This window comes from Mucilaginibacter sediminis (assembly GCF_051903035.1).
Lineage (GTDB): Bacteria > Bacteroidota > Bacteroidia > Sphingobacteriales > Sphingobacteriaceae > Mucilaginibacter.
Genome location: NZ_CP170602.1, coordinates 6,859,388 through 6,917,058 on the forward strand (window position 1 = coordinate 6,859,388; position 57,671 = coordinate 6,917,058).

The window sequence follows — 57,671 nt, forward strand, 5'->3', positions numbered from 1 at the left end:
ATTATCGAAGAAACGATAACTGTCGTCGCCCCAGTATATGTTGCCAAATAGGGTATGATGTTGTTTGTCAAACAAACTATCCAGCTTAACCGGCAAGCCTGCTTCCTGCTTCACCAGCATCAGCCTGAATTTATCATAACCAGATAAGGGGAATCCGGTTTTCTGTTTTAAGACGTTGTTTTCTCGTTCGATGATATCGATGTATTTTTGATAGTCAATTTTAGCTTCCAGCTTGTGTAACAGTTCCAGGCAGGTAAGTTTATCGGCCCCGTGGTAGCTTTCCAATTGATAAACCAGGTAGTCTGTAAGCTTTTGTTTATCCAGTTGAACCGTATAGCCTTCTTTTTGCGCACCCAACAAAGCCTCTACCGCGTGCAGGCTAATCCAAAGCTCTTCGTCGGTATCTTTCCACCAGCCCCAGGTGCCGTTGGTTTTACGGTTTTCCTGTAGCTTTTTAATGGCCTCCTGTATGTTTTTACCGTATTTAAATTCTTCGCCCAGGAATTTTTTGATCCGGCGTTCGGCCAACAGGCCTTTTAATTTTGAGGCCAATTGTTCGTTACATAAATATTTGTATTCCCTTAATTTACGCGATTCCTCTGCCAGTGTTGGTAGCACGGAAGCTTCGGCCCGGAAAGTAACCGGCCCCATTGCCGGATTGAATTCCAGGTTTACGGTAGTATCGCTGTTCAGTGCTTCAAATATGCCTTTGGTTTCTTCAACGCCTTGTTTTATAACAGGCACTTTGCGGCGTTCCCCGTCAAAATAACCGTTATCGCGTTTTATGGTGTATTCAAAACTGAGGCTGTCGGTAGGCGAAGCAATAATACCAAGGGTGTCTATTTTTGAGTTTTTAACTTCAAGCCCATCCTGTTTAAGCTGTTTGCCATTGTATGTGAATGTACGGGTAAGCTTAACATTGGTAGAATTATAGTTCATTACTTTGCCAATCAGGCTCACCTCATCTCCTGCAACCGCAAACTGCGGGGCAATGAAATTGGCGCTTAGCGGCTTGAATGCCTTGATGCTGTTTTCGGCAAAACCGGTTTGCTGCTTATCAGAAATACCAATAATAAATGTACGCCAGTTGGTAATATCATCCGGGAATGTTGCTGTAAAACTGGCTTTGCCCAATTCATTAGTGGTAAGTTTTGGTTGCCAGTACGCATAATCAGAAAAGTTATTGCGCAGCGAAAGTTCGCTGCCGGGCTGGCTGGCGTCATTTGCTTTATTTACAGGCGCACCTGGCTTTGGTTTAGTCCTGATTACAATTACACCGTTGGCGGCTCGGGCGCCGTAAATGCCGGTAGCTGCAGCATCTTTCAATACGCTTATCTCTCCAATACTTTCTTTGTCTATACCATCCATACTCTCTACAATTTCGCCATCTACTACAATTAATGGCTTGGCTGATGAGTTGGTCGACATTCCCCGAATCCGAATAGAAACCCCACCACCGGGTGCGCCGTCTGTTACCACCAGCCCGGCAACCTGGCCTTGCAGGTCAGATATCGTAGTTACTGATCCGGTTAGGTTTTTTCTTAATGCGATGCCATAACCAATAACCACTACTTCGTTAAGCGCATTACTTGAAGCTTTCAGGTTAATCCTTACCGTAGTTCCCGGCTGAATGCCAACCTCTTTTTGCTCGTAGCCAATAAAGCTGATCAATAATTTACCGCTGGCCGGTACCCTGATCTTAAAGCGGCCGTTCACATCGGTTACAGCACCTGTTGAAGTTCCCTTTACTCTTACGCTAACACCAGGTATCGGCAATTTATCATCAACGCTGGTAATAATACCGGTCATCATGTTACTGAAATTATCGGTGTTTAAATACTTATCGTTAAAAGCCTCTTTTATTTTTAAGGCATCATTTTCAATGGCATAATCTTTATAGTTGTACCCTGCGGTCCTGTTATTGATGATATTGCCAATTTTGATGCTTACCGAATCTTTAGGATGAGTGGGCAAAATATCAAACTTATAATAGTTGGTGCCATAAGGCCTGATATTTACTTTTTCTATCAGGTCATATACATCACCTTTTAACAGAAACATAATGCGGTACTCGCCGGCTGCCAGGCGGTAGATATTGGTGGTACTACCCGGGTAAATTTGTATAAAATCCGGATCGTTATACTTGTACACAATTACGTTTTTTACCAGCAGGCTATGGTTTTTAGGCTGATTAACTTCGAAGCTCAGATTGCCCCCTACGCCGTTTGAAAAATCGTTGCTGAACAGTTGCTGCGTGCTGCTGCGCAGATCGAGGTATTGTTGCCAGATGTCCGTCGCCTCATTTTTGCTGAGCACATGCTGGGTGTAATCCGGTTCGCCTGAATAAGATGATAACACCGGGTTAAACGGATAGGTTGTCGGGATGCTTTTTTGCTTGAGCAGGCCCGGCTCAAATAAATAGTTATAGTTAGGTTCAGTTTCAAACAGACGGTCTTTTTCCCCGGTTACATTAAGGACGGCAAAGTTATTGGCTAATGGCCCGGTAAGGATGCTGTTCCTGTAATCGGTTAACGGGTTCAGCATAAACAGGCGGTCGTTTTGTTGCAGGAGCGCCATTTTAACGCCAAAGTTGTTGGTAACCGTAATCAGGTATTTATTGATCAGGTCCGATTCATAACTGCTCAGCGTATCAGATACCGGGGTCGAATTTGCCTTGGCTGCATTTACGCTGATAATGAGTTTTTTTGATCGTTCCACCATTACACTATCAACCCAAATGTTTTGATGGCTGGTCCTGAAACGCAGCATGTGCCTGCCCGGCGTTACCGCAAAGCTATAACGTTTCAGTTGCTGGGTTTGATCAAAGTAAACCGGCCTGCCATCGATATAAAGGATATGTACCGGCAAAATATCGCCATCTTTAACCACAAAGGGGGCCACCTGTGTAACTGTATCTGCAATGTTTTCTTCTACCCGGTAAATTTTACCCGGGTGAGTAAACTGGAAGTAGGTAATGCTGTCCAACCCAATTTCACGGCCCCAGCGGTCCCAGTTCAGCTTCAATGCGCCTTCGCTATCTGTTTTCAGGATATTGAACGGCTTTTTAGGTTTCCGGTAGGCGTATGTTTTGCCCATGTAAGGTACAAAGGGTATTTTATAATCGGTAAATTTGCTGGTCATCGACCATGCCGTCAAATCGGCATTGGCAACGGCTTTGCCCTCGTTATCGGTAATCACAATATCTGTTTTAACCCGCTGGCCCGGATATACCGATACCGGCTGCTTAACGTTGATAGTAAGCAGTTTATCCCGGTAAATGATGTCGGTAGCTTCGGTTTTACTTTCGCCGGCCCAAACATAATGAACCAGGAAATTTACATTGTTTTTATCGCTGTAAGCCTTTGCGTAGGTAAGCTTATCGGCCTGTCCGCCGTCTATAAGTTTTTGCCCCGCGAAAACGGAATACCAGAAATGCAGGTGGCGCTCATTTTCAACTTTAACAAACAGCGAATCGGCGGTGCGGTAGCCCGATACGGAAATTCCGCTTTCGCTATCCTTCAAATCAAGATCGCTGTATGCGCTATCTGTCTCAATATTATAACTGTAGGCATTGGGGTTGATGATGGTTTTAGATGGCAGCATTACCTTTACTTTAGATATAGTATCGTTTTGGGCATCCAGGGCGCTGATGATGGCGGTAGCTTGCGTTTCCTTACCGTTATCAAAGTAGGTAGCAATTAAAGTATCGCCGTTTAATTTCGATTCTATGTGGTACCTGCTATCGGTATAGGTCATCTGTTGTGCATCAGACTGGCTTTCATTGTTGCTGTTTAAAAATTCGGAACTGATCTCGTAGCTGATATCAGCTTTAGGGAAAATGGAATCCGGGATCATTAATTTGGTTTCGCCGATGGGATCAAGCGGCATTTTATGCGTCCATAAGGTATCGGGTACAAAAAGTTGCTCCGGTTGAAACCGGTTGGTGCCCCGCGAAAGCAATGTTATGGTAACCCGCCCATCGGCAACAGGTAAATTATTTTCGTCAACGGCCTTTAGGTAAAGTGCCGGCGGGTTGCCTGGCGAATGCGCTGTTTTATCAACCCTGGTACTGAATTTAATTGATTTTAATTCGTATTCCTCGTATTTAAAATCGCCCGTTAAATAAACTTTTCTTTTCGATAGAAAGGCCCTTTCGTCATCGCCGTCGTATTTGTCCAGATCATATTTAAGGCTCGATGGATCTTCCAGCGAAATGGTATAATCCTCATCAAGTGAAAGTTTCAGGCTATCATTTAAAACAAAGCTGTATTCATAGGCTCCATTACGGTAGCCGTTAACCTTGCCAATAACTTTACCGTCGTTGTCATTTCGTTCCTTTAACCGCACCAGTAATTGGGGGACATTTATCGCTTGTTTTGATTTTCGCCCTAATATATAGGCCTTGAATTTTACGGTATCGTTTGGCTTATATATGGCTTTGTTGAATACTATGAAGCCCATGTGGCTATAGGCCGACGATTGCGGATAATTGTAATGCTTTTTGAATAACCTTTTCACTGCGTACCAGTTTCGCTTAAGCCAGTTGTTTTGCCTGCCGTAGCGACGATATTGGTAAGGTTTCTCCTGCTTAACAGAAAAATAGTTGCTAACCCCGGCATAATCAACCTTTAATACGGTGTCTTTTTTTGATTGATTGGCTACATATAAGCCGTTTTTGGCATCATAGGCTACCATTTTATTATTAAACGTTACAACGGCGTTATTAATAGGGCTGCCTTGTTTATCGGTTAATATAAAGCGCAGGTCATAATTATTACGCATCACCTTTAAATAAGCCGAGCGGTTTTCAATAAGTTTATACCACAATTTGTTTTTTTGTACATACACCTTTAAATAATTACCTGCCGGGAGATTGTTTTTCCAGCTATCGTCGGTTTTGAAGGAGTCAACCGGATTATGCAGTATGTTTTCGTCGGGCTGCCGGCTGGGGTACTTGTAAAACCGGAGTACATCGTCAGGCCCAATTTTATAGATATAGGTGTAAAAACTGCTTTGCCTGCTTGGGGTAAGCAGTTTTTGCCCTAATACATGTCCCACAATAAAGCACGGAACAATGGTTAGCAATAAAATCTTTTTATAAAGTGATAACATAATGGGTTAAGTTAATTGTTTAATGACGGTCTTAAGCTCAAAGTTGGATGTGTCGGGTCATGAATTTTAGGTATGAAGCGCGTAACGGACTTTTTAAAACTCAAAACTCAGAACTCACCACTCATTACTCCCACATGATGCACATCTATTTACTTTTCCATAAAGAAAGTTCAGTTTATAAAAACTATTTTTGAGCCGTAATCCCGCTTAGTACACCGGATTAGTAGATTTTTAATTTTATGTGGTATAACAATATATTAGAAACCATTGGCCACACGCCGCTGGTTAAGTTAAATAAGGTAACCAAAGACATCCCGGCAACGGTTTTGGCCAAAATAGAAACAACCAACCCCGGCAACTCCATTAAGGACCGTATGGCCCTTAAAATGATTGAGGATGCCGAAAAAAGCGGTAAACTAAAGCCCGGCGGTACCATTATTGAAGGTACATCGGGCAATACCGGCATGGGCCTGGCTATTGCGGCGGTGATAAAAGGCTACAAGTGCATTTTTACCAGCACCGATAAACAATCAAAAGAAAAATTTGATGCCCTGCGCGCCTTTGGCGCCGAGGTAATTGTTTGCCCAACCAATGTTGAGCCGGAAGATCCGCGGTCGTATTACTCGGTATCATCCCGCTTAGAGCGCGAGGTGCCCAATTCCTGGAAACCCAACCAGTACGATAACCTGAGCAACTCGCAGGCGCACTATGAGCAAACCGGCCCCGAAATTTGGGAGCAAACCGAAGGTAAAATTACACACCTTGTAGTAGGGGTGGGCACCGGCGGCACCATTTCGGGTACAGCCCGCTATTTGAAAGAGAAGAACCCAAACATCCAGGTTTTAGGCATTGATACCTACGGCTCGGTATTTAAAAAATACAAGGAGACCGGTATTATGGATAAAAACGAGATTTACCCATACATCACCGAGGGTATAGGTGAAGACTTTTTACCGCAAAACGTTGATTTTGGCCTGATAGACCACTTTGAAAAAGTAACCGATAAAGATGCAGCCCTCATGACCCGCGAAATTGCCCGCAAGGAAGGCATCTTCGCCGGCAATTCAACAGGATCGGCAGTGGCCGGTACACTGCAAATGAAAGACAGGTTTAAAGAGGGTGATGTAGTAGTAATCATCTTCCCCGACCACGGTACCCGCTACCTGGGTAAAATGTATAACGACGACTGGCTGCGCGACCGCGGTTTCCTGAAAGATGGTAAACTTACTGCCCGCGACATCATCGGCAAAAAAGATGTACAGGAAATTATCACCATCGACTGTGAAAAATCGGTGCTGGAAGCAATCAACACTATCAAATCGCTCAATATCTCGCAAATCCCTGTCACCCAAAAAGGCATGGTAATAGGTAAGATAACCGAAAGTGATATCCTGAATTCGCTGTTAGAGAACCCGTCTATCAAATCGCAGCCGGTTAAAAATATTACCACCGCACCGTTCCCGTTTGTTGATCTGAATACCTCTATCGACCGCATCTCGGGCATGATCAATAAGGAAAACATTGCCGTACTGGTTGAAAGCGAAGACGGCAAAATTGAGATTATTACGCAGTATGATATTATTAATGCAATATCGGCCTAACCTCCTGAGGTAAAAGGCGAAAGGTAAAAAGATAAAGGTGTTGTGCTGGGGCATGGCACCTTTTTTAGTTTATATTTGGGTATGAAATGTCTGCTTATATGCCTTCTATTCGTTCCCATATTTTCTTTTGCTCAACAAAAGGATAAAGAAGTGACTGAGTTTTGGAGAACAGAAATAAAAAAAGCAGTTACCAATAAAAAAAATCAGCGGGTAGTTGATATGATTATCCCGGATTCTGCCACGGCTGTTGCTGTTGCAGAGCCTATTTTATTTAAAGTTTATGGCAAGGATGAGATATTGGGCGAAAAGCCCTACAAAGTTGATGCTGTTGATGGCTACTGGGTGTTGACAGGAACCTTGCCCAAGGGATATTTCGGCGGCACATTTGTTATAATTATGGCTGCTAAAGATGGTAGGGTTATAAAATTGACGCATTATAAGTAAAATCACGAGAGAACGTTTTGAGTTTTTCGTTTACGTCGATGGAAATCAGCCATATGCACGATATTGTTCCGTTGTTAAGCCTGATAAAAGAAAACCTTGCGCATCTAAAACCTGATATGTTTTGTAAGCTTTAATTGAAGAGTAACTAGCTTTTTATCGTGTTAAATACCGGTTTAATTTAGCGATGGTACTGCTAACGGCAGGCTAAAGTAAAAAGTAGATCCTTTGCCTAATACACTCTCTGACCATACTTTGCCTTTATGTCGGTGGATAATTTCGGCCGATAGGTAGAGGCCAAGCCCAAAGCCCGAGATACTGGTAGTATGTGCACTTTCGATACGGTAATAACGGTCAAAAAGCTTTTCCTGTTCCTCGGGGTTAATACCTATCCCTTCATCTTCAACGCTAACCTGTAACATATTATCGGCTTGCATGCATTGCAGCTTAATATTGCCGCCCTTGGGCGAATATTTTATCGCATTGCTCAAAAAATTACTGATCACCTGGCCTATTTTATCTCTATCTGCTTTAATTGACATAACAGGGCCGGGCAGCACGCTAACCTGGTGGCTATTGGTTGTTAAAAGCAGCTCTTCAACAACCTCGTCCAATAAGGTATTCATTTCGAAGGTTTCCTCGTTCAAATAAATTTTGCCGGCTTCAAAACTCGATGCATTTAAAAAACCATTAATCAGGGTGGTCATCTTTTTTACCTGGTTATTGGCTTTAACAAGGTAGGTAACTGCAAAATCATCACTGGCTTTTTTTGCCTTTAAATTTAATAATTGCACATATCCCTGTATTGCGGTAAGCGGCGTTTTCAATTCGTGGCTTGCCATGGCAATAAAATCGTTTTTCCTGAGTTCGTCCAGCTTAAATAAGGTTATATCAAGCAAAAGGCCTGTAAAATAGGTTGGTTTGCCATCTTTATCCAGTGCAAGATTACCAATGCCCCGTACCCATCGCAGCTTTTTGTCACGAAATCCATGCAGCGGATATTCTACATCACATTTGGCGCCGGTGCTAATGGCGGTTTCCACCGCTTCGGTTACTACGTGCCGGTATTTTTCAACAACCTGCGCTATGGCATCTTCATAGGTCATATCCTCGGTTGGATAAAAACCAAACATGGTTTTAAGGCGGGCAGATGGGGTAAACTTACGGGTTTTAATATCTATGGTCCAGGTACCCATCTCGGTAGAGTCTATGGCCATTCCCAGCATGTTGTTGCTGATATTTAATTCCTGCTGAATGTCTTTTAATTCGGTAATATCATTAAAGGTAATGATAGCGCCATTGCGCTTATTGTCAGATTGCTGTACGTAGGGCATGGTCATAATCTGGTACCATTTGCCATTATTGGTTTCAATTTCTTTGGTGATTACGCTGCCATCGTGAAGTACTTTTTTAATATCGTCAATAATGGTTTCAAATTTAATATTGGTTGATATATTGCTCAACGGCCGCCCTATGTCGGTTTCTAACAAATTAATCTGCTTTACCGTACCCGGCGAAAATTTCATCAGCTGCAAATCGTTATTAATAAACAGCTGGCCGTTAATATTGCTCCTGAAATAATTGTTCAGGTCATCGTTGGTTTCCAGCAGTTCTTTGTTTTTTAACTGGTAGTCCGAATTAATGGTATGCAACTCTTCGTTCACTGATTCCATTTCTTCGTTAGTACTCTGCATTTCTTCATTGGCCGATATCAGCTCCTCATTAAACGATTGCATGTTTTCGTTTGATGCATCCAGCCTTTCGTAAGCAGAGTTAAGCTTAAACTTCAGTTCCTTTAATTCTTCTTCCAGGTTGGTGGTGTATTTGTCGTGATAAATTTTTTCGTCAAATATTTTTTCGTCTGTTGTGGCAGCGGTTACCTTGGCCTCCTGCATAAACGTTACCAGCAACAGGGTTTGATCTCCTTTTTTGGGTATCAGCGGAATAACTGACAGGTTTACTTTAATTATTTTTTTGCCGTATTTAATTTTTACACCGCTAACACTCACCTTTTCTTTTGTTTTTAAGGCATCAATTTTTAAAGCGTTAAATGCTATAGCAAGTGGTTTTGGTAATAGTTCGGCAAGGTTTAAATTAAAGTTTTGCTGTAACAAAAACCTGGAGGTATCGCCGTATGATTTTATCACACTATTAGCTTCATTAATGCAAACGGCCAGGTAGCCTATATTTTGGGCCAGCAAGGTGTGCATGTGATCTGATAGCACGTTGTTGGCATTACCGGTATCTTCGGGCAAAAACTTTGCGGGTGTGCGTTTAATATCTAATAATTCGGGCAGCGAAAACGCATCGAAACTAACCCCCCGTTTGGCTTTAAGGTTTTTATATATTTTCCATTTTTTATTTACCACTTCCAGGTCTTTAATAATGGGCATCGGGCTTTCGCTCGATCCTAAAAACAGGTAGCCATTAATTTTTAACCCGAACAACAACATGGTGTAAATTTTCTTTTGCAATACCGGGGTCATGTAAATGAGCAGGTTGCGGCAGGTAATCAGGTGCATATTGCAATACGGTGGGTTTTTTACCAGGTCGTGCTGGGCAAAAATTACCATTTTGCGAATAGAGGGGATAATGCGGTAACCTGCTTTCTCTCTTATAAAATATTTCTGTAGCCGTTCTGCCGATACATCTTTTTTTATCGCATGGTTATAAATGCCTTTAGCGGCGTGGGCCAGGGCAAGGCTGTCAATGTCGGTTGCAAATAGCTTTACTGCTACGTTTGCAAAATTGCCGTGCAGGTGTTCGGCAATTAATATGGCCATCGAGTAAACCTCTTCGCCTGTAGCGCAGCCGGCTATCCACATTTTCAGTTCTTCGCCTACGGCAAGCTTTCCCAATAAATCAGGCAGTATATCATTGGTTATAAACTCGAATGCCTCGTTATCCCTGAAAAAAGAAGTTACGCTGATCAGGAAATCCTTACCCAATGCTTCTACCTCGTCGGGCGAGGTTTTTAAAAAATCAAGGTAGCTGGCAAGTGATGTATAATTATTGTTTGATGCGCGCCTTTTGGTGCGCCTCAGGATGGTGCTTAGTTTATAATCCGAAAAATCAAGCGGCGATTTTTCCTTAATCAAGGCTATAATTTCGGTGAGGGTTTTTTCGTCCTCCTGCTCATCGGCCAATAATTCCTGTTCATGTTTCACGTATTCTTCAATGGCAGCCGGCATTAGCTCGGGTTCTAAAATAAAATCGACTATGCCGGTAGCAATGGCATGCGATGGCATGCTGCCAAAAAGCGATGTTTCGGGGTTGCGGGCCATCACCATTCCGCCGGCTTTTTTAATGGCTTTAACGCCTTCGGTACCATCGCGCCCTAAGCCCGATAGTATTACCCCTATGGCTTTACTGCCGCTGTTTTCGGCCAGCGAATTAAAAAAAACATCAATGGTAAGGTGCAGGCCCGGGTGCTGGCCTTTATTGGTTAAAGCCAGCGTACCGCCTGTTATGGTCATAAACTGGTCATGGGGGATAAGGTATACCTCGTTGCTTTTTACAGTAGCGCCATCCTGGGCTTCTTTTACAACAAGCTTGCTATGCCTGGCCAATAACTCAACCATCCGGCTTTTAAAATCGGGCGATAGGTGTTGGATAATTACATACGAAACCCCATCTAAAGGGGTATGATCAAAAAAGGAATTAATTTCATCCATACCGCCGGCAGATGCGCCAATGGCAATGATATGATGGGGATCAGCTGCGAGCATAAAAGGAAATTAAAACGCTTTAGGATTTTCAAAAAATCTGATGAAGGGAAAGTAAAAGTATCATTAAAGTTACGATTAAATTTAACATTAACAAGATTGTGGGCCATAAACATGAAAATGCTTTTTCCTAATAAGAAATACGGCCGGCTTTTTAGTGTCAGTCGGCAAGATGCTTGAGAAAAGTATCAGGTAAATGTAAATTGCATTTGGTTATCATTGTTTTATATTTACGCATCGGGCAACAGGAGCCGTTAATTCAATATAACCGGGAACAGGTGGGAGAGGGCTTGTTCTAAATTATCAAAAAATCAGCCTTTAACAGGTTCAGCTATGAAAAAATATGTGTTGTTTTCTATTATGATTGTCTGCGTAATGTTTGGCTGTTTTAACAGTTTTGCTGCCGGCGTAGATACGCTGGATATACAAAGCCAGGTTATGCAAAAAAACATTAAAGCTGCTGTGGTGCTGCCCCAGTCATACAAAACCACGCAACAAAACTACCCGGTGATTTACCTGCTGCACGGCGGCCAGGGCAATTACCGCGACTGGCTATCAAAAACCGACGATAAGCTGCTGCTGCACAAACTTGCCGACCAGTATAATTTTATCATAGTTACCCCCGATGCCGGGCTAATGAGCTATTATTTTGATAGTCCCCTGGATAAAAGCAGCCAGTACGAAACCTTTATAACCAAAGAACTGGTAGAAAAAATAGACGGCACCTACCGCACTATAAAAGATAGGAAGGGGAGGGTCATCGCCGGCCTGTCTATGGGGGGGCACGGCGCCATGTACCTGTCGGCACGCCACCCCGAATTATACTGCGCCGCCGGCAGCATGAGCGGCGTAATGAACATTAATACCGCCACCTGGAACGTTCCGGCAGAATTTGCCCAATTGCGCAATAAAAATTTCGAACATTTGCTTGGCCCGCCAAAAGATACCGCGAATCCATACCGCGAATATTCTGCCGTGGGGCTGGCCGATAAAATGAAAGTCAACGATGTAAAGCTGATTTTTGATTGCGGGTTTGACGACATCATGATTAAACCCAACCGCGAACTGCACCAGCTTTTATTAGCCAACGGAACACCCCACGAATATACCGAACGCCCCGGCAAACACGAATGGCCCTACTGGAGCAACGCCGTATCCTACCAGTTCCTTTTCTTTCAAAAAGTAATGAGTAGTATCAAGTAATAAGATTTTTTGAGCGGAGAGTATCGGTTAGTAGTGTTCTTCGGGGTAAGGGGCATTACTATATGATTTTGGTGACCTAATGACTGGCTTGCACAGTTCCCGATTGCTGCGCTCGTGACATAGGTTTATGGCTGGATGTATTACCGCAGCTGTCTTGATACTTGATACTTGCGACTTGATACTTTTTTATGCAGCTATCTTGATACCTGATACTCGCTACCTGATACTAGATGATGTCCATCAGCTATTCCGGTGACACTGGTCATTTTCTGCAAAGATGGGCTTACCTAAATTGCCGAAATAAAAACCAGGAGAAGCCATGAATGGAATTATTATATATCAGGGTAAATACGGGGCAACAGAGCAGTATGCGCAATGGCTGGCCGGTGCGCTGCACATGCCATTTTTGAAAGCAGACGAGGTTACGCCCACCATACTTGCCGGTTATGACCTGGTGATTTTGGGTAGTTCTGTTTACGTTGGTAAATTAACCATTGGACGATGGCTGAAACGGAACCCTGACTTACTGGCAGGGAAGAAGCTGTTTTTATTTATTGTGTGCGGCACATCGGCCGAAGATAAGGCGGAGCAGCAAAAGTTGCTGCAGACGAACCTGGAACCCGAGGTTATGAAAACGAAGGGGATATTCTTTCTGCCCGGGCGGTGCGCTGTTTCCAGACTGTCGTGGAAAGATCGCTTTGTTTTAAAAATTGGGGCTATGCTGCAAAAAGATCCCCAAAAGAAAGCTGTTATGAACCATGGGTTTGACCATATGGATAAGAAAAATTTGCGGAGCCTGATTTTGGCGGTAGGCCTGGAATGTGAATTGAAAGGGGCGGCGATGCCTAACGCAAACGGGACGCACTGAAATGTTGGGCAAACTGAACGAGACGCAGATTGAAGCACTGCTTAAAAGGCAGGTAACCGGGCGCATAGCGTGTACAGATGCCGGTGTGCCCTACATTGTGCCGGTGAATTATGTTTACGATGGAAAACAGGTCATTGGGCACAGTACAATGGGTAAAAAGATGGAGATAATGCGCAAGAACCCGCGCGTATGTTTCCAGGTCGACGACATAAAAACCATTTTTAACTGGCAAAGCGTGATTGCCTGGGGACGGTTTGAAGAGATTACCGATATTACAGAAAAGGAGCAGGCCATGATGGCTATTACCCACCGCTTGATGCCTTTTGCCGAAAAAGCGGCACATCATCCTTCCCACGGTTTAGCAGAAAAAGAAGAGGATATCGGCACCAAACTCGACCTCATTTTATACAAAATTGTGCTGGTTAATAAAACCGGCCGGTTTGAACGAAGTTGATGCGGCTGCACAGTTTGGTGTCCCAACAGTCGTCTTCAGATATGTCATGAGGTTTCCTCGAAATAATCGCCTGCGAGGACACAAACGGTGGATGTGGAACATAGGTCTTTGTCCTCACAGACCCCGGATATGGTTTTAGCCTATGAACCATCAACCATGATCCATGAACTAAAATCCCTACCAATCACACCTGCTTAATATTTTTTAGCCCCTATTAAACCCCAAAACTTACCTATACTGTATTAACTTTTATATATTTGACCTTACAATCAGCAAATCACAGCTGAATTTATTTTTATGACAGTTCTCGCAAACGGGATAGGTGAAAAGTACGAATTGGTTGTAGGCCTTGAGGTACATGCCCAGCTATCCACTTTAAGTAAGGTTTTCTCGGCCGATTCTGCCGCTTTTGGTGCCGGGCCTAATCAGCACGTCAGTGCCATATCTTTGGGGCACCCCGGTACTTTGCCTTTTTTAAATAAACGCGCGGTGGAGTATGCGGTGAAAATGGGCCTGGCCTGTAACTGCACTATCAACCTGAATAACAGTTTCGCCCGTAAAAATTATTTCTACGCCGATTTGCCCAAAGGTTACCAGATAACGCAGGATCATGCCCCTATATGCCTGGGTGGTTATGTACTTGTAAAACTGGCCGATGGCACCGAGAAAAACTTAGCCATCCACCACATCCACATGGAAGAGGATGCCGGCAAAAGTATGCACGACCAGCACCATGCTGATTCGCTTATCGACCTAAACCGTGCCGGTGTGCCCCTGCTGGAAATTGTTACCCAGCCCGATATGCGCAGCGCCGAAGAGGCCGGCCAGTTTTTGACCGAAACCCGGAAAATACTGCGTTACCTTGATATTTGTGATGGTAACATGGAAGAGGGCAGCATGCGTTGCGATGCCAATATATCCGTTCGCCTGCGTGGCGCTACCGAATATGGTAACCGTTGTGAGGTAAAAAACCTCAACTCTATCCGTAACGTGCAGCGTGCCATTGAGCACGAGTTTGCCCGCCAGGTAGCTGTGATTGAAGCCGGCGGCCATATTGACCAAAACACGCTTAACTTTAATGCCGATACCGGCGAAACATCGGTATTGCGCAGCAAGGAGATGGCTAATGATTACCGCTATTTCCCTGAGCCGGATTTAATGCCGTTGGCGCTTACCGAGCAATACGTTGATAACATCCGCAAAAGTTTGCCGGCACTGCCCAGCCAGCTTTACCATAAATACCTTGAATTGGGCTTGTCGCCTTATGATGCTTCGGTTATTACTGCCGATAAAGATGTGGCCCATTATTTTGAAGAGCTGATAAAAGCTACCGACCATTATAAAGCCGCCGCCAACTGGATTATGGGCGCGGTAAAATCATACCTGAATGATCATGACGTGGCCATTGGTAACTTTGCTGTTACCCCGGCCAACCTTGCCGGCCTCATCAAACTAATTGACGCGGGCGTGATAAATAATTCTGTAGCTTCGCACAAGTTATTCCCCGCCATGATTAAAGAACCGGGCAAAAATGCCGATGAACTGGCTAAGGAGCTTAACCTGTTAATCAGCGCGGATAATGAAGATGTAAACCAGTTTATAAAGGCCGCCATTGCCAAGTTTCCGGATAAGGTAAAAGAGTACCAAAAAGGAAAAAAAGGTGTGTTGGGCTTATTTATGGGCGAGATTATGAAGCTATCGAAAGGTAAAATCGATCCGCAGAAAACAAACCAGTTATTGATCAAGGAATTAGAAGTAAAGTAGTAATGAAATTAAAAAATCTGGCAGTTTACAGTTTGCTGTGTTTAACTGCATTTGTTTATTCATGTAAAGATAATTCGCAGTTTACCATTAACGGTACCATTAAAAACCCCGGCAGTTTAAAGCTGGTTTATTTAATTGAGGCCGATAGCAGCCAGCTTAAAGTGGTAGACTCAACCACGTTGAGCGAAGATGGCAAATTCCAATTCAAACACGTGGCGCCTTATGCCAATTTATATAAGCTGCGGATAGGCGGCGCGGGCGGCGGCGATCAATCGGCGGCAGCAAACAATGTGTACGACCTGATTGCGAAAAACGGCGATGATATTGATTTTGAAACCGACAGTAAAGACGCTTCACATGTCTATACTATCAAAGGCTCTGACGATTCGGACAAGATAAAAGAGTTTAACAAGATCAGTAATTTTTACGGTGAGAAAAATTCAAAGCTTGTGGCCGAGTACCAGGAAAAATCACAGGCCCTGGGCAAACAATCAGATTCATTGCTGAAAGTTTATATGCCTACCTTCCAAAAAAATGTGGCCGATTATGGCGCTGCTGTTTTAAAGTTTGTAAATGATAACAAATCGTCGCTGGCGGCCTTTTATGGCGCAACATCATTAGATGTTTATAAGTTTGAACCGCAACTGGTGGCCTATGCCGATGATATTAAAGATAATTTTAAAGATAACCCGGCGGTGCAGTCGTTCGTCAAACAGATGAATAAAATTAAGCCGGTATCCATTGGTCATAAAGCACCCGATTTTACCACTACCAGTATAGATGGTAAACAGGTTAGCCTGGCCGACTATAAAGGCAAATATGTAATGATTGATTTTTGGGCATCATGGTGCGCGCCTTGCCGCCAGGAAAACCCAAACGTGGTTAAACAATATGCCGCATTCCATTCAAAAGGCTTTAATATTTTAGGCGTATCCTTAGATAATGATAAGGCTGCATGGCAAAAAGCTATTAGTGATGATAAGCTGGAGTGGGCTCACGCATCGGATTTAAACAGCTTTGAAGGGCCCACAGAAAGGTTGTACAATATCGAGGCTATCCCCTCAAATTTCATCATCGACCCGGCCGGAAACATCGTTGCCAAAAATATTACCGGCGCCGATTTGGAAGCTTTTTTAACCAAAACGTTCAAATAGGTTCAATTTATCGTTAAGAAAAGGTAACCATTAACAATTTGTTAATATTTGGGTAACTTTGTGGTGTTGTAAAGTGTATACTTTTATACAAAAAAATTAACGCATCATGAGCAGCTCTCCAAAACAGAAAATTCTTATTGTTGATGATGAACCGGATATTTTAGAGTTGATAGAATACAACCTTAAAAAAGAAGGCTACCAGGTGTTTTTGGCCCGCAATGGCCAGGAAGCCGTAGCCGAGGCCAAGAAATCACTACCTGATCTTATTGTACTTGACATTATGATGCCTAAAATGGATGGCATCGAGGCTTGCCGCATTATGCGTACCATGCCCGAATTTAAAAATACCTTTATGGTGTTTTTAACCGCCCGCAGCGAAGAATACTCAGAAATTGCAGGCTTTAACGTAGGCGCCGATGATTATATAGCTAAACCGATAAAGCCCCGTGCCCTGGTAAGCCGTATAAACGCCATTTTGCGCCGCAACTCGCCAACCGAAGAAACACCTGACAACAAACTTGAAATTGGCGACCTGGTTATCGACCGCGAAGCCTACCTGGTTTACCAAAAAGGTGTAAAAGTGGTTTTGGCCAAAAAAGAGTTTGAACTACTATACCTGCTGGCCTCAAAACCCGGCAAAGTTTACACCCGCGAGGTAATCCTGAAAAACATCTGGGAAGACTCGGTAGTGGTAACCAACCGCACCATCGACGTTCACATTCGCAAACTGCGCGAAAAACTTGGTGATGAGGTAGTTGCAACCGTTAAAGGTGTAGGGTATAAGTTTGAAGCGTAAGCCCCTAACCCTGAAGGGGGAATTTTTGATTAGCATATTTGAAGCTTTGATTTTCTTAAAGAAAATCGAAGCTTTGTTTTTTTGGGCGTTGCCTGCGGCCGGGCCATCCGTTCATACGCGCACAGGGGCATTAGGCGCGGGCCGGTATCCACTTTTGTCCCTAACGCTATTGTCTGAACTCGGATTAAGCAGATTTTTTGGGATTACTTGGATTTGATTTGCATGCGGTCATTTTGGATTAGTAAATGTCTTTATCAATCCATGCAATAAAATCCAAATAATCTGGCTAATCTGCTTAATCCCGTTTCAGAAATATAGCGATGAAAGTCAACGTTCAGCTAAAACGGCGTATGCCGCAAAAATTGCCCGGCAATCAATTCATCGCCCTGCAAATCAAATCCAAAAAATCTGATAAATCCGACGAATCCCGGGTCAGAAAAATAGCGTTACAAGCCAATCGCCAAATCAAATAAAACTAAATCGCCCGAAATTTGTATACCAGTTAACAAAATTTCTCCCGATGAAAAAAATAGCCTGCATAACCATAGCATTTGTGCTGATACTTAGCGTTTGTTTCGCTGCAATAAACAGCCTTACAGGCAAATGGGCAGGGCCGGTTACATTGCCTGGGAACAAGCCCTTTCAGCTCGGGTACAATTTTAAAGTGGATAGCGGCAAACTTACCGGCACCGCACTAACCCCGGCCGGTGAGGTAAATATTACCGATGGCATGATAAACGGCGACGATTTTTCGTTTAACGTGCCTGTGCCTAATGGCAACGCCCCGCATACCGGAAAACTGTATGCCGATAGCATTGCCCTGCATTTTGTGTACGAAGGGCAGCATTTGGCGGCTACTTTAAAAAGGGTTAACTAAAAAGGCCCGCAAGTTACCCCGCGGACCTTCACCCCCCTCTGATCGAAAAAAAACTATTGTTGTACTACCTGTGCTTTTAAGCTCACAATAATTTTGCCCAGTGAGCCTATTAAGTTTGATGGCAGTTTATTTTTATTAGCGCCTTTAACAACATCGTCAACAAAGGCGTCAAAATCAGCAGCAGTGGCTTTGCCGTTCATACGTGGATTTTTTGCCGGGTCGTGGGCATCAACCATATTGTCGCCTGTGTAAGTGAAGTTTTTTGCGCCTGTGGCAACAGCTACAAAAGTAGTCAGGTTGCCGCTCAATTCGGTAAAGCCCGATAGGTTGCCTTTGGTTACTTCGGATAGCAGCACGGTAAAATGGCCGTTTATCCTGCTATCGCCGGCAATAACAAATATGGTGCTATCTATAACCGAGCGGATACCTAAGCGCCCTTTTTCGATGGTGGTACCTGGTTTTGCCGGGTCCGATACCATTACCGATCCGCCTAACGAATCATATAAAGTAGCTTTTACCGGTGTTACCGACGAATTACTGCTGCAAGCCTGCAGAGCGAACATAGCGCTAACGGATAGCGCGATTAACGTTGAAGTGTTTAGTAGTTTTTTCATGTTTTTTAAAGATTAGATTACCTGGGTTATTAGCTTGTAAATTTTATAGGTGTATGATGATTTGGCAACCGGGCAGCCGCTTTTTAAGCTTTGGGCATCGGGCATGTAGCGATCGGCTTTTAGGTCAAGGGCTTTTTTTAGGTTATCAACTACCTGTGTGCCATTGGTTTTAACCGGGAAAAAAGTGAAAATAACGGTGTTCGATTCGGGGTTAACCATTACGTGGTCAATTCCCTTTTGCTTGTACATCCAGGCGGCAATGTTATTGGCATCCCTGGTTGTTATGGGCTGCTTAATATCAATGCGGGCCATTACTTTGGTATAGGCATCGGGTGCCGGCCGATAAACAAAATAAATGTGAATGGCCAATACAAAAAACAAGAACACGAAAGTTGATAAACCGTAAAGCACGATTTTTTTTACTGTATTTTTTTTCATGAGGATAGGCTTTTGATTTTAATATCTTAATTATGTTTGTTGCGAAATTTTACATTTCTATTATGAAATACGGTGCTTTAATTCTCCCGGTTTTTACATGTCGATAAATAACCTACTTTAATTTAGAGTACTCTGAATAGTGGTAAAAAGATGTTTGGGAAAGTGGCTTAAAAAAGGGAGAATGGTAGCTGCGTATTTTTACAGGGGCCAATTAGGTAGCTGTGAAGATTAGTTTTTAGCGATAAATTTATTAATCGCTTCTATAATGAAGGTGAAATAAAGTGCAGAAACGCCTTAATTCCAAGCTGCTGATCTGCCGCTGATAATTGCCTTCGGCCGGGCCATTTGTTCATAGGTGCTTAAGCGCGGCCAATAACCAATTTGTTCTTAATGCGCTTGTTTGAGGTGGTGTTTGTTTTCTTAAGTTAATAACGGACTTAACGGCCCGCTAATACGATCAATGAATTATTTTTCGTAATCTTATTTTTGCATTATCCGTTACCGTCAACATTTTATTAGTGTTGCTCATATCCAGGTTGTTGCAGCCTAAACAAAAGGTTATGAAACCCGTTATTACATGTTTTTCATTAAATATAACTACGCCAAATTCTGATGTAAAGCAATCTTCAAAGCGGGTCTTTTGATAGGAGTGCTTGCTCAGCAAAATTTCCGTCAGCGTATTTATGTCGGCAACGCTTAGTTTTTTGATCTTATGAAAACAGGAATCAACCTTATTGTTGGCAATAATTGGTGGGCTTTTTGAATCGAGGCAATCATGCGTATTGCGCTGCATTTTATATAAATCAATAAATCTGGCTTGTTTTAAGGTGTTTTCGGCCTTTGTACCCAATTGCTGGCCAGCACAAAAGTTGGCAAAAGAGGAGACGAAGAATATCGCTAATAGATATTTCATTAAACTTTAATGGTTAAGATCGTTGGTTCTTATACGTTAAGGTAGTTTATTTCCTTACGGTCAGCGATGTTAAAATCGCCCTCATCTCTACCGAATCGGCGCTACTGCAGGCTACTTTTGACAGGTGTACATTTACAAACAGATCTTTACCTAACATGGCATAGCCATACATATTTTTTTGTGCAAAGTTGGCACCATCCATCACCACATTATTTTGCCGGTACATGAAATCGTCGGTTGGGGCACCCCAGTCCTCATTATTGCGCTCCATGGGTTTTAGTTTGGAGTAGTTTGAAAAATAAGCAAATGGATAGGCCGGGCTGATATCGGGGCCGCCAATGGCCACTTTTAGCGCATCAACCAGTTGCAATTTTTCATCGTCATTAAGTTTGTAATATAAAACAGAACAAATAAAACCGTCCTGTTCTGCGTAATAGTAGTAATCGGTACCGCGCCATTCTTTTTTGAATTTTTTAAACCGGCTGCTTGCCAGTGTAAATGTGGTTCCGTTTCTTTTGGGGTAAGCAAATTCAAACAGGGTACTGTCTGCTATTTTAAAAGCAAGTAACCCGATAACAAGAGCGGTTGCTAAATAAAAAATATTTTTTTGTTTCATGGTGTTAAGGCTATAAGTACAGTGCTGCAGTCAAATATAGGTTTTATGTTGGATTATGAAATACTGTGCGCTTATTAATGGCCAACTGTGTAATGTTGGATAACCGCCTGCGTTGTAGTTTCCCTGTACCCAGGTAATTTACACGGCGAACTTAAGATTATGCTGTTTTTTTTTAACTTTAATCGTCATGGAATTTAATGCCGCACAACTATAACATCACCAGATAATATGAAAGAAGCCAGGATACAAACCTTACACCCCGATAAGGATAAACAAAACAAAATTATCTCGGCCGAAAAGTATGAAGTGATCAAAGCGGCCATCCTGCAAATTTTGCAGGAGCAAAGCCTCACCCATACCCAGCTGATGCAGGCCCTTCATGATAAGGTGCATGTCACATTCGCCGGTAATGCCCACTGGTACGGCGAAACCGTGAAGCTGGACCTTGAAGCGCGTGAAATAATTAAACGGGATACGGCTAAGCCGCCGGTTTACAGCATTCATAAACTCTAAACCCCTCAATAGAAAACAGAAGTGAACATAGCATAATATCAAACACTGAATTTTGAATGTTCAGCACCGAAATGTTTTCCTCATTATTTGATATCTGACAGTCGGGGTTAATATTCACTGTACCCTTGGCATCAACAACAAACCCCTGCTTCCGGAAGAAAGCAGGCATTTGAAAGAGACTTATACTTTTGAAACAATTATTTTTTCGTTGTGGCGAAACCGCCGTCAACTAATAATTCCGTCGCTTTGTCGTTCATTTTTTTGGGGTTATAAAGTTAAAAACCATACATACCACCCGATACGGAAATTTGCTCGCCCGTAATCCACGCTGCATCGTCGGATGCAAGGAAAACGGCAGCTTTCGCAATGTCTTCGGGCTGGCCCCTGCGGCCAAGTGGTGTTTTGTCAACAAACATCTTTTCATACTCACTCCCGGCGGTAACGCCCGCGCTGGCTGCGCCTTCGGTTGCTGTAGCGCCCGGCAAAATAGAATTGATACGAACTTTTTTAATGCCCAACTCCTTAGATAAAGCTATTGTGAAGGCATCCAATGCCGCTTTAGTTGAAGAGTACAATGAGGCATTTTGAAGAGGGTATTTACTTGCACCCGAACTGATATTGATAATGTTACCACCCTTATCGCCGAAAAGTTTCAAAGCTGCCTGGATAGTCAATATTGGCCCTAACACATTCACGTTGAAGCTTTGGTGGAAATCTTCTACCGAAATTTGTTCAATAGGCGCATATCCTTGAGATACCGCATTGTTTACTAAAATGTCCAGCGTACCGAAAGCATTCTCAGTTTCTTTAAACAACCTGGTTACGTCGGCTTGTTTCGATACATCGGCCTGTACTGCAATGGCTAAGCCTCCATTGTCGGTTATCTCCTTAACCACCTTATCTGCGCCTTCTTTACTTGAGGCATAATTTACAACTACTTTTGCGCCTGCTGCTGCGAAGTGTTTTGCAATAGATGCGCCTATTCCTTTTGAAGCACCGGTAACTACCGCTACTTTGTTTTTTAATTTACTCATCATTTTTATATGTTAATATATTCAGATTCTTCCCGATTTTTCCGTTCTGAATCATATCCAAAGATGCTTTATTGTAACGAACCGGGGGTTGACATGAATCATTAAATAGGCTTGATATAGGTCAATTCAAGGTGATGACCTAAATCACATTATCCTGATAAGTAATTGTAAAATAGTGACTTATGATAGAATAGGAAAACAAAGTAGCAGAAAGCCAGGCAGGTTACAACGGCTTATATTCCATTGCCAAGCACTTTTTTTGCATTCAGAGAGATAAATTGACGAGGCTCTATTTAATAGAGTTTTTCTTTAGCCTGCTCAAAGTTTCCGGGGATAAACCCAGGTAAGAAGCGATCATGTTTTGCGGGAACCGCTGTAGAAATTGCGGATAATTACTAATCAAATCCTCGTAACGTTCTTCAGCCGTATAGCTCATTGCGGCCTGCATCCTTTTCTGGCTTGCAATGGTGTTATTTTGACTGATTACGTTCGCCATCGCCGCAAAGGCAGGTATATCCTTCAAAAACTCCTCAATTTGAGCATTGGTTGATTGCAGAACCTCCAGGTTCTCCAGCGCTTCAATATTAAAGCGACTTGGGGTTAGCTTGTAAAAGCTTTCAAAATCGGCCAGCCACCAGTTTTCCAAAGCTAATTTCAGGATATGTTCATGCCCTTTGTCGTCTACCGTAAAGGTCCTGGCAGATCCTTTTACAATAAACCCGATATATTTGCATATATCTCCTTCCTGTAAAAAGTATTGCCGTTTTCGAAGTTTTTTTGGTTTGAAATGGGCCATCAGCAAATGCTTATCATCCTCCGAAAGCAGTTTGCCTGATATTTCCTGAATGTAATCGAAAAACGCTTCAAAATTAGACATCGTTCAAGTATATAATTATGCGCAATTTACTTAAGCCGCCTGATAAAAGATTAAAAAAATAACGAAGTGTGGCATTTGCCACAAGCTCATGCTCACCAAAAAATCCCTGCTTCCTTAGGGAACAGGGATTTAAAAGACAATTTAATCAAACTATGGTTTCCTTGTCGACGAGGCGGTATCGCATCGAAATTTGCGACTACTATTCATCAATTGAACTTGACAAGGTCCTGAAATATGAGTTTACCCCAGGTGTTTCCGTGTGCCTGCACAAGCAGTCCGCCCTCCGAAAGTCCTCCAAGCTTGACCGGCGCGAAACCGAGATTTTCCGCAAGCGCACCAATCTCTGTAGCTGCGCTGTCATCGTCGCTTGCCAGGAACACAACTCTCCGGCCACCATGTACGGCCGGATCCTGGCCAAGAATGGCAGCTCCCAAATGGTTGAAGCCCTTAACCAGTTTTCCGCCGGTGAAGGCCTGGGCCACCAACTTACCGGAAGGCAGTCCTCCCAGCTTCTCGGGGGGCACACCGTAGGCATTGGTCACATCTACGATGGTTTTCCCCTGCCAGTTGGGCAGCGCCTTCGCTACATCCGGGTGCGATTCAAAACGCACGGCCAAAAAGATGACGTCGGCCGTAACGGCTTCTGCCAGTGTTGCGGGAATGATCTCTGATCCGATTGCGGCCGCGTCGGATGCAAAGCTTTCCGGGTCGCGGGTGGTTGCAACGGATACTTTGATGCCCTTGCGTGCAAATGCCTTAGCCAGGGCCTGGCCTATCTTGCCGAAGCCGATAATTGCGTAGCTTGCTGCTTTATTTTCTGATTTACTCATTTTGAAAATTATTATAATTATTTAATGGCACGGGTACATCCCCGTGCCGGTGTGAGGTTAATTACTTAGCCAAATAGGTCATACCGCCATCAACAAGGAGTTCGGCGCCAAGCATGAACGAAGAATCGTCGGAGGCCAGGAAAACCGCTGTTTTACCAATGTCAGCTGGTTGCCCGATCCTGCCTATCGGCATTTGATCTGCAAAGTGTTTTTTTACCGCTTCCATTTGTTCTGCCGGAACAAACTTGTCAAATGCGGGTGTATCTGTTGTGCCTGGTGTGATCACATTTGCCCTGATCTTTCTATCTAAAAGGTCGCTTGAAAATCCTTTTGCTAAGTAGATTACAGCCGCTTTTGCAGCGCCATAAAGCGTAAAATTTGCATACGCCCGATGTGCCGCGTTTGACCCAATCAAAATAATAGAACCTCCATCATTCATATAGGGCAATGCTTTCTGAACAGTGAAGTAAACACTTTTCAGGTTCAGGTCAATTGCCTTATCAAAGTCGGCTTCGCTAAAAGTTTCTACAGTTCCTACAGTTCCGGCACCTGCATTGGCTACAATAACGTCTATTTTACCAAATTTTTCGGCTGTTACTGCAAACACCCTTTCCAGGTCGGCAAGGTTGGTTACATCGGCATTTATGGCTATAAAATCATCTCCAAGCTGGGCCACGGCACTATCTAAAGTTTCCTGGTTTCGGCCTACAATTGCTCCTGCGGCACCTTCATTTTTAAATTCCTGCGCAATGCCAAACCCAATGCCACTATTACCGCCTGTAATAACTGCTACTTTATCTTTTAATCTACTCATTTTTAATTTCTATTTAAATTTGTTTCGCAAAGATACCTCCAATAGTTTATCTTTGTAACTATTGATAGTGTATTCTGGTTACCGTTGGGTAACTACAATTTTAAATGATATGAAGGACGAAAGATTTTGCAACTCGAATTGCCCATTTACCAGAGCCATTGGCACTATTGGTAATAAATGGAAGCCGATAATTATAAATGTAATTGGCACCCGTACCATTCGTTTTGGTCAGCTGGATTCTATAATACCACTCATTTCAAGGAAAGTACTAACCGAACAACTAAAAGAGTTGGAAGAAGACGGACTATTGGAAAGATTGGCCTATAAGGAACTGCCGCCCAGGGTAGAATATAAGCTGTCGGAAAAAGGCTTAGCTTTTTTGCCAATTTTAGAACACATCAAAGAATGGAATTTAAAATATGAAGTAGCTTTAATACCCAAAGAGACTGATAGGGTAACTTATGCCGGATAGTGTAAAATTGAAACCTGGCATTGAATGGAAAATGGAAGATTGCTATTATCTCGTCGATTCGCCGTCCCCTTCGTCCCCTAAGGGTCTCTCGGAGAGGACCCTTAGGGCTCCTAATCACCTTGCATAAACGCGGCTTTGGAAATTACGACTTGCGCTGTGCAGCCGCTGGGTCCTCTCCGAGAGATCCCGCGGGGACGGAACACTTTTTCATAAAGTGAATATATTCGCTTTCAACTCAAATACGGCCATCAGTGTTTCATTGAGATACACCTCGAACCCGCACCGGTCACTTTGTTTATTGGACGATGCGGTATACTTTGATACAATTGTCCTGTGAAACCCTAATGTTGAATTGTTCCATTCTAAATACGCATTGTAGGGTAGTTACAATCGCAGGCATATGCTTTAGTTGCTCCAGCTGTCGGTTCTAAAGGGTATGGCGGGGAGCCCCGCGGAGTTTTGGAGATTGGTTACCGGGGCATTTGTAAAGGCATACCTAACAGCCTGAATTGGCCTTGGCGTAGCTGCAGGTGCGGTTACAATAATGTCGCTGCCCCTAATAACTGCCGTGCCTTGCCTGAAAACACTATCGGTTCCGGCCACAAAAAAGAATTGCTTTAAGGGCTGGCCGCCAGCGGTTGTAAGCCCGTTGGCAGTACCATGTTTAAAATGTATTGTAACCGTGCTGTCGTTGGCCTGCCACGAAGAATAATGGGGGCCATAACATTCAACAAACTTGCCGTAAGTATTATTTAACGCCAGCAGCGCCAGGCGTTCGCCTACGGGCTTTTTATTACGGGGGTGATGGTTGTTCTCTTCGCCAACGTCCATAGTTACGGCCATACCGGTGCCTGCAAGGCTGAGTGTATTTTCCTGCCCCTCCCTGAATTTTGCAAGATAATTTAGTGTTTTGTCGCCCCCCGGCGGTGTGCTGGTATTGTAATCTTCTGCGAAAGGTGTAAGCTGCACCAGGTAAAAAGGTAAAGTATTGTCATTAAACTTGGCGCGCCAGCCTTTAATTAAAGCGATGCTAAGGCGGGTGTAATTTTCGGGGCTGTCGTGTTGGTTATTTTCGCCCTGGTACCAGTTGAAGCCTTTTATGGCCAACCGGGTTAAGGGGTTTATCATGCCATTATAAAGGCCGGAAGAACCTGATCCGTATAGCTTTTGTAATGTCGGGTCGCCGGCTATGGCGCTGGCGTTGGCCCAATCCTGACCGTACGAACCGTTATAGGCAGAAACAATAATGCCTACCGGCACATTTAATGCGGTATGTATTTTGCGACCGAAAAAATAAGCTACGGCGCTTATACTGCCCGCATTTGCGGGCGAACAAACTGCCCAGGCAGCGGGCGCAGTAAAGCTGGTAACGGGCAGGGCTTCGTTATCACTTTGTAGGGTTAAGGTACGGATAAGCGGGTAATTTGCAGCGGCAATTTCGGTTTCATAATCAAGCACCCCGGTAAAGGGCGAAATTGGCGACAGCGGCATCACCATGTTCGACTGGCCCGAACATATCCACACATCCCCAATTAATACGTTGGTTAGCGTTATCGCCTCGCCCCCCGCAGGTTTTGCCAATATACTTTGCGGATTTGAATTGGCCGGGCTTGCCGGAACGGTTACCATCCAACCGCCTGCATCATCGCTAACGGTGTTAAACGTGGAAAGGTTCCAACTAACATTTACCGTTATTTTAACTTTTGGCCCGCCATTGCCCCAAATAACGAAGGGCTTGTCGCGCTGCACTACCATATTGGTTTGCAGGGGCGAACCTAATGAGAATACGCCCGGGGCGACCGGCTCTTGAGGGTCAATAGCCGTTTTTTTACTACAGGCTGCCAGCACGAGCATAAAAAGCCACAAGCAAACCCGGATAAATTTAATATACTTCAGGCCCTTCATTCAAATTTTAATACGGGGTAAAATCAACGTTTTTAGCAGTAGCTAAAATAAAAAATTAGCCGAATATTGGGGTGGTGATTTAGCCTGTGGTCAGTGTTATCACCGCACCACTTCCGGTTGTCCTTACGAAAGCCCGGAATTATGCAGATTTGCAACTAAAGCATATGTAAAATACAAGCTTTGGCTGGTGCGGTGGTGACACAGGCCAGAAGCTAAACCTGATATTCGTCTCGTCAGATTATTACTTCACCATATGAACACGGGTAATATATTTATCGTAAGAACTGGGGCTGGCTACAGGACCTTCTGTCCAATAAAACAATTCATTAGCCTTTGATGTAATAATCGGATATTTAAAATCATTTAATGGATACCATTTGCTGTTGGAAAGTTGAGATGCGTTGGTACCGTTAATTGCGGCGTCTGAGATTGTATAGTTAAATTTAGTATTAACCTCTCCTGATGCTTTAAAACTGCCAGTTCCATCCTCGTTTAAAATTACATATTCCGGGTTAGTCATATCGTATTTTTTAGTGTAGGTATCCATAAGTTTGGCACCTCCGTAAAATTCAAAAACGCGGTAATCAACTCTCCATTCTCCAATAATTTTGTTTGTGTTTTGTTCTGAGGAATCTTTTTTACAGGAGTAAAGGCTTAAACCAAGAAGTGTAATAAATAGTAACGCGTAAATTTTTTTCATGACAAGGTTTTGGTTAAAAATAAGAAATTTAATTTAACTCATGGTAGATGTTATCATCGCACCACTTCCTGTTGGCCTTACGGAAGCCCGTTACTATATAGATTTGCAACTAAAGCATATGTAAAATACAAGCTTAATTTAACGCATGGTAGATATTATCACTGCACTACGTCCGGTTGACCTTCTGTCCCCTCGGGGTCTCTCGAAGAGGACCCTGAGGGCCTATCATCTCCTATAAACGCGGCTTTGGGGTTCACGACGGGCTTGTACAACCGCAGGGTTCTCTTTGAGAGACCCCGCGGGGACGGAATATTTAGCTTGTGGTTCGTGTTTTCATTTTAGCGCAGGTCTTGTGCATGGTGCTTTGAGCGATGGGTGACCTGTGCTTCACGGATACGTGTCGTAAAATAAGTCACAAGTCATCAACCCGCAGGCAGCCTCACAAGACTTGCGCCAAAGGGGTGGGATTGTAACGTTTGCTTTCAATCCTATTTATAGATCAACGGGAACTACTAATTAATTCTTTATATTACATATTTTCCATAAACTTGACTAATATATAAACCTAATCATGAAACTTACTAAATTTTATTCACTAAGAAATGACTTTACCATTATCGGCCTAACCGGAAGGCTCGGTTCAGGCTGTACTCAAATTGCCAAACACCTCTGTAATCCTGATTTTATGGATGATGTTAAAAAAACAACAATTACAAAGGAGAGTTCATTAGAAGATTTAAAGCATAATATATGTTACGATTTTCTCACCTATCCTGGAAATTGGGTAAAGTTCCAAGTAATAAATTACAAGAACATTCTTATACTTCACCTGCTATTTGAAAGTCTGAAAGATGTAACTATTGACCATGGGATAATCAAGATAATCAATTTTTTATGCCAAAATGGAAATAGCATCAACGCAAAACTTACTAATAGGTTCGATAAAGTTGAAGATGAATCCTTTATAGAGGATTTGTTGCCTACTTTTCTAAAAAATGAGGAGGAGTTTCTGCAAGAATTCCAATCAGCTTTTGATTATAGTAAATCAATTAACGAAAACCTTAAGGATAAACCCAAAATATACAAGCTCTATTTCGAAAGTGCATTTTTGTTTTTCTGTGAAAAATTCTACAAAGTTTTAAACGATCAAAGTATGATCAAGAGAACAAGATTCACGCACGATATTGCTCAAAGTCTTAGGGCTAATGGCACAGTTGAAACCAAGGAAATGCCTAATGGCTTGGAATACATCAATACAATTGCCGAAACAATAAATAGAATAATAAAAGCTTGGCGATTAATGAGTGATGAACCAACACGGTTCGTTATTGACTCCTTAAAAAACTCTTTAGAGATTATGTATTTCAAAGAAAAATTTTCTGCATTTTACATGGTTGCCAGTAATAAAAGTGAAAAAGATAGGGTTTTGAGTATTGGCGCAGCGAATGATATGTATGGCTCAAAGACTGAGGATGGGAAGTTGAAACTTATGGCTCTTGATGATGCTGAATTTAAAACAAATGACTTTAAAGAAGGTCGCTTTTTTAGTCCTGATATTGAAAACTGTATTCAAAAATGCGATTATCATATTTATATTGAAAGCGAAAAAATAGAAAAAAAATATATTCCTCTCAACAACCAGATAATTAAGCTTATATGTTTGATAAAAAAACCTGGAATAATTACACCTTCCACAAACGAGCATTTTATGCAGGTTGCATATAACGCCAAATCCAATTCAGGTTGTATTTCGAGGCAAGTTGGCGCAGTTGTTACAGATGAAAATTACTCCATAAAGGCGATAGGTTGGAATGATGTTCCCGAAAACCAAGTACCTTGCGGACTAAGAGATCTAAGACATCTTTTAAGTAATCAAAATGAGTTTATGTTCTCAGATTTTGAGAAAACGGGAGGCAACTATGATGATAAGATAAAATTTAGAGACAAGGCTAATGCAGAACTTCAAAGTGCAGACTTATCAAGCTTAGATGGAAGAAATTGTACATATTGCTTTAGAGATTTTCACAATGCCTTTGAAGGAGAAAAAAACCAAGTGCACACTAGATCCTTACACGCTGAGGAAAATGCAATGATGCAGATAACAAAATTTGGAGGCGGAGGCATTAAAGGTGGAAAACTTTACACAACAGCAAGTCCCTGTGAGCTTTGTTCAAAAAAAGCTTATCAACTTGGCATTAGTGAGATCTTTTATATCGATCCATACCCAGGAATAGCAACTACCCACACTCTAAAGAGTGGAATGAAGGATGTTCAAAACCCGGAACTTATAATGTTTCAAGGCGCAGTTGGAAGAGCATATAATAAGCTATATGAACCATTTATCTCACAAAAAGATGAAATTGCCATTTTAACCGGACTAAAACCTATAGCTAAAATAGAAGACAAGTTAAAAACCTTAACAAAAGATAAAAAATTAAAAGAGAAGATTTCGAATAAGCTTAAAGGTAAGTCCACTAAAGACCAAGAAGCCTTGCTTGATAAATATTTAAATATGCTCATTGATAAAGCATAAATCATCGATTTAATCAAATAGAAAGGGGGAAGCAACTAAAATGCTTCCCCCTTTTGTGGTCCCGACGAGAATCGAACTCTTAATTATAATCCCGTAATTGCTTTATATTTTCCTCCTTTTTATGCGCGCGGGATCGGGTTTTTTTGGTCAATAAATTGGTGCAAACATTGCACAATTTGAACCAACTTCGGAGATGCGGCCAAGTCCTCCCATGTATATTTCCGTTCCATAATCATGGTATGCACGAAATCCGCGAGACCCTTCTTATATCTAGGAGCCAGTGTACCGCCGCCACCTTCGAAGTCCCTAAGGTTTTTACCCTTATGGATTTTATCTTTTAAGAAGCTGCCCAGCTTGACCGCGCGGTCGGGTTTGCTGAAGCAGGCGGTAACATCCTCCAGGTTACAACGGAGTTTTTCAATAAGATAGGCCATGACGAGTTTATCCGGGATCAGGTTTTCAATTTCGGGGAGTTCAGTTTTGCAGAATACAAAGTTTTTACGCTGAATGGCATCATATTTTTGGTATTTATGCTCGTCGAAATCGGAATCGGCCAGGAGGAAAACGTTTGAATTGATAAAATAGGCTTCGATCTTGTTTTTATCTACTGCCGCGTCCGCCTGTTTTTTGTGATCAAAGTTATAATGCGTCAAGTTTTTGCCGCCGTACTCTACAAAGGAATAATGCAGACCCTCAACAGGTATAAACGCGGTGTTTTGCTGACAATAGGCATACAAGAAGGCTTGTAGGTAATGTCGGTCTGTAACGCCTTCCACCCATACGGTGCAGTTGCTGATCAATACGGAAGTGTTTAGAACACCGAGCGCTTCCAGCGTATTAAGCTCGTTGCCGTTAAAAGAGTTGATTTCGGAGGAGGCCGAATCTTTGCGGGAAAATACGAAAACCTCGGCATCCAGTGCACCCAACATGGCGCCGGAAAGGATATGGTTGGAATGAGTATTGATAAAAAAACGTAGCCTCTTTTTTTTAATGGACTCGTTACCCATGATCGCACTCATGAATACATTTTGGTAACCGGGGTGCAGGTGATTTTCCGGTTCGTCAATAAATATCCAAGAACCTTCTTCAGCCGTAAATACCGGGAACAGCAAGTTGATCACTGCCTGGACCCCATCACCAAGGTCATGTATTGGGATGTCCTCCATTTCTTGGGGCAGGGTCACGTGAATGACCTGCTTGTCTGGTTCGTCACTCTGGTGGGCGACGATGTGTATGTCTGGGGACCTAAAAAAGACGTTTCCGATGAATTTTTCAAACTCCCGGAAGTCGCGGCTTTGCTGACGCGTACCATTCCTTGCGAGGCTTATTTTTCGGTAAAGCTTTAAACCGGTGTGGATTTGTAATTTTTCCGGTTTAGTCGGAAAATGCTGCTGGAGGATCGCGGTTTCAAAAATATCATCACCGTTTTTGCTTAGCGTTCTTGACGTGCGCAAAACCGGAATAAGAATGATCGGTTCATTGCAGGCCTGGTAATTCATGTCGATCAACATTTCCAGGTTTTTCCTGACTTTTGTCAATGTGCTAAACTTCAATGGGCCATTAGCCAAGGCATAACCATGTTGTTGTGATGGCGTGATATAGGTCAAATAACGCAACATAGTACCGGTAAACTGGTTCTGGTTGACACTAATGTAATCCCGCTCGGATAACGCGGCATAAATGTCTTCAATAGCTTTTACCACGAAATATAACCGCCTGAACTCCGTCTTTTGATGGCTGAAGTGTGTCGGTGAGTCAATTTCCAATAAATTCTCATAAATCTTATTGATGTCATTCCTGATTTTGTTGAAGGAGGTTTGGCTGTTTGAGTCGAAATACGATTTGATATGTGTGTATTGTTCATCATCCTGGCTGCTGGCCAATATCTGTACCTGTATTATGTTTTCAATGAGGTCCTTGCCCATTACCGTAATTGCGTCATCAAAAAGGTGCAGACTTTCAAAATAAGCCTTATTCAGGTCATGATTTAAGTTGAAGACAGCCTTGTTTTTCTGCGAAATAACCAGCCTTAAAAAACGACTTTTTCTCGTATTGTTCGCGCCAATAATAATATTGATATCCTTTACATCATTTAAAAAAACTATAGGCAGCCTGTCTTTATAAAATTCATTGGTTTTCGCAATAAGCCGCAGGTTGTTCATCGGTTTTGATTTTTGTTAAATCTCGGAAAAACATTCTAAAAAACGGCAGGTTAGGCAGTCCGCCTTTATTGGTGTTTTTACCAACAAAAATCGTCATATTATAATGCAGCATCCATCTATATTAATGCTCTCAGCTTGTGGGCGGTGTTTTCTCCGTATCATTCCATTATCGACCCCGCCTAAGGGAAATATAGCCGGGTGTCCGGTTGGTTTAGTAAAGGAACAGTGCTTTTGCGTTCATTTTATAGACAAAATTCAAATCTGTCCTCAGGACGCAGTGAATGCCGACCGTATTTTAATACTTGAAGCAGTATAAGTGCATGGACCGGCCCAACAGGATTACACCCTAATTATTTACCCTTCACCTTCGGCCTCAACGTCAAAAATATCTCCTTCGCCAAAGCCTGCTGAGCATCTGTTAGATTCCGGGCAGCCATCACAATAGCGTTCGCGCTTATCCCCGAAAACATATGGGCTTCCTGTTTGCGCATATAGATGCCTGTTATTCCTTTGGTTCCTTTTTTGGGTATTACCAAACGGCGGTAATGGCGCTGTATGGTATCTAATATTACAGTGTGGTTTTTAACCTCCTGCGGGATAAAAATTGGCAGGTTAAACTTGTCTTGTTTGTAAGTGCATGATGCTATAAAATCGCAGCCGCGGGCAAATGCGCTGTCGCTTTTATTGCATGGTCTTATTTGGGTTACCTGGGTTTCCCTGTCGTCAATGTTGGGATGTAAGGTGGAGTTTACAAACCTTATAATTGCTTCTTCTTTCCACCATCCCTGCCGTATATATTCCGGCTCACTCATTACCAGCGTATCGCAATACCAGCCATAGTCAAAAGAGAGGTCAAAATCCTTTCCCTTTAATGAGCCGGGTTGGGAATCAATGCCCTTTTCAAATTTGAGGGTAAAGTAATCGGGAACATCAATTACAAAATCATGCAGGTTGATGGTTTTCCATCCGGGTTTTGGAGGTGGGGGCGGGACAGCCGTCTGTTTGGGTTTGGTGTTGCATCCAAATAGCAGGACGACCAGTAAGACAAGGTAGGCTTTGCTCATGTAAGGTTTATATGATTTGCCAATTTACCAGTATTAGTGGACAGTTGAAACTATAGTATGTAGTTTTTATCCCCTGCGTAAGGGATAGCAGCGAATACCGGCCCCGCGCCTAATGCCTTGTGCAGTATAAGCGAATAGCCCGACCCCGCTTCTATCAGCGGGGTTACGCCATGATTATTTGCGTTACCTTCATAGTTCATAAACCCCTACCTTCCCTTTTTAATTGTGGTAAATTCGCCATAATTAAAAATCTATCAACGCAATATCCCATACCTTCATAGTTCATTAAACCCCTACCTTCCCTTCCCCAAGGAAGGAATCGCACGGGGCTTTGCTTTGGATGGTGGGAGAGGGGATGGCGGCGATGCATATTTCGCTTAGCATGGTTTAGATGCATGGCGTACAAGATTTCTCTTTCGCTCTCCCGCGCCTGGCCTTCCCTTGCTCTATCGAAATGACAATCGTTTTTTGCGAGAAGATATTGGCCATGCCAATCAAAATCCTGTCAATCCTGCAAAATCCTGAAAATCGTGTTTATATGCCCAACACCTGCTTCAACTTCACATACCCCGTTTTACTCACCGGGATTTTGGCGCCCGATTTCAGGATGGCCAAATGCGCGTCCTTTTCATACGGATCTATCCTGGTTATCTGTGTAATGGCGATAATATACGAGCGGTGCACGCGGACGAATTGCCGCGGGTCGAGGGTTTGCTCGAAGAAGCTCATGGTTTTGTTCTTGAGGTACGAGCCTTCTTTGGTGATGACGGATACGTAGTCGTCGTCGGCCATCAGGTATTCGACGTCGGCAACGGGGATTATTTTTACTTTGGTGCCGGTTTTTACCACAATGCGCTCGTTTTGGGCGGGCGAATGGGCGGCAACGGCATCCAGCAGTTCTTCGGTATGTTTGGTGGCGTGTTTTTCGGGGGCGGTGGCCAGGAATTTTTCGACAGCCTTGTTAAAGCGCTCCTTGCTGAAGGGTTTCATGAGGTAATCGACCGCGTGCGCCTCAAAGGCTTTAATGGCGTACTCGTCAAAAGCGGTGGTGAAGATAACGGCGGGCGGGTTTTCTACCAGTTCCAGCATTTCAAAACCGTTGATCTTGGGCATCTGCACGTCTAAAAATATCAGGTCGGGCTGGTGCTGTTGTATGGCTTTCAGGCCTTCAAAGCCGTCATTACATTCCTGTATCAGCTCAATATCTTTAAAATTTTGCAGGTATTCCATTACAACCATGCGGGCTAATGGCTCGTCGTCAATAATCAGGGCGCGCTTCATACTTGTGGTACTTTTATTATGGTTGTAAATATATTATCATTTGCGTAAGTTTCCATCAGGTCGTTACGGGCAAATAACAAATATAAACGGCGCTGCACCCCGCGCAAGCCAAAACCGGTACCTTTTTTTGGTCGGCTGGTTTGCGGATCGTATGGGTTTTGCACCATCACCACCAGGTAATGATCTTCCATTTCGCCGCGGATGCTCACGGTAACCTCGCCGGTGGTATCGTACAAGCCAAATTTGATGGCATTCTCAACCAATGGCTGCAGCAGCATAGAGGGCAGCAGGGCGGCGCCGCAGCGCGGGTCGCAACTAATCTCGGTTTGCAGGCGGTGGCCAAAGCGTACCTTTTCAATATCCAGGTATAAATTCAGGTGGGCCAGTTCGTCGCTGAGGGGCACCTGTTGCTGATCGTCCTTTTTAAGGGTGCCGCGCAAAAAGTCGGACAGCTGGTGAATCATGGTACGGGCGAGGTCGGGTTTAAAGCCGATGAGCGCGTTGATGGAGTTAAGGCTGTTGAACAAAAAGTGTGGCTGCAGTTGCTGGCGCAGGTTGTACAGTTCGGCATCGCGGGCCAACTGCTCGGCCTCGGTTTTGCGTTTCATGGTTTCGCGCTGGTCAAGCTGCGAGTACCACAACAAGCTGATCATGGCCATCCACCCCACGGCCAAAAAGTTGATAAAAAAGCGGATGGTTAGGGATTGGATAACAAAGTTGACGAAGATGGCATCGGTATTAAGCAGCGGCAACAGGTACCGGCAGCCCGCGGCGCAAATGCCCGCCAGCGCCACCACCCATATAAACAGGTTAATATAGCTGCCCTTGCCCGGCTGGTAGTAGCGCAGGTTATTGTTGATAAGCCAGCAGGCGCCCGAGAGCAGCACGGCGCTAAGCAAACCATCAATAGTTGAGGTGAACCACAAAAAACCAAAACTATGGATAATATACGTTTGCAGCGCCGCCCAGCCGAAGCCGCAGCCCACAAACGCACCGTATAATCTGGAAGCTTTTAAATTTGGTATGGCCAATTTTTTTTGTCGTTTTGTTATTGATTCATTTTTTTAGGTAGTCCGAAGTCCTAAGTCGGAAGTCCTAAGTCGGAAGTTTTAAGTCTTAAGTTAGATAGCGCTTTGACTTTAAACTTAGGACTTTCGACTTAGGACTTAAGACTTAAGACTTAAGACTCAATTCCTCACCCCCAGCAACGCCGCCTTGTGGTGCGCCCAGGCGATGTACAGGTCGGCGTCGGGTGTTTCGTGTATGTTGTAATATAGCTCGGCGCCGTCGGTGGGTTCGCTGATGCGGTTAAGTTCGGCCACATCAATAAATTGCCATTTAACGGTTTGGCGCTCAATATTTTTAAAGCTATCCTGGTTGGCATGGCCAATCTTGTTAGCTTTTTCAAAGGCATTCAGCTCGGTTTCGGCGCTGATTAACCGCAACTGCTCATCAAACTGCGCCTGATGGTCGCCATCACCACTTATTACCCTGAAAACTAATTTTGCTACGTACCAGTTCATAAAAAAGGCCTCCAGCCCAAGCCCCCTCTAAATCTCCCCCTGAAGGGGGAGACTTTTGGGTTGTTTTTTTGTTTGTAAATATTCCTTCGTTTGAAGATGTTTTCGTTTTTTTTAAGCCCTCCCCTTCAGGGGAGGGTTTGGGTGGGGCTGTCTAATAACTCCTGATATCCACCCCTGCAAATATCGATACCCCTTTTAGCACCAGTATTTTGCCGTTAACGTTTGACGCCGTGCTGCGGATGCGTTTATCATCTACGCTGGCAAATACCGCGGCCAGGTCAGATACTACCTGCCAGTTGGATGGCACGATGATTTTGGTGCCGCCAAAAATCTGGGTAATATCCAGGTATACGCGCCCGTCAATATCGGCCTGGGTAAAGTCGAGCTCGGCCCCGCCGAAGATGTTCACGATGTCGCCACCCTTAAAATTTTTGCTCAGGATGGTTTTATTAACCCCGCCGAAGATGGAAACGGTATCCAGGTAATCATCGCCGTTATGGTGGCCAAAAGGCGGTGTATCCTTTGGCGGCGTGTTAGCATCGGCCGCAGCCGGTTCGCCTGATGGTGGTATTTCGCCACCATCTTTTACGGTGTAGTCAACAATCGGGTCTTCCATTTTACCAAAGTCGAACTTAGGTTTTTCGGTTCTTTTGCCCCAGTTGGCAGGGTCGGCATAATCTTTTTCCCATTTGGTTTTGTATTTACCGGTAACAGGATCATGGCTTTTGCCGCGCCTTACAATAAGCCACATACCAAAGGCTATGATAGCGATGGGCCATACAATGCGATCGGAATCATGAATGTTGTTGATGATAAACAACACCACGCCGATAGCTATCAACATAGGGCCTGATGATTTTTGAAAATTATGTTTGGCGCCTACATACAGGCCCCAGGCCACCAACCACAGCGGCCAAAGTTCCAATGACTCCGGGAGAAAGAAAAGGCTAAATTGTTTTAGTAATAATATTGCTCCTACAACAAGCAATATTATCCCGGCCATGGCTTTGCCTCGGTTAGGGTTTTGCGGAGAATTTATATCGTTGTTCATTTGTTCTGTTGCATTTTAAATCATATCCCAAAACTAAGGTAACATTATACATGTGCCAAACAAATACTGGCGATATATTTAAAGTAATCGGTAAGGGGGGAAGTTTTGTCGGTGAAAAAGTTTGCCGGTGTTTAAACGACGCGATGGTCAGGATTCAGTGCCTTTCGTTAAGTGAAATATTTTCCTTTTGCGAAAACTTTGGACAGGCAAATAACGTCCGGAAAATTGGGGGGTAACAAAGGGGCTGGAGGGGTGTGAGGATGTGCGGCAGGTATGTTAAAAGGTTGCCGCAGGTAGTTGGCAGGTGGTTTGCAAGTTGTTGAAAAATGTGGTATAAAAATGCATTTTTCTTGCTCAAAACCTGGTATCTTTTGCACATTAATTGAATTTTTTTGCCGGTTTTTGCTTCCTTAATGTATCCTGCGAAATGGAGAATAACGACGAGGGTGTTGCCCCGCCGATAGAAGCGGTGCCGGGCTATGCACTCATACGCCTGCAGGCCTTACGCGCAAAGGCCGGTACCGTTTCTATCCCTAACACATAAATGTGAGCGGTAATGACAAAATCCTGTCAGTGTTCGGGCTTATGCAGGCCAAAATCGAGGGGTGTAGTTAAGTATTTAAAAATCAGTTAGTTGGTAAAATGTTGCTTTTTGCATTCTGTTTTATCCGAACACTTAATTTGCTGTATTTCAACAGTATATGTGTTCACCCCCGAACACCCCCGTTATTCCCCCACAAAACCGAACACTCACAAAAAAGGGAGAACCTATACAGGCCCTCCCTCAAATCAAAACTATTAAATCAAAATGTATTAAACGCCCGGTTCGGTTGTGTTATCAAAATGGAACGGTTGCTTGGGTTGGTTAAATATTTGTTCCTCAGTATGTTTGCGTGGTTTAACTACCATCCAGGCGCCAAAGGCCATGATAGCCAGCGGCCATACAACCCGGTCGGCATCGGGGATGTTTTCGTTGAGTAAAAAAGCAACGCCAATCAAGGTAACAATTATCCATGATGGTTTTCTGAAATTGTATTTGGCACCCATGTAAGTACCCCAGGCAATCATCCACATTGGCCAGCTAAACAGCCAGTCGGGTATAAAAAATAAATCGAATTGGTTTATCAGTAAAAGGCTGCCTGCTACTAATAAAATGGCCCCTGCGGCTACTTTGCTGTTGTTTGGGGTGTTCAGGGTGTTTATATCGTTGTTCATCGTCGTAAGTTTTAAATTATACCCTAAAAGTACTGCGCTATATAAGGCACAGCAAGCCAATATTGGCGAACAGGGTATAACAACCCGGTAAGCAAGTATATTTTGTCGGTGAATGGGGCTATCGTTTTTGCCGCAAAATTTGACAAACAAATGCCGCATTGTATGATTACAATAATTACATTGGCCTACCATAATATTGCGATGGACGATTCTGATATATTGATCATAGGGGCCGGTGCGGCGGGTTTAATGGCTGCACGCACGCTGGCAAAAGCCGGCAAAAAAGTTGCCGTACTGGAGGCCCGCGACCGCATTGGCGGCCGCATTTACACGCTCGAAAATGCATCGGGCCAACAACCGTTTGAACTGGGTGCCGAGTTCATCCACGGCGATTTGCCGCTCACAAAATCATTATTGGATGAGGCAGGCATTGCCTACGAGCACGCCGGCGCATCTATGTGGCGGTACGAGGATGGGGAGTTTAAGCAGAATGAAACCTTTGTAGAACATTGGGATGCCTTCCTTAATAAACTGGGTGATTTAGAGCAGGATATGAGCATCAACTGCTTCCTGCTCCGCGAATTTAAAGGCGAAAAATACAGGCGTTTGAGGGAGTCCGTACGCCAGTTTGTATCCGGATATGATAACGCCGACCCCAAAAAAGCAAGCTCGTTTTCGCTGCGCCGCGAATGGCAATCTGAAGACGATGGAGCACAATACCGGGTACCAGGTGGCTACGGTAAATTGGCAAGTTTTTTGGCCGGTGAGATAATTGCTGCCGGTGGGCAGATACACCTGAATGCTGTAGTAAAGAAAATTTATTGGCAACAGCATTGTGTAAAAGTGGTTAGCAGTGTTGGCTGTACGCATTCGGCAAAGCAATTAATTGTGGCTTTACCCCTTGGCGTTCTGCAGGTTAACGCAGGCGATTCCGGGGCCATCAGTTTTAATCCAGAGATTCCGGATCATACCAAAGCCATCAATGCTTTAGGCTTTGGGGCGGTAATAAAAATCCTGCTGGAGTTTGATGAGGCTTTTTGGGAAGACAAGCAAACCGAAAAGCTGGCCGGTAAAAGCCTGAGTAACATGGGCTATTTATTTAGCACCGAGGAAATCCCCACCTGGTGGACACAGGCACCCCGGCATACCAATATGCTAACCGGCTGGATAGGCGGCCCCGAAGCTGCCGAAAAAACGGATACGCATAACACCGAAATACTAAAGCAAAGCCTGCAATCATTGGTCAATATTTTTAACCGCGATGAGCAACAACTCAAACAAAAGCTTCGTAACTACCACATAGTGAACTGGACGGCAGATGAATTTGCCCGTGGCTCCTACGCTTATGATACGGTGGAAGCCGGCCAGGCGCGCTCCATTCTACTTGAACCTGTAGAAGATACCATTTTCTTCGCCGGCGAATACTTGTATAATGGTACCGCTATGGGTACTGTTGAAGCAGCATTGGATAGCGGGTTGCGCGCTGCGGAGCGGATTAAGCAATTCTGAAAAAGATTGGTCTTTCTACTTTTAAGCAGCAGGTATTAATATTTTCAATTAGGGATACGATAGTAACTAAATCTTTCGTTATTGGCGGATAAGCACCTTATCCAATGTCCAGATTATTCCTGACCCTGCTGTTTTCCTATTTAATTATTGTAAACCCGCGGCCCAAATTGCCGGATAGCAAGCGGGCCAGTGATGTGCGCGCTACGGTATGGCCCCGATTACAAAGAGAATTAAACGATAGGGGTTTCAAAGGGGAGGCACCCATCTATATCCGTATTTTTAAAGACCAGGACGCGCTGGAAGTTTGGAAAAAAGCAGGCAATAAATATCAGTTGTTCAAAACTTATGAAATTTGTTATTACTCGGGCAACCTGGGTACCAAAACCAAAAAAGGCGATAATAAAAGCCCCGAAGGCTTTTACAGCATCGAACCAAAACAATTAAACCCGGCAAGTAAATATTACCTGGCCATTAATGTGGGCTATCCCAACAAGGTTGAGCAGTTAAAGGGCTATACCGGCGATGCTATTATGATCCATGGGCACTGCGCATCTATTGGTTGTTACGCCATGACCGATGCGCGGATTGAGGAGATTTATACCCTTGTTTATAAGGCTTTCGAAGCGGGCCAGCAAAAAATCAACCTGGATATATTCCCATTCAGGATGGATAACGCGCACATGGATTTTTACAGTCATCAACCGTACATGGCTTTCTGGAAAACACTTAAGCCCGGATATGAGAAGTTTGAAAAAACGCATATGCCCGTTACCTACTACATCAAAGGAAAGAATTATGCGTTTTAAGTTTTAATTGGAGACCAAGAAAAAAGTCCCCTTGCAATACGCAAAAGGACTTGATTTTCAACTCTCTCCCTTTGGAAAGGGTAGGGTGGGGTGGGGTGGGGCTTTACGCCTCGCTGTTATATTTTATTTCGCCAACATGTTTGTCAATCTGCCAGCGGCCGGTGCCTTCTTCGCCAATAACTTCAAACAGTTCAAGGGCGCGGCGTGCTTTGTATTCTTCTTCGCGCTGCTCTTTCAGGAACCAGTTTAAAAACTCCATGGTTACAAAATCTTGCTCCTTCATGCAGCGGGCATAAATGTTTTTGATAGAATTGGTAACGCTAATCTCCTGGTCCAGGGCCTCCTCAAACACTTCACGGAACGAATTATATTCCTGTTTAATGCCGGTGACCTCCGGAGATGCAGAATTGCCACCCATATCAAGGATGTATTTAAAGAATTTTAACTGGTGCATTCTTTCTTCTTCGGCTTGTTTAAAAAAGTAATCGGCCGAAAAATCGTAGCCATTACGGTTGCACCAGGATGCCATTGATAAATATACAGACGAAGAGTATGCTTCTTTTTTTACTTGTTGGTTTAAAAGCACTTCAATCTCGGTAGAAATGAGGCTTTTTATGCGGAGTAAGTCTTTCATGATGGATTAAATTGATTGGTTATTATATGCTTACGCAGGATGTTATACAATAATACCGCTATAATTTTATATTGTTCAATATAAAGTTAATATGAATTTAATCTAAATAGGTGAGTAGTGAGGTGGATTATGTTAAATATTTAAAACAATCTTCATCAACTTCAACTTGCCCTAATGACTAATGACTAATGACTAATGACTAATGACTAATGACTAATGACTAATGACTAATGACTAATGACTAATGACTAATGAGGTGTGACGGTTTATCCGGACAGTGGACTCTCTTAGTTTTTAAATATAGTTAAATAATAACTTGTTGTTGTTTGTCGTGTTGGAATGTGGGAAACCTCCTTGGGTTTTCCATATTTCAACACGTTTTTCTTTTTTTGCTTCTTTTTTTCTTTTTATCTGGATTCCTGTTTTTGTTGATAACTTGCCTGCCGCTCAAAAGCTACCGGGCTGATATAGCCCAATGATGAATGTCTGCGAACAGGATTGTAGTACATCTCTATAAATTCAAATATTTCAGTACGGGCATTTGTCAATCCATCAAAAGCCCCTCCTTGCAACAACTCTGCTTTAAATCTGGAAAAATAGGATTCCATAAAAGCATTATCATAAGGGTTAGCCACACCGCTCATACTTTGGTGCAACCGGGGACTTGCTAATAGCCCACGGAATTTATTTCCGGCGTATTGTCCACCACGGTCTGAATGAAGGATCAGGTCTTCAGTTACATTCCGGTTGATCCAAGCTTTTTTAAACGCCTGTACGATTAACTCTTCCCTCATATGTCCCAATAGCTGCCATCCGGTTACCTTGCGCGAAAACAGATCCATCCAGACGGCCAGATAGCCCCATCCGCCACCCGCTAACGGAATGTAAGTAATGTCGCCTACCCACACCTCATTGATCCTTACAGGAAGCTTACGCCCTTTCAATAAGTTAGGACTGATTGGATATGGATGCCTGCTATCGGTTGTCCGGGGTACGAATGATTTGGGCTGGATTGCTATTAATCCGTTCTGCTTTAATATCCTTCGAACCTTGCAATTTCCGATTTTCAAGCCCAGATCCGCCAGCTCAGGCAACAACCGCCTGATGCCATAACGCCGCTTATGCAGTGCAAATGCAGTGAGCACCATATTTTCTATCTGTTGTTCTTCGGTATTGGGAGGATCATTGCCATGCTTACGATAAACATAATAACAACTCCGGCTTACCGAAAGAACACTACACATCAATATAACCGGAAAGAACTGCTCCTGGGAAAGGATAAAGGCGTACACCTGCTTTAAATCCCCCGGCTGAAAATGCCCAACGCTTTTTTTAAAATATCTCTTTCCTGCTCCAGCTCTCGTATTCTGGCCTTCAATTGCTCCTGATCTGCATCAGAAACAGAGCCACTAACAACATCTGGATATGATCCTTTTTGACCAAAAACTTCATTGTGTTGAGCTTTCCATTTATGAATCATGTTTGAATTGATTCCTAATGAATGGGATATATCCTGCACCGAACGACCAGAGGATATCATTTTTAAAACGTCCCTTTTAAATTCAGCATCGTATTTCCTACGAGGCTTATCTAACTTTTTTTCTTGCATCAGTTTTGCTAATTTAAGCAAATCTTACTGTCCGGTTTTACCGATGCATCTCATAATGACTAATGACTAATGACTAATGACTAATGACTAACTTATCGTGTAATATGTGGTTTAACTCCAACATTACAAAGGTTCCTTCCAGCAGTTCTTTCAGGGCTATAATTTGTACAAGGGTTAAAACGTAGCAGTGGTCGCAGGCGCAAATAAAGATGATCTCCACATCGGGATCTTTGGTGGTATTGAGCAGGGCATGCTCGATATCTATATGATAAACTGCTTTACGGAGCTTTAATAAACAACGATAATCAAATTTGGCAACCTTACCGGCAAAATCAACATACCAGCAACGCTCTTCATCACATTGATAAATGGCTCCTTTTGTTGTTTTAAAAACATCGGTCCAGTGAGTTGTTTGGGCAAGCGTCGCAATCATATAATATTACAAAGGTTGTGTTTATTTATAATTAATCCAAATAGTATTAAGCTTTTTTTTGCAAGCATTTTTCCGCATCAACAATTATTTAAATTTTCGCACAACAAATCAATTTTATTATAAATTTGAAACGCGGATAGGCCCAAAAGCCGTCCGCAGCCAATTACACTTTTTTTGACCTGTTTTATAGTATGAAAAAAACTTTACTTTTTGCCTTATGCAGCCTTGTGCTTGCGTTGGGTGCATCGGCACAAATGCCTGCTTTAGAGCGTGTTGAGCCTATGTCGTGGTGGGTGGGTATGAGCAACCCTAACCTGCAATTGATAGTGCATGGCAACAACATTGCCGGCCGGAATGTAGTAATTAATTACCGTGGCGTAAAGCTGAAAGCGGTGCATAAAGTAGAAAATTCAAATTATTTATTCCTCGATCTGCAGCTTTTTTCTTCTGCAGTTCCGGGAACGTTCCCGATAAAATTTACAAAGGCCGGTCAAAAGGACCTGGTTTACCAATATACGCTCAATAAACGCGACAAATCTGCCGGTCGCATCCAGGGCGTAACCAGCAAGGATCTGATCTACCTCATCATGCCCGATCGCTTCAGTAACGGTGATGAAAGCAACGACTCATTTGACAATATGCGCGAGAAAGGCGTTCACCGCGATTCGATGTACAGCCGCCATGGTGGTGATATCCAGGGAGTGATGAACCATCTTGATTATTTAAAAGCATTAGGCGTTACTGCTATCTGGATGACCCCGGAAATTGAGAACGACGAACCGCATGCATCATATCATGGCTACGCAGTTACCGATTATTATAAAATAGACCCACGTTACGGCACCAACGAGCTATACAAAAAATTTGTTGAAAAATGCCACAGCATGGGCATTAAGGTAATTAAAGACCTGGTGCACAACCATGCCGGTACCGAAGGCTATACCATTATGGATATGCCAATGAAAAGCTGGGTACACCAGTGGCCAACATATACCAAATCAAATTTCAGGGATGCCGCAGTGATGGATCCGCATGCTTCGCCAATGGACCGCAAACTGATGGCCGATGGATGGTTTGATCATCGGATGGCCGATATGAATCAAAATAACACTTACGTACAAAACTACCTTACACAAAACCACATTTGGTGGGTGGAATATGCAGGTATCGATGGTTTCCGCTTAGATACTTACCCGTATAACGATCCGGCATATATGGCCAAATGGGCGCAGGATGTTAAGGCCGAATTTCCAAAGCTTTCCATTTTTGGCGAAACGCTGGTATGGTCGGCAGCAAACCAAGCCTTTTTTACACAGGGTAATACTGTTAATCGCGGTATGGATACCCACCTGCCTGGTGTAACCGATGCCGTATTGAAAGACGCTATTTACGAGGCCTTAAACGGTAATGACGGATGGACAGATGGCGTTGGTCGCCTATACTCCGTTATAGCGCAGGACTTTTTGTACCAGGATGCCACCCGTAACACCATATTTATGGATAACCATGATATGAGCCGCCTGTTATCTGTTGTGAAAGAGGATTTTACGAAATATAAATCAGCCATGGCCATGTTGCTGACCATGCGTGGCGTGCCGCAGTTATATTATGGCGACGAGATCTTGATGAAAAACTATTCTGATCCGGATGGCCTTGTACGTGAGGATTTTGCCGGCGGCTGGAAAGGGGATAAAGAGAATAAATTTACTGCCGATGGCCGTAGCAAAAAAGAAAACGAGGCCTTTAACTATGTAAGCAAGCTGGCCAATTACCGCAAAGGCACAACCGCACTGCAAACCGGAAAAATGATGCAGTTTGTACCCGAAAAGGGAATTTATGTATACTTCAGGTATGATGCCGCCAAAACGGTGATGATTATTTTCAACAGCAGCGATAAAGATCAAACTACAACAACCGACCGGTATTTTGAACGAATTGGCGATGCCAAAAAAGCCCGCAATGTGATAACTGACGAGCCTGTTGACCTGGCACAAGTGAACATACCTGGCAAAACCACTTTGGTGCTCGAAATATTACCCGGCGGTACTCATTAAAAATTATATCTTAGTGGCTTTGAGCCGCGTATCTAAAAAGTTACAATGAACAATATTAAAGCATGTATTTTCGATCTGGATGGTGTAATTGTTGATACAGCCGTTTATCACTATACGGCCTGGAAACGATTAGCCAACTCCCTGGGCTTCGATTTTACAGAACACCAGAACGAACAATTAAAAGGCGTAAGCCGGGTACGCTCGCTCGAGCTTATTTTAGGCTGGGGAGGCGTAACCAAAACTGCTGCAGAGCAGGAAATTTTGGCTACCCAAAAAAATACCTGGTACATGGAAATGGTTAACCAGATGAAACCCGATGAAATACTGCCCGGTGCAAAGGAGTTTGTAGAAATATGCCGCAAAGCAGGTATCAAGATAGCCTTAGGCTCGGCCAGCAAAAACTCGATGACCATCCTCAACAAAATTGGTATTACCAATCTTTTCGATGCGGTTATTGATGGCAACAAAGTAAGCAAAGCCAAACCCGATCCCGAAGTTTTTTTAGCAGGAGCCAAAGCTCTAAGTGTTGAACCCGAAGAATGTGTGGTTTTTGAAGATGCCATTGCCGGGGTAGAGGCAGCTAAAGCCGGCGGTATGAAGGTAGTTGGCATAGGCCAACCCGGCGCACTGGATGCCGATTTGGTAATCAGTGGGTTAGATAAAATGACGTTAGATAAATTATTTAAATTATAAGAGAAGCCCCACCCAACCCTCCCCTAAAGGGTAGGGCTTTTAAAAGTCTCCCCTTTAGGGGAGATTTAGAGGGGCTTAATGCATTGTTATGAAAAATTACATTAAAGTTGATGAGTGGAAGATAATCGAAGAGGGCTTTGATGCACATCATCACCAGGTATCTGAAAGCATATTTAGTTTGGGTAATGGCCGCATGGGCCAGCGAGCCAACTTTGAGGAGGCATACAGCGGCGAAACCCTGCTGGGCAACTATGTTGCCGGGGTATATTATCCCGATAAAACCCGCGTAGGCTGGTGGAAAAACGGCTACCCTGAATACTTTGCCAAAGTGCTGAATGCCGCTAACTGGACAATTATTGATGTAGTTTTAGGTGGCGAACAATTGGATTTGGCCAAATGCGAGGTTACCGGCTTCCGCCGTGAATTGAACATGAAGGAAGGTTACCTGAAACGTACATTTACCGCAAAAACCGCATCGGGCAAAGAAGTATCGGTTGAAGCCTGCCGCTTTTGCAGTATGGTTGATGATGAAACGGCTGCTATCAGGTACACAATTACTCCATTAAACTTTAGCGGTACCATCGCTATTACCCCGGCTATTGACGGCGATGTGGTGAACAAGGATTCCAACTACGACGAGAAGTTTTGGGACGAGGTGACCAAAGCTAACCAGCCTGATGGCGGCTACATAGTAATGCGCACCAAAAAAACCGGTTTTGAAGTAGCTACCGGTATGAAATTCAGTGTTTTGAAAAATGGCGAAACTATCCGGCCAAAAACAACAACGATATCGAAAGAAAAATACGTAGCATCAAAAATTGAATTACAGGCACAGCAGGGTCAAAGCATCAGCATTATTAAGTACGTCGCTAACCTGTCGTCACAAAATCATAAACCCGAAGAACTGGTTGCCTCGTTGGCAGCTACTTTAAATCGCATTAGCGCTAAGGGCTTTGAAACCATGCTTGCCGAACAGGCCGCTGCCTGGGCCGAAAAATGGAAACACAACGATATCATTATCGAAGGTGATGAATCGGCTCAGCAAGCCATCCGCTTTAATATTTTTCAGCTTAACCAGACCTATACCGGCGAAGACGACCGCCTGAATATTGGCCCGAAAGGCTTTACCGGCGAAAAATACGGAGGCTCGACCTATTGGGATACCGAGGCTTATTGCGTACCTTTTTACCTTGCCACCGCGCCGCAAAAGGTTACCCGCAACCTATTGCTTTACCGTTATAAACAATTGGGCAAGGCTATCGAGAATGCGGCTTTATTAGGTTTTAAAAACGGGGCAGCATTATATCCCATGGTTACTATGGATGGTACCGAATGCCATAACGAGTGGGAGATCACCTTTGAAGAAATTCACCGGAATGGCGCTATCGCTTACGCTATTTTTAACTACGTGCGCTATACCGCCGATGAAGCATACCTGGCCGATTATGGCTTTGAAGTGCTGATAGCGATAGCCAGGTTTTGGTCGCAACGGGTAAGCTGGTCGCAGGATAAGCAACAATATGTAATGCTGGGTGTTACCGGGCCAAATGAGTACGAGAATAATGTAAACAATAACTGGTATACCAGCATGCTGGCCGTTTGGTGTATGAAATATACCATGGAAGCTGCCGAAAAAGTGAAGACAGCCGATAAGGCTAAATACGATGCCCTTGCCGCCAAAATTGACTTGGATGAAGCAACGGAGTTTAGCCGTTTTGGCCACATTGTTGAAAATATGTACCTGGGCCACGATGAAAAGCGGGGCATATTTTTACAGCAGGACGGTTACCTGGATAAAGAACAGATATTAGTAAAAGACCTGCCGGCAACAGATCGCCCGTTGAACCAGAAATGGAGCTGGGATAGGATACTGCGCTCCTGCTACATTAAACAGGCCGACGTATTACAGGGCATTTACTTTTTTGAAGATCATTACGATATAGATACAATCCGCAGAAATTTTGATTATTACGAGCCACGCACGGTGCATGAGTCGTCATTGTCGCCATGTGTGCACGCTATTTTAGCTGCCAAATTGGGTGATGAGGCCCGTGCTTACGAATTTTACCTGCGTACTGCCCGCTTAGATTTGGACGATTACAATAACGATACCGAAGATGGCTGCCACATCACCTCAATGGCCGGCACGTGGATGGCTGTTGTGGAAGGTTTTGGCGGTATGCGTGTAAGAGATGGCAAACTGTTGTTCCAGCCGTTTATCCCCGAAAAATGGGCGTCTTTTTCGTTCCATATCGGTTTCCGTGGGGCTTTGCTAAATATCAAAGTAAGCAAGGAAGGCGTGCAAATCAAAAACCTGTCTGATGTGGCAACCACGGTATCTGTTTACGGAAAAGATCAGTTGGTAAATGCCAACGAGGAATTATTGGTTGAGGCATAATGAAAAGCAATAAACTTTTCTCCTGTTTTATAGCGGTATCAATGATTCCGTTAATTTCGCTTGCGCAGACGAAACATCACCCTAAAAAAACAAAAATGGAACAAACCGCAGCCAATCATAAGCTGATCATATACCAACTATTGCCGCGGCTTTTTGGCAATACTAAAACGCTAAACAAAACCAATGGCTCAATTGAAGAGAATGGCGTTGGTAAGCTGAACGACATTAACGATAAAGCCCTTCAGGAAATAAAAAAAATGGGCTTTACCTACGTTTGGTATACCGGCGTAATTGAGCATGCGACCATGACTGATTATTCGGCTTATGGCATTAAAGCCGATGATCCGGATATTGTGAAGGGCAGGGCGGGCTCACCATATGCTATTAAGGACTATTATGATATTGATCCTGATCTGGCCGTTGACGTGAAAAACCGCATCGGCGAGTACGAAGAATTAATTAAACGTAGCCACAGCAACGGGCTAAAAGTATTGATGGATCTGGTACCTAACCATGTGGCCCGTACTTATGCATCAGATGTAAAACCGGCCGGCGTACGCGACTTCGGTCAGGATGATGATAAAAGCAAAGGCTTTAGCCCGCAAAACGATTTTTACTACATACCGGGGCAGCCATTTACGGTTCCTGCGGGATACAATCCCGGCGGTGATGAATTTAAAAGCCCTTTAAAGGATGGTAAATTTGATGAGAATCCAGCCAAAGCAACTGGTAACGATGTGTTCAGCGCATCGCCATCTATTAATGATTGGTTCGAGACGATGAAGCTAAATTATGGCGTTGATTACATGGATCATCGCCGCGGCCATTTCGACCCGATACCGCCGCTTTGGAACAAGGTTTATGATATTTTAAAATACTGGACTGCCAAAGGTGTTGATGGTTTTCGCTGCGATATGGTAGAAATGGTGCCCATCGAATTCTGGGCCTGGGTAATCCCGAAAATGAAGGCCGAACATCCCGGCATCGTTTTCATTGGCGAAGCCTACGATAAAGGCAAATACTGCGATTATATATTTAAGGGGCATTTTGATTACCTGTATGATAAGGTTGGCCTGTATGACACCATCAGAAATTTAACCCGCAACGATTACCACACCAACACCTGGGGAATAAACGCGGTTTGGAACCATGATAGCAAAGGAATAGACGAGCATATGCTGCGCTTTATGGAAAACCATGACGAGCAACGCATTGCATCGCCTGATTTTGCCGGCAACCCGTGGCTGGCCGTGCCGGGTATGATTATCACAGCAACGCTAAACACCGGGCCGGTAATGATCTACTTTGGCCAGGAAGTTGGTGAACCCGGAGCAGGTAGTGAAGGCTTTAGCGGTAATGATGGACGCAGCTCGATATTTGACTATTGGGGTGTGCCCGAACACCAGAAATGGCTTAACGGCGGCGCTTATGACGGCGGTAAACTATCTGATAATCAGAAAAAATTGCGCGGCTTTTACAGTACCCTGCTTAACGCCGTGCACAACAGCGAAGCCATTAAAACCGGCGCTTTTTATGAACTGATGATGGCTAATGAGCACCAGCCTGGTTTTGATACTAAAATGTACGTATACCTGCGTTATACCAATAATCAGCGTATATTAGTGATAACCAATTTTAACCGGGACGTTCGCAAATTAAGCGTAAAACTTCCGGATGACCTGTTACACAAACTAAATATAAACGGCAAACAGCAATTTACCGATCTGCTCAGCGGCAACAAATTCGGCACCGATAACATTAAAAATGGTGTTGAGGTAACTGTAGCGGCCAGTAGCGGGTTGATGCTGGAGTTTTAAAGTCGTCTGAATCAGAATTTACAGAATTTTAGAATTAACAGAATAGAAAAATAGAAGCGGCTAATTAGATAATACAACTTCGCCCCTGTCATGCTGAGGCACGAAGCATCTATTAGCCAACTTTACAAGCGGCTATGCATAGTTTAAAATAGATCCTTCGTTCCTCAGGATGACAGGTAGAGAGCGTAATCAAACCAAAAATCATTCTGAGAATCCTTTAATTCTGTAAATTCTGATTCTGACAATTAACCAATGAACCAAAAAGATGAATAAAGTATTACAAAAGCCAAGATTAAGTTTCTGGCAAATCTGGAACATGAGCTTTGGCTTTTTGGGCATCCAGTTTGGCTTCGCGCTGCAAACCGGGTATGCAAGCCGCATACTGCAAACCTTTGGTGCCGATGTAGGTAACCTGTCGTTTTTTTGGTTGGCAGCCCCACTTACAGGGATGATCATTCAGCCAATTATCGGGCATTACAGCGATCGTACGTGGAACCGTTTGGGGCGCCGTCGCCCTTATTTTTTAACCGGGGCTTTGCTGTCTGGTTTGGCGCTTTGTTTTTTGCCGAATTCATCGGGGCTTGCATTTTTAATTCCGCCCATAATTGTTGGCGCAGGTATGCTCATGCTGATGGATGCATCCTTTAACGTTGCTATGGAGCCGTTTAGGGCATTGGTTGCCGATAACCTGCCCGATAGTCAGCATACTGCCGGGTTTTCCATGCAGACTTGCCTGATAGGCGTAGGCGCCATCATGGGGTCGGTATTGCCATCTGTTTTAAGCGAATGGCTTCATGTGCCTTCAGTTGCGGCAAAGGGCATCGTACCTGATAATCTGCTTTATTCATTTTATGCAGGCGGGCTGATATTAATCGGCTGTATTTTATGGACGGTTGTAAAAACAAAAGAATACCCGCCTGAAGAATATGCTAAATTTCATGAGCCAGATGCAGAAACGGTAAAGCGAAGCGGCATTATGGAATTTATAAATGATTTGGTAAACATGCCCAAAACCATGAAACAGCTTGGTTTGGTACAGTTTTTTTCGTGGTTTGCCCTGTTCTCCATGTGGGTTTGGACAACCCCTGCCATAGCTACACACATATTTCATCTGCCTTCGGGCGATACATCTTCACAGGCTTATAACAATGCCAGTGATTTTGTAGGTAAAATGTTTGGCGTATACAACGGCGTTTCGGCATTGTACGCACTATCATTACCGTGGATAGTTAAAAAGATTAACCGGAAAAGAACGCATGCTTTTTCATTAGCCATGGGCGGTATTGGTTTAATTTCGGTGTTTTTTATTGAAAACCATAATTTGTTGTACTTGTCAATGGTTGGCGTAGGCTTGGCGTGGGGCAGTATTTTGGCCATGCCGTATGCCATATTATCAAGCTCGATACCGGCAAAAAAAATCGGGGTTTACATGGGGCTGTTCAACTTTTTTATCACGTTTCCGCAAATAGTAAGCAGCCTTAGCAGCAGCCTTATTATCAAACATTTGTTTAATAGCGAGTCGATTTACGGTTTAATTATGGGTGGTGTTTTTATGTTTATCGCAGCTATATCGGTGTTTTTTGTGCAGGATGGTAAGAAAATTCAAATAATAGAGGCTTCAAATTGAAGAAAACGTTAAAAACTACCTCGGTTAATGATTTTTCCTCAAATCAAATGTTGTATATTGCGTAGTAAGTACACATTATACATATTTGCACAAACCCCGTTAAATAATTTGAATGGAAAGTAACACACCCAATCCGGAAGAGCTAACCAGTAAGATAGTTGAGATTAAAAACTTACTGGAAGAAGAAGAGGAAGAGGAGTTTCATCACCTTAATAACCCCGCCGATGGCATAAAACCCATCATCAAAAAATATCTTGGCATACCAAACCATGCCGATCAGATAGGCAATAAATTTTACTTTACAGATGGCGATGCCAAAGTAGAAGTTGTTGTTGTTACCGACGAGATTATCCGCGTAAGATTGGCGCCGCATAGTGTTTTCCTTGAAGAATTCTCATACGCCGTTCCTAAGCTGGAGCATAAAGCTGCAGCCTTCACCTTGTACGAGGATGATAACGAGTTTCGTGTAGCAACTAAAGCGATAAATTGCCACATCCGTAAAAAGGATTTTTTCATTTCGTTTTCTGATAGCAATAACCATGTAACCAGCTCGGATGCTGTGCCTATGCACTGGGAAGAGAATGTTCAGTTTGGTGGTTATTACGTGTTTTGCACCAAAACATGCGCTAAAGATGAAAGCTTTTTTGGCCTGGGCGATAAGCCTACCGAGCTTAACCTGCGTGGTAAAAGGCTGAAGAACTGGAACACCGATGCATACTCCTTTGCCTGGAACCAGGATCCGCTTTACCGTAGCATTCCTTTTTACATCAGCGTAAACGAGGGTATTGCCCACGGTATATTTTTTGATAATACCTTTAAGGCGCATTTTGATTTTGGCGCCGAAGACAAAACCAAAACCAGTTTTTGGGCTGATGGCGGCGAACTGCAATACTATTATATCCACGGACCCCACATGATGGATGTGGTAAAAAGCTACCACATTTTAACAGGCACGCACCCCATGCCACCGCTTTGGGCGCTGGGTTATCACCAGTGCCGATGGAGTTATTATCCCGAAGCCAAGGTGCGTAAAATTGCCAAAGGTTTCCGCGAAAATAAGATCCCCTGCGATGGTATCTATTTGGATATCGATTATATGGATGGTTACCGCTGCTTTACCTGGAATAAGAAATACTTCCCGGACCCGAAGAAAATGATCAGCGAATTGGCTGCAGATGGGTTTAAAACCGTTGTAATTATTGATCCGGGCATCCGTGTTGATGATAACTATTGGGTGTTTAAAGAAGGTAAAGAAAATAGATATTTTTGCCGCCGCAGCGATGATTACTTTATGGAAGGTCACGTTTGGCCGGGCCGCTGCCAGTTTCCGGATTTTACCAACCCCGAAGTGCGCGAATGGTGGGGAGGCTTATTTGAGGAGTTGGTAGATATGGGCGTGGCCGGCGTTTGGAATGATATGAACGAACCTGCCGTGTTTGGAGCAGGCACCTTCCCGGATGATGTTCGTCATCAATATGATGGGCACCGTGGGTCGCACCGCAAGGCACATAATGTTTACGGAATGCAAATGGTACGCTCAACCTACGAAGGGTTGCGCAAGATCATGAAAAACAAACGTCCTTTTACTATAACCAGGGCGGGATACTCGGGCGTACAACGTTACTCATCCGCGTGGACGGGCGATAATGTGGCCTCATGGGAACACCTCAAATTAGGCAACATCCAATGCCAGCGCCTATCAGTATCGGGCATCCCTTTCTGCGGTACAGATATTGGCGGTTTTAGCGGCGAGCCTGATGGCGAACTATTTACCCGCTGGATACAGTTGGGCACCTTCTCGCCCTTTATGCGCGCGCACTCTGCAGGTGATACCAAAGAGCGCGAGCCCTGGAGTTTTGGCGAACCGTTTACCGAAATCAATCGTAAGTTTATCGAGTTGCGTTACAGGCTTATCCCGTACTTATACTCTACTTTTTGGGAGCACCACCGCTACGGTTTCCCTATCTTGAGGCCGGTGGTAATGCATGAGCAGGATGTGTTGTTAAACCACTTCCGCCAGGATGAATTTACCTATGGCGATAAAATTTTGGTTTGCCCGGTAATGGAGCCAGGCCAGATAAAACGCAACGTGTACCTGCCAAAAGGTAAATGGTTTAATTACTGGACATTTGAAGTGCTGGAAGGCGGTAAGGAAGTAACCGTTGACACCCCGCTGGAAACCATGCCGCTGTTTGTAAAGGCCGGATCGGTAATACCCGAATACCCGGTGATGCAATACACAGGCGAAAAGGAAATTGAAGAAGTTAAACTGAACGTTTACTATACCGATTACGAAGTAAACTCCTTCCTGTTTGAAGATTACGGCGAAACTTTTGCCTATGAGCAAGATATTTACCTCGAGAAAAAATTTGTGGTAAATGGCAACTCAAGAAAACTAACCATAGGCCAAAGCATGGAGGGGCTGTACACTCCACGCTACGAGGGCTATCACTTTAACGTTATCGGCTTACCATTTAAGCCACACAAAATAATGGTCGATGGTAAAAACGTAACCGCTTTTTCCATCAACGCTGATGGCACTATGGAGTTTAAATACAGTAAAAAGTTTAAGCAGATAGAAATCTCAAAATAATATAAAAACCCCGGCATACCGGGGTTTTTTGTTGGGGTACAATTTATCATTTTCTGTCATCCTGAGGAATGAAAGATCTATTCGCAGATCTTACTGGTCGCCAAAGTATGGCGCGCAGATCCTTCGTACCTCAGGATGACAGGTGTGCTAACTTTTGGAGAGAAAATCAAAACCACTCCATTATCTTGTATCTTCATCCTGCTTTAAAAAATAAATCCCTTAAACCCTGCATAATGTCATAATCCTGTTATATTTGATTTTATATAAACCAAACTCAATCCTGTAATTTGGGTTATTGTTACAAGCCCCTACAGGTTATCTATATCATGGCCAAAAAAACGAAGACAACCGACACCCCGCTACCGGAAGAAAAGCCTGTAAAAGAAAAAAAAGCAACCAAAGCAAAGGCAGATAAAGTTGAACCCGAAGTTGTTGCAGACACCGCTAAAAAAGCTGTAAAAGCTAAAGCAGCGCCAGTTGCGAAAACAACCAAGCCCAAAACCGCTAAAGTCAAAGTTGCCGAAGCGGTACAAGCCACAAATACTGTAATATTAAAAGCCGTTGAGCCATATAGCCGCTTTACCGATTTTGATATCAGTTTATTTAAGTCGGGAAAGCACTTTAAGCTTTATGAAAAGTTTGGCTCGCACGTGGTGGAATATCAGGGCGTAGTGGGTACCTACTTTTCAGTTTGGGCGCCAAACGCGCAGTATGTATCGGTTATAGCAAACTTTAACGGCTGGAACCGCGGTTCGCACAGTTTGAATGCCCGTTGGGATTCATCCGGCATCTGGGAAGGTTTTATCCCGAATGTGGGCGTAGGCGAAACCTATAAATATTATATAAAATCATCAACCGGCGAAGACCTTGAAAAGGCCGATCCTTTTGCCTTGCGCTGGGAAGTACCGCCAAGCACGGCATCGATAGTTGTTGATACCTTTTACGAATGGACCGATGGCGACTGGATGGCTAACCGCCATGAGCATAATGCGCTTGATAAACCTTACAGCGTTTACGAAGTGCACCTGGGTTCATGGGCCCGCAGCCCCGAAAGCCCCGACCAGTTTTTAACTTATACCGAACTGGCACACAAACTGGTGCCATACGTTAAAGAAATGGGCTTTACACACGTAGAGTTTATGCCTATAATGGAGCACCCGTATTATCCAAGCTGGGGCTACCAAATTTCGGGCTACTTTGCAGCAGCTTCCCGTTATGGCTCACCCCAGGAACTGATGTTTCTTATCGAAGAATTTCACAAGGCTGGCATCGGGGTAATACTGGATTGGGTGCCATCGCATTTCCCGGGCGATATTCATGCCTTGTACAAATTTGATGGCACACACCTGTATGAGCATGCCGACGCTCGTAAAGGATTCCATCCAGATTGGAAATCGTACATATTTAACTATGGGCGTAACGAGGTTAGGGCATTCCTGATCAGTAACGCGCTGTTTTGGCTGGATAGATACCATGCCGATGGTTTACGGGTAGACGCTGTAGCATCTATGCTTTACCTGGATTACTCGCGCAAGCATGGCGAGTGGGAAGCCAATATTTATGGCGGCAACGAAAACCTCGAAGCTATTTCGTTCCTGAAAGAGTTTAACGAGGCCGTTTACAGCCATTTCCCATCAACCCAAACCATTGCCGAAGAATCTACATCGTTTACAGGTGTTAGCCGCCCGGTTTATTTAGGTGGCTTAGGTTTCGGGATGAAATGGATGATGGGATGGATGCACGATACCATCGATTATTTCCACGAAGATCCTATCCACCGTAAGTATCACCATAACGAAATCACCTTTAGTACCATATACGCCTTTACCGAAAACTTTATGCTGCCTTTCTCGCACGATGAGGTGGTATACGGCAAAGGCAGCATGCTGCGCAAAATGCCCGGTGATGAGTGGCAGCAATTTGCCAACCTGCGCCTCATGTACAGTTACATGTTTACGCACCCGGGTACCAAATTACTATTTATGGGTGCCGAGTTTGGGCAAGGCGATGAGTGGAATTATAGTCAGTCTTTACAATGGCATGTAATGCAGTACCCTAATCACCAGGGCATGGCGGCAACGGTTAAAGCGCTTAACCAGCTGTATAAGGATGAGCCTGCGCTGTATGAAAAAGCCTTTGACTTTACCGGCTTTGAATGGATAGACGGTGGCAACGCCAACGACTCGATACTGGTTTATGGCCGTATGGGGCATAATCGTGCCGACGACCTGGTAATTATCCTGAACATGACCCCGGTACCGCGTTATAACTACCGCATTGGCGTACCCGCAGGCGGCAAATGGCAGGAAGTATTTAATTCAGATGCTCAAAACCTTTGGGGCAGCGGCATCATTAATTATCACCCGGTTACTGCCGATGCCGAAAAATGGCATGGTAAGGACAATTCTATCAACATTACTATACCCCCTTTGGCAGCCACGGTATTTAAAAAAGTACCCGATGCACCTGCCAAATACGAACTAAAGCGATAAATAACGCCAAATCGCTATAAATATATTCAACCATTTATTAAGCTTTTGCGTTTAATAAGTGGTTGAATATTCATATTATACATTTACCTGCCCATGAACCCCAAATTTCGTAACCTTTTTATTGTAGGTGGCTCGGTAGCCCTGGTGTTGCTAATTATACAGGTATTCATGACCTACCCCGATATAAACGCCGTAAACATATTATTAAACGCCTTGCCCGCCCTGGTGCTTTATTACCTGGCCTATAAAACCTACCATGAGCATAAGGATGGCGAATTGATGTAAATTGAAGATAGTTACATTGCTTTGGTTATAATAATCTTTAATTTTGAATATGGACGCATTGATCATATATCCCGAGAATAAAGAACAATTGACGGCCATGAAAGCGAAGAAAATTACCTTTGAACAAAAGAGTGAGGTTTACCCCGATTATGTTGTACAAGGCGTAAAAGA

47 protein-coding genes and 1 pseudogene (2 of these 48 running past the window's edge) are annotated in these 57,671 nt (G+C 43.7%); 23 read left to right on the forward strand and 25 right to left on the reverse strand.

Annotated elements, in window-relative coordinates:
- Both ACFGVS_RS28585 and ACFGVS_RS28590 read right to left on the reverse strand, forming a co-directional pair.
- Positions 1-1,134: the 5' portion of an alpha-2-macroglobulin family protein gene (locus ACFGVS_RS28585; protein WP_439699270.1), read on the reverse strand. It extends 738 nt beyond the left edge of the window; 1,134 of the gene's 1,872 nt are visible here — the first part of the coding sequence; it begins with the start codon at positions 1,132-1,134; the stop codon falls past the left edge of the window.
- Between the two features lie 132 nt (positions 1,135-1,266).
- Positions 1,267-5,112: pseudogene (locus tag ACFGVS_RS28590) on the reverse strand (carboxypeptidase-like regulatory domain-containing protein); the annotation flags it as partial.
- 239 nt (positions 5,113-5,351) lie between these two features.
- On the opposite strand from ACFGVS_RS28590, the gene ACFGVS_RS28595 reads away from it, so the two are divergent.
- Together ACFGVS_RS28595 and ACFGVS_RS28600 are read left to right on the forward strand one after the other, a co-directional pair.
- Positions 5,352-6,713 (forward strand): pyridoxal-phosphate dependent enzyme, encoded by a 1,362-nt coding sequence (locus ACFGVS_RS28595; protein WP_439696553.1) that lies wholly within the window; start codon positions 5,352-5,354, stop codon positions 6,711-6,713.
- A gap of 150 nt (positions 6,714-6,863) precedes the next feature.
- Positions 6,864-7,157 carry an NTF2 fold immunity protein gene (locus ACFGVS_RS28600; protein WP_439696554.1) on the forward strand — a complete coding sequence of 98 codons (294 nt, stop codon included), beginning with the start codon at positions 6,864-6,866 and terminating at the stop codon, positions 7,155-7,157.
- A 173-nt stretch (positions 7,158-7,330) separates the two neighbouring features.
- Here the strand turns inward: ACFGVS_RS28600 and ACFGVS_RS28605 are convergent, their stop codons facing one another.
- Positions 7,331-10,882, reverse strand: coding sequence for a chemotaxis protein CheB (locus tag ACFGVS_RS28605; protein ID WP_439696555.1), 3,552 nt, complete (start codon positions 10,880-10,882; stop codon positions 7,331-7,333).
- Between the two features lie 330 nt (positions 10,883-11,212).
- Between ACFGVS_RS28605 and ACFGVS_RS28610 the strand changes: the two genes are divergently transcribed.
- The 7 genes from ACFGVS_RS28610 to ACFGVS_RS28640 all read left to right on the forward strand — a co-directional run bounded on the left by ACFGVS_RS28610 (position 11,213) and on the right by ACFGVS_RS28640 (position 17,995).
- A complete protein-coding gene (locus ACFGVS_RS28610) occupies positions 11,213-12,082 on the forward strand; it encodes an alpha/beta hydrolase (RefSeq protein WP_439696556.1) in 870 nt (289 codons plus the stop codon).
- A gap of 319 nt (positions 12,083-12,401) precedes the next feature.
- A complete protein-coding gene (locus ACFGVS_RS28615; protein ID WP_274209175.1) occupies positions 12,402-12,950 on the forward strand; it encodes a flavodoxin domain-containing protein in 549 nt (182 codons plus the stop codon).
- 1 nt (position 12,951) lies between these two features.
- On the forward strand, positions 12,952-13,404 hold the full coding sequence (locus ACFGVS_RS28620; RefSeq protein ID WP_439696557.1) for a pyridoxamine 5'-phosphate oxidase family protein: 453 nt from the start codon (positions 12,952-12,954) through the stop codon (positions 13,402-13,404).
- A 297-nt stretch (positions 13,405-13,701) separates the two neighbouring features.
- Positions 13,702-15,168: an Asp-tRNA(Asn)/Glu-tRNA(Gln) amidotransferase subunit GatB gene (gene gatB / locus ACFGVS_RS28625; RefSeq protein ID WP_439696558.1), complete on the forward strand. Its 1,467-nt coding sequence runs from the start codon at positions 13,702-13,704 to the stop codon at positions 15,166-15,168.
- A 2-nt stretch (positions 15,169-15,170) separates the two neighbouring features.
- Complete coding sequence (locus tag ACFGVS_RS28630; protein WP_439696559.1) at positions 15,171-16,322, forward strand: redoxin domain-containing protein; 1,152 nt, start codon at positions 15,171-15,173, stop codon at positions 16,320-16,322.
- Positions 16,323-16,428: 106 nt separating this feature from the next.
- Positions 16,429-17,118: a response regulator transcription factor gene (locus ACFGVS_RS28635; RefSeq protein ID WP_147057003.1), complete on the forward strand. Its 690-nt coding sequence runs from the start codon at positions 16,429-16,431 to the stop codon at positions 17,116-17,118.
- A gap of 520 nt (positions 17,119-17,638) precedes the next feature.
- Positions 17,639-17,995 (forward strand): glycoside hydrolase, encoded by a 357-nt coding sequence (locus ACFGVS_RS28640; RefSeq protein WP_143065415.1) that lies wholly within the window; start codon positions 17,639-17,641, stop codon positions 17,993-17,995.
- A gap of 53 nt (positions 17,996-18,048) precedes the next feature.
- On the opposite strand, the gene ACFGVS_RS28645 is transcribed toward ACFGVS_RS28640, so the two are convergent.
- From ACFGVS_RS28645 to ACFGVS_RS28660, 4 genes are all read right to left on the reverse strand, one after another.
- Positions 18,049-18,609: a group 1 truncated hemoglobin gene (locus ACFGVS_RS28645; RefSeq protein ID WP_143065416.1), complete on the reverse strand. Its 561-nt coding sequence runs from the start codon at positions 18,607-18,609 to the stop codon at positions 18,049-18,051.
- 12 nt (positions 18,610-18,621) lie between these two features.
- Positions 18,622-19,047 (reverse strand): hypothetical protein, encoded by a 426-nt coding sequence (locus ACFGVS_RS28650; protein ID WP_439696560.1) that lies wholly within the window; start codon positions 19,045-19,047, stop codon positions 18,622-18,624.
- Positions 19,048-19,504: 457 nt separating this feature from the next.
- A complete protein-coding gene (locus ACFGVS_RS28655) occupies positions 19,505-19,960 on the reverse strand; it encodes a hypothetical protein (RefSeq protein ID WP_274209169.1) in 456 nt (151 codons plus the stop codon).
- Positions 19,961-20,006: 46 nt separating this feature from the next.
- Positions 20,007-20,576, reverse strand: a complete 570-nt coding sequence (locus ACFGVS_RS28660) for a hypothetical protein (RefSeq protein WP_439696561.1) — start codon at positions 20,574-20,576, stop codon at positions 20,007-20,009.
- Between the two features lie 228 nt (positions 20,577-20,804).
- Between ACFGVS_RS28660 and ACFGVS_RS28665 the strand changes: the two genes are divergently transcribed.
- On the forward strand, positions 20,805-21,089 hold the full coding sequence (locus ACFGVS_RS28665; RefSeq protein ID WP_274209167.1) for a DUF6958 family protein: 285 nt from the start codon (positions 20,805-20,807) through the stop codon (positions 21,087-21,089).
- Between the two features lie 275 nt (positions 21,090-21,364).
- On the opposite strand, the gene ACFGVS_RS28670 is transcribed toward ACFGVS_RS28665, so the two are convergent.
- The 4 genes from ACFGVS_RS28670 to ACFGVS_RS28685 all read right to left on the reverse strand — a co-directional run bounded on the left by ACFGVS_RS28670 (position 21,365) and on the right by ACFGVS_RS28685 (position 24,644).
- Positions 21,365-22,126: an SDR family NAD(P)-dependent oxidoreductase gene (locus ACFGVS_RS28670; RefSeq protein ID WP_439696562.1), complete on the reverse strand. Its 762-nt coding sequence runs from the start codon at positions 22,124-22,126 to the stop codon at positions 21,365-21,367.
- 286 nt (positions 22,127-22,412) lie between these two features.
- Positions 22,413-23,000, reverse strand: coding sequence for a Crp/Fnr family transcriptional regulator (locus tag ACFGVS_RS28675; protein ID WP_439696563.1), 588 nt, complete (start codon positions 22,998-23,000; stop codon positions 22,413-22,415).
- Positions 23,001-23,206: 206 nt separating this feature from the next.
- Complete coding sequence (locus tag ACFGVS_RS28680) at positions 23,207-23,830, reverse strand: NADPH-dependent F420 reductase (RefSeq protein WP_439696564.1); 624 nt, start codon at positions 23,828-23,830, stop codon at positions 23,207-23,209.
- A 61-nt stretch (positions 23,831-23,891) separates the two neighbouring features.
- The gene (locus tag ACFGVS_RS28685; RefSeq protein WP_439696565.1) at positions 23,892-24,644 is read right to left on the reverse strand and encodes a glucose 1-dehydrogenase; all 753 of its coding nucleotides are present in this window, start codon (positions 24,642-24,644) and stop codon (positions 23,892-23,894) included.
- 109 nt (positions 24,645-24,753) lie between these two features.
- Between ACFGVS_RS28685 and ACFGVS_RS28690 the strand changes: the two genes are divergently transcribed.
- A complete protein-coding gene (locus tag ACFGVS_RS28690) occupies positions 24,754-25,116 on the forward strand; it encodes a winged helix-turn-helix transcriptional regulator (RefSeq protein ID WP_090644288.1) in 363 nt (120 codons plus the stop codon).
- A 405-nt stretch (positions 25,117-25,521) separates the two neighbouring features.
- Here ACFGVS_RS28690 and ACFGVS_RS28695 read toward each other — a convergent pair whose 3' ends face one another.
- Together ACFGVS_RS28695 and ACFGVS_RS28700 are read right to left on the reverse strand one after the other, a co-directional pair.
- Complete coding sequence (locus ACFGVS_RS28695) at positions 25,522-27,021, reverse strand: sialate O-acetylesterase (RefSeq protein WP_439696566.1); 1,500 nt, start codon at positions 27,019-27,021, stop codon at positions 25,522-25,524.
- A gap of 241 nt (positions 27,022-27,262) precedes the next feature.
- Positions 27,263-27,721: a hypothetical protein gene (locus tag ACFGVS_RS28700; RefSeq protein WP_439696567.1), complete on the reverse strand. Its 459-nt coding sequence runs from the start codon at positions 27,719-27,721 to the stop codon at positions 27,263-27,265.
- 571 nt (positions 27,722-28,292) lie between these two features.
- Here ACFGVS_RS28700 and ACFGVS_RS28705 point away from each other — a divergent pair.
- Positions 28,293-30,254, forward strand: a complete 1,962-nt coding sequence (locus tag ACFGVS_RS28705; protein ID WP_439696568.1) for a hypothetical protein — start codon at positions 28,293-28,295, stop codon at positions 30,252-30,254.
- A gap of 119 nt (positions 30,255-30,373) precedes the next feature.
- Here ACFGVS_RS28705 and ACFGVS_RS28710 read toward each other — a convergent pair whose 3' ends face one another.
- The 8 genes from ACFGVS_RS28710 to ACFGVS_RS28745 all read right to left on the reverse strand — a co-directional run bounded on the left by ACFGVS_RS28710 (position 30,374) and on the right by ACFGVS_RS28745 (position 38,550).
- Complete coding sequence (locus ACFGVS_RS28710; RefSeq protein ID WP_439696569.1) at positions 30,374-32,416, reverse strand: AAA family ATPase; 2,043 nt, start codon at positions 32,414-32,416, stop codon at positions 30,374-30,376.
- Positions 32,417-32,766: 350 nt separating this feature from the next.
- On the reverse strand, positions 32,767-33,480 hold the full coding sequence (locus tag ACFGVS_RS28715) for a hypothetical protein (protein ID WP_439696570.1): 714 nt from the start codon (positions 33,478-33,480) through the stop codon (positions 32,767-32,769).
- Positions 33,481-33,530: 50 nt separating this feature from the next.
- Complete coding sequence (locus ACFGVS_RS28720; protein WP_439696571.1) at positions 33,531-33,680, reverse strand: hypothetical protein; 150 nt, start codon at positions 33,678-33,680, stop codon at positions 33,531-33,533.
- Between the two features lie 334 nt (positions 33,681-34,014).
- Positions 34,015-34,761, reverse strand: coding sequence for a LytR/AlgR family response regulator transcription factor (locus tag ACFGVS_RS28725; RefSeq protein ID WP_439696572.1), 747 nt, complete (start codon positions 34,759-34,761; stop codon positions 34,015-34,017).
- Positions 34,758-35,792: a sensor histidine kinase gene (locus tag ACFGVS_RS28730; RefSeq protein ID WP_439696573.1), complete on the reverse strand. Its 1,035-nt coding sequence runs from the start codon at positions 35,790-35,792 to the stop codon at positions 34,758-34,760. The genes ACFGVS_RS28725 and ACFGVS_RS28730 overlap by 4 nt, the downstream gene beginning before the upstream one ends.
- A gap of 156 nt (positions 35,793-35,948) precedes the next feature.
- Positions 35,949-36,284 (reverse strand): DUF4288 domain-containing protein, encoded by a 336-nt coding sequence (locus ACFGVS_RS28735; protein WP_439696574.1) that lies wholly within the window; start codon positions 36,282-36,284, stop codon positions 35,949-35,951.
- Between the two features lie 151 nt (positions 36,285-36,435).
- Positions 36,436-37,335 (reverse strand): LiaF transmembrane domain-containing protein, encoded by a 900-nt coding sequence (locus ACFGVS_RS28740; RefSeq protein WP_274209150.1) that lies wholly within the window; start codon positions 37,333-37,335, stop codon positions 36,436-36,438.
- A gap of 813 nt (positions 37,336-38,148) precedes the next feature.
- Complete coding sequence (locus tag ACFGVS_RS28745) at positions 38,149-38,550, reverse strand: LiaF transmembrane domain-containing protein (RefSeq protein WP_439696575.1); 402 nt, start codon at positions 38,548-38,550, stop codon at positions 38,149-38,151.
- A 162-nt stretch (positions 38,551-38,712) separates the two neighbouring features.
- Between ACFGVS_RS28745 and ACFGVS_RS28750 the strand changes: the two genes are divergently transcribed.
- The gene (locus ACFGVS_RS28750; RefSeq protein ID WP_439696576.1) at positions 38,713-40,059 is read left to right on the forward strand and encodes a flavin monoamine oxidase family protein; all 1,347 of its coding nucleotides are present in this window, start codon (positions 38,713-38,715) and stop codon (positions 40,057-40,059) included.
- A gap of 104 nt (positions 40,060-40,163) precedes the next feature.
- Positions 40,164-40,865 carry a L,D-transpeptidase family protein gene (locus ACFGVS_RS28755; RefSeq protein WP_439696577.1) on the forward strand — a complete coding sequence of 234 codons (702 nt, stop codon included), beginning with the start codon at positions 40,164-40,166 and terminating at the stop codon, positions 40,863-40,865.
- 103 nt (positions 40,866-40,968) lie between these two features.
- Here ACFGVS_RS28755 and ACFGVS_RS28760 read toward each other — a convergent pair whose 3' ends face one another.
- The 4 genes from ACFGVS_RS28760 to ACFGVS_RS28775 all read right to left on the reverse strand — a co-directional run bounded on the left by ACFGVS_RS28760 (position 40,969) and on the right by ACFGVS_RS28775 (position 43,541).
- The gene (locus tag ACFGVS_RS28760; protein ID WP_274209146.1) at positions 40,969-41,499 is read right to left on the reverse strand and encodes a ferritin; all 531 of its coding nucleotides are present in this window, start codon (positions 41,497-41,499) and stop codon (positions 40,969-40,971) included.
- Between the two features lie 407 nt (positions 41,500-41,906).
- Positions 41,907-42,878, reverse strand: a complete 972-nt coding sequence (locus ACFGVS_RS28765) for an IS3 family transposase (RefSeq protein ID WP_439699271.1) — start codon at positions 42,876-42,878, stop codon at positions 41,907-41,909.
- Positions 42,797-43,108: a transposase gene (locus ACFGVS_RS28770; RefSeq protein ID WP_439696578.1), complete on the reverse strand. Its 312-nt coding sequence runs from the start codon at positions 43,106-43,108 to the stop codon at positions 42,797-42,799. Before ACFGVS_RS28770 ends, ACFGVS_RS28765 begins: the two co-directional genes overlap by 82 nt.
- A gap of 73 nt (positions 43,109-43,181) precedes the next feature.
- Positions 43,182-43,541 carry a hypothetical protein gene (locus tag ACFGVS_RS28775; protein ID WP_090644364.1) on the reverse strand — a complete coding sequence of 120 codons (360 nt, stop codon included), beginning with the start codon at positions 43,539-43,541 and terminating at the stop codon, positions 43,182-43,184.
- Positions 43,542-43,732: 191 nt separating this feature from the next.
- On the opposite strand from ACFGVS_RS28775, the gene ACFGVS_RS28780 reads away from it, so the two are divergent.
- The 9 genes from ACFGVS_RS28780 to ACFGVS_RS28820 form a co-directional block, all read left to right on the forward strand.
- Positions 43,733-45,595, forward strand: coding sequence for an alpha-amylase family glycosyl hydrolase (locus ACFGVS_RS28780; protein WP_439696579.1), 1,863 nt, complete (start codon positions 43,733-43,735; stop codon positions 45,593-45,595).
- A 45-nt stretch (positions 45,596-45,640) separates the two neighbouring features.
- Positions 45,641-46,288, forward strand: a complete 648-nt coding sequence (gene pgmB, locus ACFGVS_RS28785; RefSeq protein WP_439696580.1) for a beta-phosphoglucomutase — start codon at positions 45,641-45,643, stop codon at positions 46,286-46,288.
- 88 nt (positions 46,289-46,376) lie between these two features.
- Entirely contained in the window at positions 46,377-48,686 is a 2,310-nt protein-coding gene (locus tag ACFGVS_RS28790; RefSeq protein WP_439696581.1) for a glycoside hydrolase family 65 protein, read from the forward strand.
- 95 nt (positions 48,687-48,781) lie between these two features.
- On the forward strand, positions 48,782-50,503 hold the full coding sequence (locus ACFGVS_RS28795) for an alpha-amylase family glycosyl hydrolase (protein ID WP_439696582.1): 1,722 nt from the start codon (positions 48,782-48,784) through the stop codon (positions 50,501-50,503).
- Positions 50,504-50,768: 265 nt separating this feature from the next.
- The gene (locus tag ACFGVS_RS28800; protein ID WP_439696583.1) at positions 50,769-52,130 is read left to right on the forward strand and encodes an MFS transporter; all 1,362 of its coding nucleotides are present in this window, start codon (positions 50,769-50,771) and stop codon (positions 52,128-52,130) included.
- A 112-nt stretch (positions 52,131-52,242) separates the two neighbouring features.
- The gene (locus ACFGVS_RS28805; RefSeq protein ID WP_439696584.1) at positions 52,243-54,723 is read left to right on the forward strand and encodes a glycoside hydrolase family 31 protein; all 2,481 of its coding nucleotides are present in this window, start codon (positions 52,243-52,245) and stop codon (positions 54,721-54,723) included.
- Between the two features lie 326 nt (positions 54,724-55,049).
- The gene (gene glgB / locus ACFGVS_RS28810; RefSeq protein WP_439696585.1) at positions 55,050-57,215 is read left to right on the forward strand and encodes a 1,4-alpha-glucan branching protein GlgB; all 2,166 of its coding nucleotides are present in this window, start codon (positions 55,050-55,052) and stop codon (positions 57,213-57,215) included.
- A 93-nt stretch (positions 57,216-57,308) separates the two neighbouring features.
- Positions 57,309-57,500 (forward strand): hypothetical protein, encoded by a 192-nt coding sequence (locus ACFGVS_RS28815; protein ID WP_274209138.1) that lies wholly within the window; start codon positions 57,309-57,311, stop codon positions 57,498-57,500.
- A gap of 49 nt (positions 57,501-57,549) precedes the next feature.
- Positions 57,550-57,671: the 5' portion of a DUF2683 family protein gene (locus ACFGVS_RS28820; RefSeq protein WP_439696586.1), read on the forward strand. Its footprint extends 73 nt past the window's final position; only the first 122 of its 195 coding nucleotides appear in the window; the start codon lies at positions 57,550-57,552; the stop codon falls past the right edge of the window.

Bases quoted from the DNA above. Each gene is read 5' to 3' on its own strand.
- ACFGVS_RS28595 (WP_439696553.1), top strand. From the start codon at position 5,352: ATGTGGTATAACAATATATTAGAAACCATTGGCCACACGCCGCTGGTT.
- ACFGVS_RS28605 (WP_439696555.1), bottom strand. From the start codon at position 10,882: ATGCTCGCAGCTGATCCCCATCATATCATTGCCATTGGCGCATCTGCC.
- ACFGVS_RS28610 (WP_439696556.1), top strand. From the start codon at position 11,213: ATGAAAAAATATGTGTTGTTTTCTATTATGATTGTCTGCGTAATGTTT.
- ACFGVS_RS28615 (WP_274209175.1), top strand. From the start codon at position 12,402: ATGAATGGAATTATTATATATCAGGGTAAATACGGGGCAACAGAGCAG.
- ACFGVS_RS28620 (WP_439696557.1), top strand. From the start codon at position 12,952: ATGTTGGGCAAACTGAACGAGACGCAGATTGAAGCACTGCTTAAAAGG.
- gatB (WP_439696558.1), top strand. From the start codon at position 13,702: ATGACAGTTCTCGCAAACGGGATAGGTGAAAAGTACGAATTGGTTGTA.
- ACFGVS_RS28630 (WP_439696559.1), top strand. From the start codon at position 15,171: ATGAAATTAAAAAATCTGGCAGTTTACAGTTTGCTGTGTTTAACTGCA.
- ACFGVS_RS28635 (WP_147057003.1), top strand. From the start codon at position 16,429: ATGAGCAGCTCTCCAAAACAGAAAATTCTTATTGTTGATGATGAACCG.
- ACFGVS_RS28640 (WP_143065415.1), top strand. From the start codon at position 17,639: ATGAAAAAAATAGCCTGCATAACCATAGCATTTGTGCTGATACTTAGC.
- ACFGVS_RS28645 (WP_143065416.1), bottom strand. From the start codon at position 18,609: ATGAAAAAACTACTAAACACTTCAACGTTAATCGCGCTATCCGTTAGC.
- ACFGVS_RS28650 (WP_439696560.1), bottom strand. From the start codon at position 19,047: ATGAAAAAAAATACAGTAAAAAAAATCGTGCTTTACGGTTTATCAACT.
- ACFGVS_RS28655 (WP_274209169.1), bottom strand. From the start codon at position 19,960: ATGAAATATCTATTAGCGATATTCTTCGTCTCCTCTTTTGCCAACTTT.
- ACFGVS_RS28660 (WP_439696561.1), bottom strand. From the start codon at position 20,576: ATGAAACAAAAAAATATTTTTTATTTAGCAACCGCTCTTGTTATCGGG.
- ACFGVS_RS28665 (WP_274209167.1), top strand. From the start codon at position 20,805: ATGAAAGAAGCCAGGATACAAACCTTACACCCCGATAAGGATAAACAA.
- ACFGVS_RS28670 (WP_439696562.1), bottom strand. From the start codon at position 22,126: ATGATGAGTAAATTAAAAAACAAAGTAGCGGTAGTTACCGGTGCTTCA.
- ACFGVS_RS28675 (WP_439696563.1), bottom strand. From the start codon at position 23,000: ATGTCTAATTTTGAAGCGTTTTTCGATTACATTCAGGAAATATCAGGC.
- ACFGVS_RS28680 (WP_439696564.1), bottom strand. From the start codon at position 23,830: ATGAGTAAATCAGAAAATAAAGCAGCAAGCTACGCAATTATCGGCTTC.
- ACFGVS_RS28685 (WP_439696565.1), bottom strand. From the start codon at position 24,644: ATGAGTAGATTAAAAGATAAAGTAGCAGTTATTACAGGCGGTAATAGT.
- ACFGVS_RS28690 (WP_090644288.1), top strand. From the start codon at position 24,754: ATGAAGGACGAAAGATTTTGCAACTCGAATTGCCCATTTACCAGAGCC.
- ACFGVS_RS28695 (WP_439696566.1), bottom strand. From the start codon at position 27,021: ATGAAGGGCCTGAAGTATATTAAATTTATCCGGGTTTGCTTGTGGCTT.
- ACFGVS_RS28700 (WP_439696567.1), bottom strand. From the start codon at position 27,721: ATGAAAAAAATTTACGCGTTACTATTTATTACACTTCTTGGTTTAAGC.
- ACFGVS_RS28705 (WP_439696568.1), top strand. From the start codon at position 28,293: ATGAAACTTACTAAATTTTATTCACTAAGAAATGACTTTACCATTATC.
- ACFGVS_RS28710 (WP_439696569.1), bottom strand. From the start codon at position 32,416: ATGAACAACCTGCGGCTTATTGCGAAAACCAATGAATTTTATAAAGAC.
- ACFGVS_RS28715 (WP_439696570.1), bottom strand. From the start codon at position 33,480: ATGAGCAAAGCCTACCTTGTCTTACTGGTCGTCCTGCTATTTGGATGC.
- ACFGVS_RS28720 (WP_439696571.1), bottom strand. From the start codon at position 33,680: ATGAACTATGAAGGTAACGCAAATAATCATGGCGTAACCCCGCTGATA.
- ACFGVS_RS28725 (WP_439696572.1), bottom strand. From the start codon at position 34,761: ATGAAGCGCGCCCTGATTATTGACGACGAGCCATTAGCCCGCATGGTT.
- ACFGVS_RS28735 (WP_439696574.1), bottom strand. From the start codon at position 36,284: ATGAACTGGTACGTAGCAAAATTAGTTTTCAGGGTAATAAGTGGTGAT.
- ACFGVS_RS28740 (WP_274209150.1), bottom strand. From the start codon at position 37,335: ATGAACAACGATATAAATTCTCCGCAAAACCCTAACCGAGGCAAAGCC.
- ACFGVS_RS28745 (WP_439696575.1), bottom strand. From the start codon at position 38,550: ATGAACAACGATATAAACACCCTGAACACCCCAAACAACAGCAAAGTA.
- ACFGVS_RS28750 (WP_439696576.1), top strand. From the start codon at position 38,713: ATGATTACAATAATTACATTGGCCTACCATAATATTGCGATGGACGAT.
- ACFGVS_RS28755 (WP_439696577.1), top strand. From the start codon at position 40,164: ATGTCCAGATTATTCCTGACCCTGCTGTTTTCCTATTTAATTATTGTA.
- ACFGVS_RS28760 (WP_274209146.1), bottom strand. From the start codon at position 41,499: ATGAAAGACTTACTCCGCATAAAAAGCCTCATTTCTACCGAGATTGAA.
- ACFGVS_RS28770 (WP_439696578.1), bottom strand. From the start codon at position 43,108: ATGCAAGAAAAAAAGTTAGATAAGCCTCGTAGGAAATACGATGCTGAA.
- ACFGVS_RS28775 (WP_090644364.1), bottom strand. From the start codon at position 43,541: ATGATTGCGACGCTTGCCCAAACAACTCACTGGACCGATGTTTTTAAA.
- ACFGVS_RS28780 (WP_439696579.1), top strand. From the start codon at position 43,733: ATGAAAAAAACTTTACTTTTTGCCTTATGCAGCCTTGTGCTTGCGTTG.
- pgmB (WP_439696580.1), top strand. From the start codon at position 45,641: ATGAACAATATTAAAGCATGTATTTTCGATCTGGATGGTGTAATTGTT.
- ACFGVS_RS28790 (WP_439696581.1), top strand. From the start codon at position 46,377: ATGAAAAATTACATTAAAGTTGATGAGTGGAAGATAATCGAAGAGGGC.
- ACFGVS_RS28795 (WP_439696582.1), top strand. From the start codon at position 48,782: ATGGAACAAACCGCAGCCAATCATAAGCTGATCATATACCAACTATTG.
- ACFGVS_RS28800 (WP_439696583.1), top strand. From the start codon at position 50,769: ATGAATAAAGTATTACAAAAGCCAAGATTAAGTTTCTGGCAAATCTGG.
- ACFGVS_RS28805 (WP_439696584.1), top strand. From the start codon at position 52,243: ATGGAAAGTAACACACCCAATCCGGAAGAGCTAACCAGTAAGATAGTT.
- glgB (WP_439696585.1), top strand. From the start codon at position 55,050: ATGGCCAAAAAAACGAAGACAACCGACACCCCGCTACCGGAAGAAAAG.
- ACFGVS_RS28815 (WP_274209138.1), top strand. From the start codon at position 57,309: ATGAACCCCAAATTTCGTAACCTTTTTATTGTAGGTGGCTCGGTAGCC.